Consider the following 47808-nt stretch of genomic DNA (forward strand, 5'->3'; position numbering starts at 1 on the left):
CGGCGCCCGTGGCTATGCCGTTGCTTGCTTAAACGGTGATATGAACCAGGCTCACCGCGAACAAACCATCCGTCGTTTAAAAGCCGATCAACTGGACGTGATCGTAGCCACAGACGTTGCTGCTCGTGGTCTGGACGTAGAACGTATCAGTCTGGTGATCAACTATGACATTCCATACGACAGCGAAGCTTATGTGCATCGTATTGGTCGTACCGGTCGTGCTGGTCGTGAAGGTAAGGCGATACTTTTCGTATCACCACGTGAACGCCGTTTGCTGCGCACTATCGAACACGCAACTCGTCAGCCGATTGAAAAAATGTCGCTGCCTACCGGTCAGGTGATCGAACAGCGTCGTATCGAAGCGTTCCGCGCTCAGTTAGCTCAGACCATCGAAGCGAAGAATTTAAGCTTCTTTATGGATCTGGTAAACGATTGGCGTGAAAAGCTGGAAACGACAGATATCGATATGGCTGCTGCCTTGTTATATCTGGCGCAGAAAGACCAGCCGTTAAACGTTGCATCTCAGTTCCCGGAAATCCGTGAGCCCCATAGCCGCGACCGCGATGACCGTGCAGGTGGCCGTGATAAATTTGCCCGTGGTGACAGACCAGAACGTTCTGGTGATCGTGCTGAGCGCGGCGATCGTCCTCCACGTCCACGTCGTGAGTTAAAAGGTGACTACACCAACTACCGTATTGAAGTGGGTAAAGAGCATGGCGTGCGTGCCGGTGACATCGTTGGTGCTATCGCCAATGAAGCCAATATCGACAGCCAGTTTATCGGCAACATTAAGCTGTTTGATCATTTCAGTACTGTTGAACTACCAGCCAATATTCCGGCTGAAGTGATGCAGCACCTGAAAAAGGTTTATGTGCGTAAGCAAAAGCTGAATATCACTGTAGATACTGGTTCGCCAGCAGCAGGTTCTGCGCCACGTCGTGAGCGTTCTGAAGCTGGTCCTGGCCCACGCCCAGGTGCGGCTCCACGTGCACCACGTAAACCAAGGGATTAATCTCTGATTTGTAAAAGACCGGCGAAAGCCGGTTTTTTTTATAGCGGCCAGGCTATAAAAACTCCTACCTTGCCCATACGTAGCTCTGGTAGCTATCTGTGGAGCCCGTTATGATTATTGCCTGTCCTCATTGTTCAACCTTAAATCGTGTAGCGCCTGAAAAGTTTGCTGATCAGCCTAAATGTGGTCAATGCAAAGGCGCGCTTTTTGCCGGAAAACCTATAGAGTTAACCCAGCAGAATTTTGTCAATCAGGTTCAAAAGTCAGAATTACCTGTAGTGGTGGATTTTTGGGCTAGCTGGTGTGGTCCTTGTCTGAACTTTGCGCCGGTATTTAATCAGGCGGCCGCAGAGTTAGAACCTAAGTTCAGGTTCGCCAAAGTTAATACGGAGCAGCAGCAACAACTGGCAGCGCAATTTCAAATCCGCTCTATACCCACGTTGATGTTGTTTAAAGCCGGGAAGCTGATTGCGCAGCAATCCGGTGCTCTGCCAAAACAGATGTTTTATCAATGGTTACAACAACATAGTTAAAGCACCAAGTCGTAGCCCTTAGCACAGAGTTGGTCGCAAAAGTCTGGATTTGCCTTGCTATAAAGTCCAGACTTAAGCGCGTTCTCCGCTTTATTTTGAGCCACAGTGAAGGAAACAACATGACCACTAAGTTATTTCAACTGACCAGTCCGGATATCCGTGAAGGCCATTTTATGGCAAAAACCTTTGAATTTAACGGCTTCGGCTGTGACGGCCCGAATCTGTCGCCTGCACTGAACTGGCAGAATGCACCGGCAGGAACTCAGAGTTTTGCTATTACTGTGTTTGATCCCGATGCACCTACAGGCTCAGGCTTTTGGCATTGGCTGGTTTTGGACATTCCGGCTACTGTTACTTCATTACCGCAAGGCGCCGGTAATGGCCAATTACCGGTGGGAAGCCGTAGTTTTAACAATGACTATGGTATCAAAGAATTTGGTGGCGCTTGTCCGCCACAAGGCCATGGTATGCATAGGTATCAGTTTACCGTCTGGGCTTTGCCCGAAGCCACTTTAGGGGTACCTGATGGTGCCAGCGCTGCTGTGGTTGGTTTTATGCTGAATGCAACGGCGATTGGTAAAGCGACGTTAACAGCGACTTATGCCAGATAAATCATAGATTTAAATAAGGCCAGCCCCTGCTGGCCTTTTTAGTTCAGGCAGGAATTTATGGATCTGTGGGGGCTGACGTTATTTATTCTGGCAGGTGTAGCTGGTGGCTTATTGTTGGGCCTGATAGGTGTAGGCATGGCTTTGGTTACTGTGCCTTTTTTAACGTTTATGCTGCCATCTTTAGGTTTTAGTGCAGAAGTTTCCCCCGTGATAGCTCTGGCGAGCTCCATGGTGATAGCCGCTATTGGTTCTGTGTCTTCACTGCGGGTGCATCAGCAAAAGGGTACTATTGACTGGGGCTTGATCCGCTTGATGTTACCGGTCAGTTTAATAGGAGTAGTGTTAGGCTCCTTGCTGGTCACCCGTGTACCGGCTTTGTGGTTGCAGTGCATTTTCGCCGCTTTTTTGCTTTATGTCGCTTTTTCTATGCTAAAGCCGTCAACAAAAACTACTCAGCTACAAAAAACACCCTCTATTCAACTGTTACGTTGGTTTCCTGCTTTAGTTGGAGTGACCGGCAGTTTTATTGGTGCCGGGGGCGGGGTGTTGATGGTGCCATTTTTAAGCCGTTTTATGCTCATGCCCAACGCTGTAGCCAGTTCAGTGGCCTTGGGTTTTCCGGTGACTGTGTTTGGTGCTATCTCCTATATGCTGCAAACTGCTCCTGTAACTCATCCGGGTCTTACAGGGGCTGTGTATTGGCCTGCGGTACTGGGCATGAGCATAGGCTCTGTAGTCGCAGCTCCGCTTGGTGTGCGGCTGGCTACTAAAGTACCAGCGGCCTTATTGAAGAAGTTATTTGCCTGCGTGTTGCTTTTGATTGCTTTCAGGATGATGTTGTCGTTTTAAGGGAAGCAGGTGGAATAGCCAGTTCTGCGACTATCCGCTTATAGCGATGTGCTGTATTGACTGTCAATCTGACGACACTATGCCAGTCTGAAAACAAGGGAACTTATGTCTGATCCAGCGGCTCGCCGTATTCTATTGGCTGGTTTTTTTAGTCAGTTATTGTGTTTGGGCATAGCCCGTTTTGCCTATACGCCGCTTATTCCTCTGATGTCCGCTGCTGGCCTTAGCGAAGCTATGGCCGGTTATTTAGCTGCAGTCAATTATTTGGGGTATTTTGCCGGGGCTTTGTTGGCGGTGCGGTTAAAAAACTGGCAGTGGAAGTTTTATGCCTATCGCACAGGTTTGGTTTTTGCCGTCCTGAGTACTTTAGCTACAGCCTATAGTTCAGACCCACTATTTTGGGGCTTGTGGCGCTTTCTGGCAGGTTTAAGTTCAGCCGCTTCAATGTTATTGGCCTCAGGTCTTATTTTGCAGCAGTTAGCTGCGCGTGGTGCTAAAGCTGAACTGGGTTTGCATTTTGCAGGCTTGGGCCTGGGCATAGCTTTAGTGGCTTTATTCGTAGAGCTGCTTAGCGCAGCGGCTTTGAGTTGGGATCAGCAATGGCTGGCGCTTAGCTTACTCGGATTGGTGCTGATTATTCCGGCCTGGCACTGGTTGCCCGCACCACTGCTGCTGGGATCTGGCAATAACACTGATAGCCCAGCCTTGGCTTTGCCCCGAAGTTTCCTTTGGCCTTTGTTTTTCATGTATTTCTGCGCCGGTTATGGCTATGTGGTGACTATCACTTTTATTGTCGCTATGGCGAGCTTAAACGCAGAACTAACAGGTTTTGGTAACTGGGCATTTTTTGCTTTAGGTATAGGAGCCGCACCAGCAGCGATTTTCTGGGATAGGGTTGCACGACGTTCTGGTTATTTAGTCAGTTTGCGTTGGGCTTTACTGTTAAACGCTTTGGCTATTGTGTTGCCTGTGCTCTGGACCCAGGCGCCGGCCTTAGTCTTCAGTGCCTTTTTATTTGGCATCAGTTTTGTTGGTTGTGTCAGCCTAATGCTGACCATGGCAGGGCGCTTATTACCAGCAAAACCAGCTCAATTGATGGGCAAGATGACGCTTTGTTATGGCACTGCCCAAGTGATTGCACCTGCGATCAGTGGTTATTTAGCCAAACAAAGCGGCAGTTTTGATTCAGGTTTACTAACAGCAAGCGCTATTACCTTATGTGGGGCTGGAGTACTGACGCTACTGATCCGCCGCACCGCCAGTGATCATCTGGCCATGCGGGGAGGGAGCTAAAATTCAGTTATTTACCGATACAGAACGAGCTGAAAATCCTGCCCAATAAATCATCCGAGCTGAATTCGCCGGTGATTTCATTCAGGTGTTGCTGAGTCAGGCGCAGTTCTTCTGCTAACAGCTCGCCAGCTAAGTGGTTATGAAGCTGAGCTTCGCCTATGGCCAAATGCTCTGCAGCGCGAGCCAGTGCGTCTAAATGGCGACGGCGGGCGATAAAGCTGCCTTCGGTATTGGCGTCAAAGCCCATACAGGCTTTGAGGTGATCGCGTAACTCTTCGATGCCTGAATTGGTTTTGGCTGAAATATGAAACACCGGATAGTCACCATTCTGACTAGCGCCAGTGGTTTCGCCGGTTAAGTCGGCTTTATTGCGAATAACAGTTAAGCCTAAATCTTTGGGTAAACGTGACATAAAATCTGGCCAGATTTCACTTGGGCTGGTGGCGTTCGTAGTAGTGCCGTCGACCATAAACAGCACGCGGTCGGCCTGCTCTATTTCCTGCCAGGCACGTTCTATGCCTATTTGTTCCACTTTGTCTGTGGCTTCCCGTAAACCTGCAGTGTCGATGATATGCAAAGGCATACCGTCGATATGAATATGCTCACGCAACACATCACGGGTGGTGCCTGCGATTTCTGTCACTATGGCGGCTTCACGGCCAGCCAAAGCGTTTAATAAGCTGGATTTACCGGCATTGGGCCGGCCTGCGATGACCACACGCATGCCTTCACGTAAGATGCTGCCTTGAGTGGCTTGTTTTTGGATGCCAGCTAAATCAGAAATAATTTCTGCTAAGTCACCTGCCACTTTACCATCGGATAAAAAGTCGATTTCTTCATCCGGAAAGTCGATGGCGGCTTCGACGTAAATCCGCAGGTAAATCACTTTTTCCACCAGATCATGGATTTTGCGCGAAAACTCACCCTGCAACGACTGCATAGCGGAACGGGCGGCTTGCTCCGAGCTGGCGTCAATTAAATCGGCTATAGCCTCGGCCTGAGTTAAATCCAGTTTGTCGTTTAAAAAGGCCCGCTCGGAAAATTCGCCAGGGCGCGCTATGCGCACGTCTTTTATATCCAGCACACGGCGCAGCAGCATATCTAAAAGTACAGGGCCACCATGACCTTGTAATTCCAGTACATCTTCGCCAGTAAAAGAATTCGGGCCAGGGAAATACAGGGCTATGCCCTGATCCAAAGTTTGTTGTTGTGCGTCTAAAAACGGCAGGTATTCAGCGGTACGGGGCTTAGGTAGTTTGCCCAGAACGGCCGAAGCTACTGCGGATACGGCAGGGCCTGATACCCTTATTATGCCTACACCGGCACGACCTGTGGCTGTGGCCTGAGCGGCAATGGTGTCTGTGCTGTACATAGATCAAACCTCAAACGTTTTTAAACTCAACAAAACAAAAAGGCCTGAAAACAGGCCTTCGAAGTGTAGCTCAGGAGCATCAGGCCTTAGTGTATAAGCCTTTTTTCTCCATGCCACGGTAGATATACAGCATCTGGGCCAACGAAATCAGGTTGCTGACTAACCAGTACAGCACCAGACCACTTGGGAACCACAGGAAGAATACGGAGAACACTACTGGCATCCACAGCATAATTTTTTGCTGCATTGGATCCGTCACTGTCATAGGTGTCAGTTTTTGCATCACAAACATACTGATACCAAACAGCACAGGTAATACGTAGTACGGGTCCTGAGTGGATAAATCCTGGATCCATAACATAAATGGAGCCTGACGTAATTCCACACTCTCAACAAACACCCAGTATAACGCCAGGAAAATAGGCATTTGTACCAGCATAGGTAAGCAACCACCCATAGGGTTTACTTTTTCTTTGCGGTACAGTTCCATCATGGCCGGGCCCATCTTCTGACGGTCGTCTTTGTAACGCGCCTGCAGTTCGTCAATTTTTGGTTTCAGATTACGCATCTTGGCCATAGACTCATACTGCACTTTGGTCAGAGGGTACATCACACCTTTCACAATCAAGGTGATGATAATAATAGCCACACCCCAGTTGCTGACAAAACCCTGGATCAAGGTCAGTAACCAGAATAAAGGCTGGGAAATAAACCATAAGAAACCGTAGTCGACGGTCAGATCCAAGCCATCGGCAATAGCGGCTAAGTTATCCTGATCCTTTGGACCTGCATAAAAAGTAGAAGCGATCGTCAGGCTTTCACCGGCTGGTATTGTCAGCTCAGGGCCTTTTACACCCACAATGCCGTTGCCGTTATTGACTAAGCTATAGAGCTGATTGTCTGCAGTTTTTTCAGGAACCCAGGCCGCTACAAAGTAGTGCTCCAACATAGCGACCCAACCCCCTTTGGTGGATTGTGCCAGGTTGGTTTCCTGCATTTCTTCAAAATCGTATTTTTCGTAGCGTTTTTCAGACGTAGAGTAAGCCGCACCACGGTAGATTGGCATCATCATACTGCTGCTTTCGCCATTATTAATAGTCTGCACCAGATGCTGATAAGGCTGAACTAACTTGGCTTGGTCACTGCTATTTTTCAGTAAATATTCTACCCGGACATCATATTTTCCAGCGGTAAAGATATAGCGTTTTTCAATCTCTAAACCGTTATGGCTGAAAGTTAAAGGCACTACCAGTTGCTGCTCGCCGTTCGCCAGTGTGTAACTGGATTGATCTACCGAATACACTGGACGGCCACTGTTACGTTTGTCATCTGGGCCGTCTGCCAATAAACCTGACTGAGCTACATATTCAAAACCATTGAGTTTGCGCATTAGCTGATAAGGCTGGTCGCTGTCTTTACTCAGCGTAAAAGCGGGTAAAGTCAAATCAACAATATCGCCACCTTTGGTGTCGATCTGTACTTTTAATACATCAGTACTGACGTTGATCAGTTGTTGAGTCGCCACTGCTGCCGCAGCTTGAGCTGAAGTGCCTGAACTGCTTAATTGTAAGTCGGCTGAACCAGTTGAAATAGTTGTGCTTGATTCAGTGACCGGAGTAACTGGTTTAGGCGCGTGATCGGTTTGCCATGCCTGCCATAACAATAAGCTAACGAAGGCGAGGGCTATCACTAATAAACTGCGTTGAGAATCCATCTGTTAGTTAGTCTCTTTCTGCTTTTGTGGAACCGGGTCTTCACCACCGGGATGTAAGGGGTGACATTTTAATAAACGTTTTGTAGTTAACCAACCACCTTTTACAACACCGAAGCGTTCTATGGCTTCAATGGCATAATGTGAACAGGTGGGATAAAACCGGCAACTGGGTCCAAATAGCGGACTGATCAACTTTTGATAACCACGTACGGTGGAAATCAGCAGTCTTGCACCAGTGTTTTGTATTGGCGAGCTATTTTGCCCCATAACTTATCCAGTTGCTTGTGCAATTCTTCATTGGGCGTATTGCTGATATCACCTTTTACCATCAAAACTAAATCAACTGGCGGAAGTTCATGTTGGTGTAGCCGAAAGCTATCCCGCGAACATCGTTTGATACGGTTTCGATGCGTGGCTAATTTAACACGTTTTTTGGCAATAGTCAGACCAAGTCTTGGATGAACAGACTGATTAGGCTTACACAAGATAGTAAAGAGAGGAGAAGAAACCCGGAAAGGATTTTGGAAAACATTGTCGAATTCGCGGGGAGTTAACAGACGTAACTCCCTGCTGAATGTATAGCTGACCACGCAGCGCTTAAAAATTAAGCGACAGTTAAGCGTTTACGGCCTTTAGCACGGCGACGCGCTAATACTTGACGACCATTTTTGGTAGCCATGCGAGCACGAAAGCCGTGGACGCGAGCACGTTTTAAAACGCTAGGTTGAAATGTTCTTTTCATAACTTCGTCCGTCCGGTCGATATTTACTAAGGGTCTGTGTTTTAGTAAAAACCAAAACGCAGCGATTAAAAAAGAGCGCGAATTCTAAGCGGCCCGGCTGCTGTTGTCAATGCAGATCCTTGTGTTTCTGCTGATCTGATCATTATTTTTTATCGATCTTTAAAAGTTGTCCACAAGGCAGGTCACTCAACTGGGATAAAATGTGAGTTGTTTTAAAAAACAGCGGTTTTTGCACCGCTTTGCTCTGATCTTTTACTTGCATATCAGTAAATAGAATAAGAGGTTTATTTTTATATAAAACAAGTGGTTACACATTGTTTGTGTCGCTCGTCGCATTTTTACAAAAGTCAATATTGAACTTGTGGATAAGATCGTATGATAATGCTGCTCTTTTCACTTACGCCTGCCTAACGAAATAATAATTATTAGGGGCTTTTGGAGATATGGTGTATCAGTCCGTTTGGAAAAATTGCCTCGAAGCGCTCCAGGCCGAGCTACCAGCTCGTGATTTTGGAACCTGGATCCGTCCATTACAAGCTGACAGCTCGCATGACGCACTGACTTTGTACGCGCCTAACCGCTTTGTGCTGGATTGGGTGCGAGATAAATACCTGAATCGGATCAATGAGCTGATCCAAGGCTATTGTGGCGATCATGCGCCACGGCTGCGCTTTGATGTAGGTTCAACCCAAAAGCCTTTGGCTGCTCCAGTGAATCAATTGCCACGTGTCGCACCAGCCGCAGCTCCGGTCGCGGCTATGCCTGAGCCGGCACCAAAAACCATAGTCAACAGCAATGTTAACGCGAAGCATAACTTTGACAACTTCGTGGAAGGTAAGTCGAACCAGTTAGCACGCGCTGCTGCCAAGCAAGTGGCCGACAATCCCGGCACAGCCTATAACCCGCTGTTTTTATATGGCGGCACAGGTTTAGGTAAAACTCACTTATTGCATGCGGTGGGTAACGGTATTCTGGCAAAAAATCCAGACGCTAAAGTGATTTACATGCACTCAGAACGTTTTGTACAGGATATGGTAAAGGCCTTACAAAACAATGCGATAGAAGAGTTTAAGCGCTATTACCGTTCTGTTGATGCTCTGCTTATCGATGACATTCAGTTCTTCGCGAAAAAAGATCGTTCCCAGGAAGAATTTTTCCACACCTTTAACGCCTTGCTTGAAGGCAATCAGCAGATCATTCTCACCAGCGATCGGTATCCAAAAGAAATCGACGGCGTGGAAGAGCGGCTAAAAAGCCGGTTCGGCTGGGGTTTAACTATAGCGATCGAACCCCCAGAACTGGAAACCCGGGTAGCGATCCTGATGCGTAAAGCACAGGAGATCAATATTCGTCTGCCGGAAGAAGTGGCGTTTTTTGTCGCCAAGCGTTTGCGCTCTAATGTGCGTGAATTAGAAGGGGCGCTGAATCGTATTTCCGCCAACGCCAACTTTACTGGCCGTCCTATTACCATCGACTTTGTCCGTGAAGCATTACGCGATATGCTGGCGTTGCAGGATAAGTTGGTCACTATCGAAAATATTCAGAAAACTGTGGCCGAGTATTACAAAATACGGGTAGCGGATTTATTGTCAAAACGCCGCAGTCGTTCTGTGGCCCGTCCCCGTCAAATGGCGATGGCCTTGGCAAAAGAACTGACCAACCACAGCTTGCCTGAGATTGGTGATGCTTTTGGTGGCCGTGACCACACCACAGTGTTGCATGCGTGTCGTAAAATTGAATCGTTAAAAGAAGAGACGCATGAAATTAAAGAAGATTTCCAAAACTTAATTCGAACATTGTCTTCATAATAGGGAATGGTGATGCAATTTACTATTGAACGCGACGCTCTGCTCAAACCCTTGCAAATGGTGTCAGGTGCTATTGAACGGCGCCATACTTTACCTATTTTGTCGAATGTGTTGATTGAAGCCCGTGAAGACGGTCAACTGATCCTGACCGGGACCGACTTAGAAATTGAACTGGTGGCGATGTCGCCTATTCAGCAACTGATCAGTCCTGGCCGTATTACGGTGCCGGCAAAAAAAATTCTGGATATTTGCCGCAGCTTACCTGACTCTTCTTTATTAAGCGTGACGGTGCAAGGTGAAAACTGTGTGGTGAGCACAGGTAAAAGTAAATTCACCTTGTCGACTCTAAGCGCCAACGATTATCCAAATTTAGAGAGTTGGCAAGGTGAGGTCGACTTGCAGTTACCACGCAGCCAGTTACGCCATTTATTAGATGATACAGCCTTTTCCATGGCGAACCAGGATGTGCGTTATTACCTGAATGGCTTGTTATTTGAAGTGGATAACGGCACTTTACGTTCTGTTGCCACGGACGGTCACCGTTTGGCGATGAGTTCTATTGAATTGGCGGCGACGGCGGGTCATCAGAAACAAATTATTATTCCACGCAAAGGTGTGCTGGAAGTGATGCGGTTATTAATTGCCGATGAGCAACTGGTGACCTTAAGTTTAGGCCAAAACCATATCCGTTTAACCGACTCTCAGTTCAGCTTTAGCTGTAAATTAATTGACGGCCGTTTCCCTGATTACCGCCGCGTTTTACCACGTAACAGCACTAAGCTGGTGACCGCACATCGTGATGTCCTCAAAGATTCTTGCGTGCGTGCTTCTATTTTGTCGAATGAAAAATACCGTGGTGTGCGTTTTACTTTGAGTTCAGGCGAGCTGCAGATTGTGGCGAATAACCCAGAGCATGAGCAGGCTGAAGAAACCATTGAAGTGGAATACCAGGGCGATACGCTGGAAATTGGCTTTAACGTGGGTTACTTACTCGACGTACTGAATACCTTATCCACCGATCTGGTGGTGTTGCATTTGAGTGACGGCAACTCCAGTGCCCTGATTGAGGGTGTTGGAGCTAAATCAGGCGCCATGTACGTTGTGATGCCAATGCGTTTATAGTGAATGGCATTAAATACGCTTAGAATTCAGCAATTTCGCAACATTGCCGAAGCTCAGTTAGAGTTTCGTTCCGGGATAAACCTGATTTATGGCGAAAATGGCAGCGGCAAAACCAGTTTGCTCGAGGCCATTTATTATTTGGCGCATGGTCGTTCTTTTCGCAGCAGTAAGCCAGAAAAACTGATCCGCTACGAGCAAACGGCATTTGTACTCAATGCCAAAGTAGAGATGGCGGGGCAGCTATTAAATTTAGGTTTGCAGCGTGAGCGCGAAGGTGAGCTGCGGATGCGGTTAAATGGCGAAGACCTGAGCCGTGTCTCTGAGCTAGCGCAATTGCTGCCAGTGCAATTAATAACCCCAGAGAGTTTTAGGCTGTTGTTGGGGGGGCCAAAAGAAAGACGGCAGTTTTTTGATATGGGATTGTTTCACGTGGAACAGAGTTTCTATTCCTTGTGGAGCAAATTGCAGCGGGTGTTGAAACATCGTAATGCGCTGTTAAAAATACAAAAGCGTTATAACGATGAATATGCCTACTGGGACCAGAATCTGGCCAGCTTGGCTTTTGAATTACAAGCGCTACGACAACGCTACATTCTGGCCTTAGATGCTGCGGTTCAGCCTCTATTGGTTGATGCACTGTGGGCTTCAGGTTTAACTCTGCAATTGTATTCAGGTTGGCCCGAACGTATTGAAACGCCAGAGCAATTACAGCAATTATTGCAGCAGAATTTTCTGCAGGACTTACGCTTAGGTCATTGCCAGTTTGGCCCACAGAAAGCGGATTTAAAGCTGAAGGTGGCGGGCCAGGTGGTCGAAGAAGTGTTGTCGCGTGGACAACTGAAAGTATTACTTTTTGCGCTGAAAGTGGCGCAAAGTAACGTGATTTATAACTACGGCCATAAGAAGCCGGTGTTATTAATTGATGATTTGGCCTCGGAATTAGACGATAATTCCAAGCGTCATATATTTAGTTTTTTAAACACTATTAACTCGCAAGTATTTATTTCAGCGATTAATACTGACCAGGTTTTACCAGCAATACCGGATCTGTATCCGGCATTGTTTCACGTGGAACACGGACAGATAACAATACGGACAGAATGAAGATGGCCGAAGAACATATTTACGACTCGTCGAGTATCAAAGTATTAAAAGGCCTGGATGCCGTACGTAAAAGACCCGGTATGTATATCGGTGATACGGACGATGGTTCAGGTTTGCACCACATGGTATTCGAAGTCGTCGACAACTCCATCGATGAAGCCTTGGCGGGCCACTGTACTGATGTGTGGGTCACTATCCATACCGATAACTCAGTGTCAGTGCGCGATAACGGCCGTGGTATTCCTACAGATATGCACGAAGAAGGTGTATCTGCGGCAGAAGTTATCATGACGGTGTTACACGCCGGTGGTAAGTTTGATGATAACTCCTACAAAGTTTCAGGTGGTTTACACGGGGTAGGTGTTTCAGTAGTAAACGCTTTATCGGACAAATTAGAACTAACCATTCGCCGTAAACAGCAAGTGCATTCACAAATCTACCGTCTAGGTGTGCCAGAGGCGCCTTTAGCTGTAGTGGGTGAAACTGAAGGCACAGGTACGTCGATTCGTTTCTGGCCAAGCCCAACCATTTTTAGCGATATCAATTTCCACTACGATATTCTGGCCAAACGTTTACGTGAACTGTCGTTCCTGAACTCCGGTGTCAGCATTATTCTGACTGACGAACGTGACGACAAAACTGATCATTTTAAATACGAAGGTGGTATCGAAGCTTTTGTGCAGTACTTAAACCGCACTAAAACCCCGGTTCACCAAAAGGCTTTTTACTTTACTTCACACCGTGAAGAAGATGGTATTTCTGTTGAAGTGGCGATGCAGTGGAACGATTCCTTCCAGGAAGGTATTTATTGTTTCACCAACAACATCCCACAACGGGATGGTGGTACTCACTTAGCAGGTTTCCGTTCTGCTTTAACCCGGGTGTTAAACACCTATATGGAGCACGAAGGTTACGCCAAAAAGATGAAAATCTCCGCCACAGGCGACGACGCCCGTGAAGGTTTAACGGCTGTAATCAGCGTTAAAGTACCGGACCCTAAATTCAGTTCTCAGACCAAAGACAAGCTGGTCTCCAGCGAAGTGAAGTCTGCTGTTGAAAGTGCGATGCACGAAAAACTGAATGAATACCTATTAGAAAACCCGGGCGAAGCCAAAATTATTGTTGGCAAAATTGTTGACGCAGCCCGCGCCCGTGAAGCGGCCCGTAAAGCCCGCGAAATGACACGCCGTAAAGGTGCGTTAGATATCGCAGGTTTACCTGGTAAACTGGCTGACTGTCAGGAAAAAGATCCAGCCTTATCAGAACTTTACCTGGTAGAGGGTGACTCTGCGGGTGGTTCTGCCAAGCAGGGCCGTAACCGCAAAAACCAGGCTATTCTGCCGCTCAAAGGTAAAATCCTGAACGTAGAAAAAGCCCGCTTTGACAAGATGATTTCCTCTCAGGAAGTCGGCACCCTGATCACAGCTTTAGGTTGTGGTATAGGCCGTGATGAATACAATCCGGACAAAACCCGTTATCACAGCATCATCCTGATGACGGACGCCGACGTCGATGGTTCTCACATCCGCACTCTGTTATTGACCTTTTTCTATCGTCAAACTCCAGAGCTGATTGAACGTGGTTACATCTATATTGCTCAGCCGCCTTTATACAAAGTGAAAAAAGGTAAGCAAGAACAATATATTAAAGATGACCCGGCTTTAACTGAGTACTTAACCACACTGGCGCTGGATGAAGCGACCTTGCATGTCAATGCAGACGCACCAGGCATAGGTGGTGCTCAGCTGGAAACTTTAGTGCAGCTGTACCATAAAGTGTCAGCCACTATCACCCGTTTAAGCCGTAAGATACCGTCAAACTTACTGAACGAGCTGGTGTATGTGCCTGCTATTACGCCTGAGCTGTGCAAAGACGCCGCTGCGGCAGAAAGCTGGGCCAAACATCTGGTGACCCGCTTACAAGAGCGTGAAGGCGATGGTTCCAGCTATGCCTACAGCATAGTGGAAGACCGTGAGCGTCATCTGTTTGTGCCAAAAGTGATCATCCGCCAGCACGGTATCGACAACGAATACCTGCTGCACTACGACTTTATCACTTCAGTGGATTACGGCCGCATTGTTGAATTAGGCACTGCAATCCGTGACTTGATCGAAGAGGGGGGGTATGTCCGCCGTGGTGAAAAAACTAAAACAGTGACCAGCTTTGTGGAAGCACTGGAATGGTTAATGGCCGAGTCGAAACGTGGTTTATATATCCAGCGTTATAAAGGTTTGGGTGAGATGAACCCAGAGCAGTTATGGGAAACCACCATGGATCCAAATACCCGCCGCATGCTGCGTGTGACTATTGAAGACGCCATTGGTGCCGATCAGCTGTTTAATACCCTGATGGGTGACGACGTAGAACCACGCCGTAACTTTATCGAAGAAAACGCGCTGCGGGTGGCAAACCTGGACGTGTAAGCTGTGAAGCTTGAAAACAGAAAAGGCTCCGTAAGGGGCCTTATCTGTTTAATAAAGCTTAAAAAACCCATAAAAAACGCGGCTTAGCGCTACAGTTCGACGCCGCAAATAGGTATACTTTTCAGTCATTTTTACCAGCAGGTCAGGCTAATGCAAAAGTACGATATGAAGACCTTCCAGGGGTTGATCCTGGCATTACAAGATTATTGGGCACGCCAGGGCTGCGTTATTGTTCAGCCGCTGGATATGGAAGTAGGGGCCGGTACTTTCCATCCTATGACTTTTTTACGTTCTTTAGGCCCTGAGCCGACCAACGTGGCTTATGTGCAGCCTTGCCGCCGTCCTACCGATGGTCGTTACGGTGAAAACCCTAACCGTCTGCAGCACTACTATCAGTTTCAGGTGATCTTAAAGCCGTCGCCAGCCAATATTCAGGAGCTGTATTTAGGCTCCTTACGTGAACTGGGTATTGATACCCTGGTGCACGATATCCGTTTTGTCGAAGACAACTGGGAATCACCAACGCTGGGCGCCTGGGGTCTGGGTTGGGAAGTATGGTTAAACGGCATGGAAGTGACTCAGTTCACTTATTTTCAGCAAGTGGGTGGCTTAGAGTGCCGTCCTGTCACAGGCGAAATTACCTATGGTTTAGAGCGTCTGGCGATGTATATCCAGGGCGTCGACAGTATTTATGATCTGGTCTGGGCTGACGGTCCTTTAGGCCGTGTCACTTATGGTGATGTATTCCACCAGAACGAAGTAGAGCAGTCCACTTACAACTTTGAATATGCGGACGTACCTGCGCTGTTCGCATACTTCGACCAGTGTGAAGCCGAAAGCCAGAAGCTGATTGAAGCAGGTTTAGCTTTACCTGCTTATGAAAAAGTAATGAAAGCCTCTCACGCTTTTAACTTATTAGATGCCCGTCACGCCATTTCTGTGACTGAGCGCCAGCGTTATATTCTGCGGGTGCGCACCCTGGCTAAAGCTTGTGCTGAAGCCTATTTCGCTGCGCGGGAAAAGTTAGGTTTTCCCCTATGTAGTGATAGCAAGCGCCGTAACCAGTCAACGCAGGAGGCATAATGTCTGTGCAAGATTTTTTCGTAGAAATTGGTACCGAAGAGTTACCACCAAAAGCTTTAAAAACTCTGGCGACTGCCTTTGCTGACAATATCACTGAAGAGCTGGCAAAACAAAACCTAAGCCATGGCGATGTCAGCTGGTATGCAGCGCCACGCCGTTTAGCGGTACGTGTTAATCAACTGGCCTTGCAGCAACAAGATAAAGTGGTAGAAAAACGTGGCCCGGCTTTGGCTGCGGCTTTTGATGCCGATGGCAAGCCAACTAAAGCTGCTGCAGCCTGGGCTGCGTCGAACGGTATTACTGCGGAGCAGGCGGAACGTTTAGAAACAGACAAAGGTGCCTGGCTTATTCATAAAGCACTGATAAAAGGCGAAAGCACAGTTGCATTGTTACCAGCGGTGATCAGCACTGCTTTAGCTAAGTTGCCAATTGCCAAGCCAATGCGCTGGGGCAATTCAACGGCCGAATTTATCCGTCCTGTGCATACTGTCACTCTGTTATTAGGTGACGAGGTAGTGCCAGCCACTATTCTGGGTAAAGAAGCAGGTCGTGTCAGCTATGGCCACCGTTTCCATGCGCCAGCTTTGGTCGAAATCAAAAATGCCGATGCCTACTTAAGTACGCTGGAACTGTCTTATGTCATTGCCGACTTCGCCAAACGTAAAGCCATTATTGCTGAAAACGTAGCAGCAGAGGCCAAAGCATTAAATGGCGTGGCGCTGATGGACGATGCTCTGCTGGAAGAAGTCACGTCATTAGTAGAATGGCCTGTGGTGCTGGTAGGTTCTTTTGAAGAACGTTTTCTGCAAGTTCCGGCTGAGCCGTTAATTTCGACCATGAAAGACAACCAGAAGTATTTCCCGCTGGTGGACAATAATGGCAAGTTATTGAATAAATTCATTTTTGTGGCCAATATCGACAGCAAAGACCCAAGCCAGATTATCTCTGGTAACGAAAAAGTTGTGCGCCCACGTTTATCTGACGCTCAGTTCTTTTTTGTGACAGACGCTAAAACCAAACTGGTCGATCGCCTGCCAGCTTTAAGTACAGTATTGTTCCAGCAAAAGCTGGGTACTTTATTAGAGAAATCCGAGCGTATCGCCAAAGTGGCTGCTTTTATAGCAGGCAAAATTGGCGCTGACGTAACTCATGCAGAACGCGCTGGTTTGTTATCAAAAACCGACTTAATGACCAATATGGTTGGCGAGTTCCCGGAAGTGCAGGGCGTGATGGGGATGCATTATGCCCGTCTGGACGGTGAGCCAGAAGCTGTGGCTGTAGCGCTAAACGAGCAATACAAACCACGTTTTGCCGGTGACAGCCTGCCAAGCCAGTTAGAAGCTTGTGCTGTGGCTATCGCCGATAAAATGGATTCGCTGGTGGGTATCTTTGGTATAGGCCAGGCGCCAAAAGGCGACAAAGACCCCTTCGCTTTACGCCGTGCTGCCATTGGTGCGCTGCGTATTATGGTGGAAAAACAGTTACCTCTGGATCTGCTTGAACTGATTGAATTCAGCAAAACCACCTTCGGTGACAAGCTGACTCAAAATAGCGTTTCCGACGAAGTGCTGGACTTTATGTTAGGCCGCTTCCGCGCCTGGTACGAAGGCGAAGGTTTTGGTGTAGACGTTATTCAGGCTGTATTAGCCCGCCGTCCAACCAATCCGGCCGACTTCGACCGCCGTGTCAAAGCTGTAGCTGAATTTCGTAAACTGGACGCTGCTTTAGCTTTAGCCGCTGCTAATAAGCGGGTCGCCAATATCCTGGCTAAAGTGACAGAAGCTATTCCAGAGAGCATCAACAGTGCTCTGCTAAGCGAAGACGCCGAACAGGCTCTGTATAAAGCCATAGTGGCAGAACAGGCCTATCAGGCCACTGTAAGCAGCTACGCTGAAGGTTTAAGCCATCTGGCGGCCATGCGCGATGTAGTAGACCAGTTCTTCGATAAAGTGATGGTCAATGCTGATGACGCTGCAGTGCGTTTAAACCGTCAGGCCTTGTTACAGCAACTCCGTGAATTATTCCTGCGTGTAGCGGATATTTCTGTATTACAGTGATAAATCGCCTTAATGGCTAACTGATTGATACAAATTGGAAAAGGAGCTTAGGCTCCTTTTTTGTTTTCTGCTGCATAAATACATTCTGCAGCTAATAGCAGAAAAGTGTAACCCTTGGTGCTATACTTTTGCCCATGTGCGAGGGATTGCTTATGCGGCTATTAACTAACAGAACCTTTAGACGCTGGGCTGAAAAAGAAGGTCTTACAAACCTAGATCTTTGCCACGCTTTGGCTGAAATAGAAGCTGGTTTAATCGATGCCGATTTAGGTGGTGGCGTGATTAAAAAACGTATCGCTTTGGCTGGCCGGGGTAAAAGTGCCGGAGCACGAACTCTGCTGGTGTATCGCGCTGCAGAACGTGCAGTTTTTGTGTATGGGTTTTCAAAAAGTGCTAAAGCCAATGTTTCATCTATAGAGCTTAAAGCCTTAAAGAATCTGGCGTCAGAGCTACTTAGTTATAGCGAAGACATAGTCGACCAACTGGTGCTATCCGGGGTGTTTGCAGAGGTAAAAATTGATGGGTAATTCCATTCTGGAGATGGTGCAGGAAACGGCAGGTGATTTACATAAAGCCGGAGTGTTAAAAGACCAAACATTAAGAGACTTTGATCTGTTGTGTTTGCCTGTTGTAGTGGAATTTGATGCGAAGCAAATCAAACAAATTCGCTTGGATAACAAAGCCAGTCAGGGCGTATTCGCCGCTTATCTGAATACCAGCAAATCTACAGTACAAAAATGGGAGCAGGGCCAGAAGAAGCCGAATGGCCCTTCATTAAAGCTGTTGAATCTAGTCGCCAAAAAAGGGCTGGATGTATTAGCGTAGGTAGTGACTTATCATTGCGGCTCAATACTAAATGAGCAACTTACTGATTCAACCACTTCCTAAACAAAGCAGTTCTGGTTTTACTACTGATAGCGGGTTCTTTATCGCAGCTGAGCACTACGGCTACGGACTCTTTGTTGTAAGGCTCTACCTGCAAAATACTGCTGATATGAATGATATCACTGCGGTTCAGCCGGAAGAATTCACTGGGGTCGAGTTGGTTTTCTATATCGCCTAAATTGGCTTCTGTCAGTATATGCACGCTGTTGTGTTTATCTGTCGCCAGCAATACGCCGTTGGCGGCGCGGATCAGCAAAATATCGGCGACTGGCAAAATAGATAAGCTTTGGCCTTTGCGTAATAAAAACCGCTTTTTATAGGCCAGAGTTGCAGCTGTTACCGGCTGCTGCAGCTTATGTTTCAACTGGGCAAAGTTCAGCATGGCTTCGGCAAATCTGGGGTAGGAGAAGGGCTTCAGTAAATAATCCACCGCCTGGTACTGAAACACCTGCATCCAGTATTGATCATAAGCTGTAGTGAAAAGCACAGGGCAAGGCAATTCCAGCTGCTCTAACGCGGTAAATACCTGGCCATCTGTCAGCTCTACATCAGAAAAAATTAAATCCAGTTGTTGAGCTTTTGGATCTGCAGAGAAAAACTCAATCACCTGAGCGACAGAACTAAGCTGAGCTACCAGTTCGGCGTCGGGTTGATAGCGTTTCAGATAAGCGGCCAGTTTTTCTGCCGCTAATACTTCGTCTTCAATAATCAGTACTTTCATGGCCTATCCTTGCTTATGCCGCCCCTTTAAACACTCTGCTGCAGTGGCACAGAGACGATAAACCCGTCGTTTTGTGTCACTTCTATTGGCTTGCCCAGCACCGCCTGGCAGCGCTCAGATAAATTGCTTAAACCTGTGCCTGTACCGGGCTGGGCAAAAGCCTTGGGTCGCAATGGGTGATGCACTATTAACTGACCTTGTTGCAGTTCCAGTTGGATCAACAAAGGTTGTTCAGCTGATGCGCTGTTATGTTTCACTGCGTTTTCCAGCAGCAACTGCAGGCTGCAGGGCACTAACTGATAGTTAGTTTGTTGCTCCGGCTCTACAGAGATCTTTAGTTGAAAACTGGCCGGAAAACGTTGCGCCAACAGCGCCATATACTGCTGTGCAAAAATCAGCTCGTCGGCCAAAGGCACCAGCGTTTTACTGCCTTGCTGCAATTGGTAACGGTAAATATCGGCAAAATGGTCAAGAAACTGCTCGGCCTGATCCGGGCTTTTATGAATAAGCACAGAGAGCACATTGAGGTTATTAAACAAAAAGTGTGGGTCCAGTTGTTGTTGCAGCAATTGCAACTTGAACTGCTGGTTATGTTGTTGTGCCTGCAGCAGCTCGAGTTGTTGTTGTTGCTGGCGTTTTAACGCTTGCCATAACAAATCTGCCCCCGCTATTAAGCTATGCACCAGCAGATACATCAGGCCAACCCGCAGATACTGCTGCAGCAAAAAGGGCTGGCCAGTGGCTGTATCTATCAAAAGCTGAATGCCAGTCATCAGGCCAACAAAAATCAGCAAACTCAGGCCAAAGCTTTGGCTATAACGCTGCAGCAGTGAAACCGCAGTGCCTTTGGCCCAAAGCACAGCATCTAACTTGCGGCTTAACCAGAGTGACAAAGCGGCCTGTAGTGTCAGCCAAAGCGGGGCATCGGCATGGAACTGCAAAGGTTGCCCAGGCGCTGTTTGCAGCAGCGCCAGATACAACATCAAGCCATAGGAAAAGGCCAATAACAGGGCAAAGGTTTTGAGCTGTGTCATCATTTCACCTGTACTGCTTCTGGTAAACGCATCAGTTCGCTGCCATCTTCAGCGTAAAACACCAGTTGAGGTTTACCATCCTTACCCACAGCCATTTCAATTCGTTTATTTCCTTGAGGATCATTCAGTTGCAGCATAGCTTTTTTGTTTAATGTGCCATAAAAAGCTCTTCTGTAGCCATGAATATCTGGATATTGTTGTTCCAGTTCTTTTATGCGCGCTTGAGCTTTCGCATCACCTTTTTCTGCGGCCAGCATCAGCCGCATATAGTCGTCTATCGGGTATTGCGGCCTGTCGACCACATTCAGACCTGAGATCAGCATGCCGTCTTGTTCAATATGCTGCAGCGCCAGGCTTTGATCCTGATTGTAACGGTCAAAAGATAAATGCAGGCCATGTTCCACCTTGCCGTCTTTTTCAAAACCACGGAACACAAAACCACCGTTTTCAGTGCCTTCGTCATTGTAAAAAATCATGCCTGGGCGTGGGCCCGGATCAAAAAACTCTTTGCCCTCTTTAATGGCTTTAGGCGCATGGCCTGTATTGGCTATCACCAAACGTGGATGACCGCTGGGTTCCATTACGTTAATACGCTGCACATTAAGTTCACGCACTGTTGCGCTGTCGCTTGGCAGCCATTGGGTTTTCATGGTTAAAGCCGCCAGTGCTGTGATGAACAGCAGGTTTAAGTTAGTTTGGTTAAAGATTTTATTGGACTGTTGCATCATGTTTTACCTTGTTTATCAGGGGTTAAGTGTCTTGATGCAGGCAGTGTGGCGTAGCGGCATGGGCCCTTACAGTCCGAACCGATAAAGGGCAGAAAGTGGTTAATAAAGGGCGGAAAAAGGCAGTTAAAAGTGTTTGCGGTGCTTTGAATTCTTAGCCGGATTTTTTCACCAAATAGCGGAAAGGCTCGCTACTTGTATCGCTGGCGACCAGTTCATGCTCCATAAAACGACAAAAAGCAGGTATATCGCGGGTAGTAGCCGGATCGTCAGCGGTAATTAATAGTGTCTGGCCCGCCGTCATTTTGCGAATAGCCAGGCGGGTTAACATTACTGGCTCAGGGCAACGTAAACCTAAAGTATCCAGCTGCTGATCGGCCGCTAAAAATAACTGTTCAGGGTTCGACATGGCTCTTGCTCCACAGCTTTCAGACTAAAAGGGCGCTTATGCTAACTTAGCTTATTCGTGCTGAAAAGCTGGAATTAAGCGAAAGTTCCTACTTCAGGCTAAGATTGGGCAAAAGGCTGCAAATTACGATAGCATAAGGTTAATTTCGCTTATACCTGCTGTTGTGACAGTATTTCATACAGGACTTAGCTGATGAATGATTTTGTGCTCGATCTTACCCCTTTACATAATGCCACCAACAGGCTGTACGAAGGCTGGTTAAGATATCAGCAGGATATAAGTGACACTCAAATTCGTGATGGTCTGGTGCAGCGTTTTGAGTTTACTTATGAAATCAGCCATAAAATGCTGAAGCGTTACCTGGAAATGGCGTCGGCCACCCCTGAGCTATTTGATCAGATGCCTTTTCAGGATTTGATCCGCACTGGTAACGAGCAGGGGTTATTACTGGGAAGCTGGCCGGACTGGCGTTTGTATCGTGAAATGCGTGGCAAAACCAGTCATAGCTACGATGAAGCTGTGGCTTTAGAAGTGGTAGCAGGTATTCCAAAATTTTTAGCCGAAGCTAGTCATTTATCTGAGCAGTTAGAAAAGAGGATGGCATGAGCATTAGCCAGTTAGATATCAGTGCTGAACATTTAGCCATAGTGAAGCAGATAGTGCGACAACTGGTGCCTTCCTGTGAAGTCTGGGCTTTTGGTTCACGTGTCAAAGGGACTGCTAAGCCTTTTTCTGATTTAGATTTGGTGATTATGTCACAGCAACCTTTGTCTTTAACTTTACTGGCCAGTTTACACGAAGCCTTCTCCGAGTCTGATTTACCCTGGAAAGTCGATGTTGTGGATTGGTCGACAACAAGCCCGGAATTCAGAGCTGTGATTGAACAGCAGAAGGTCAAAGTTCAGGCTCTGGTGTTTTAAATTCTCCACAGCGGTATCTCAAAGTACAAATAAAAAGGGCTGGCCAAAGCCAACCCTCTTATTCAATCATTAACTTTAAGAACGATATTACTCTACACGTTCAAACACTGTCGCTATGCCCTGGCCTAAACCAATACACATAGTGGCTAAACCATATTTGCCGCCTTTGTCTTCCAGTACGTTAATCAGCGTGGTGCTGATGCGTGAACCTGAGCAGCCCAGCGGGTGGCCTAAAGCAATGGCGCCACCGTTTAAGTTCACTTTAGTGTCCATTACTTCGAGTAAACCTAAGTCTTTCATCACGGGCAGAGCCTGAGCAGCGAAGGCTTCGTTTAACTCAGCGTAATCGATATCAGCCACTGTTAAACCTGCCGCTTTTAACGCCTTTTTACTGGCAGGCACAGGGCCGTAACCCATGATAGAAGGGTCGCAACCTGCTACACCCATACCTATCACTTTGGCGCGGATTTTTAAACCTAAGGCTTTGGCTTTTTCTTCGCTCATCACCAGCATGCCGGAAGCGCCGTCTGATAAAGCTGAAGAAGTACCAGCTGTTACAGTACCGTTGGCCGGGTCAAACACTGGGCGTAAAGCAGCTAAAGCTTCTACTGTGGTTTCCGGACGTATCACTTCGTCTGTATCAAAGACTTTCAGTACGCCGTCAGCGTCATGGCCTTGCACCGGGATAATTTCGTTTTTAAAACGCCCCTGCAGCGTGGCTTCATAGGCTAAACGGTGTGAGCGGGCGCCAAACTCGTCCTGTTGCTGACGGCTGATGCCATGCAGTTTGCCTAACAGCTCAGCCGTTAAGCCCATCATGCCTGCAGCTTTGGCGATGTTTTTGCCTAAACCAGGGTGGAAATCCACACCGTGGGTCATAGGCACATGGCCCATATGTTCCACACCACCGATTAAATACACCTCACCCATGCCGGTTTGAATGGCACGTACTGCGTCGTGTAAGGCCTGCATGGATGAACCACAAAGGCGGTTAACCGTCACAGCCGGCACTGAATGCGGAATGCCTGCCAATAACGAGGCGTTACGGGCGACGTTAAAACCTTGTTCCAGAGTTTGTTGCACACAACCCCAGATCACATCATCAATTTCAGCCGGGTCTAAAGCCGGGTTACGCTCAACCAGAGCGGCCATCACATAAGCGGATAATTCCTCTGCGCGCACGTTGCGGAAGATACCTGCTTTCGAACGACCCATAGGGGTACGGATACAATCAACGATCACTGCTTGTTTCATTTGTTTCTCTCCGCCTTAAACCGGGTAGAACACGGCACCAGAAGCTGCCATGGCGCGGGTTTTGTCTGTTACCTGATAGATTTCACCTAAATGGGCGTATTTGTCAGCTAAAGCCACAAAGTTCGCCAGACCAATGGTGTCGACATAACGCAGCGGACCACCACGGAACGGAGGGAAACCTAAACCATAAATTAAGCCCATGTCTGCTTCGCCAGCAGTAGCGACAATGCCTTCTTCTAAACAGCGGATCACTTCGTTAATCATCGGCACCATACAACGGGCAATAATGTCATCGCTGCTAAACTCCACGCTGGAAGCGCCAGCTTTAGCCAGCAAGTCGTAAGCTGCTGCATCCGAATCTTTTTTCGGCTTGCCTTTAGCGTCTTTGCTGTAGGCATAGAAGCCGACACCGTTCTTCTGACCATAACGCTGTGCCTGATACATCAGAGCGACAGGGTCATTTTCGACTTTACCCATACGGCTTGGGAAACCAGCCGCCATCACGTCTGTGCAGTGGAACGCTGTGTCCAAACCCACCACGTCCAGCAAGTACGCCGGGCCCATAGGCCAGCCGAAGGTTTTTTCCATCACTTTGTCGACTTTGGCAAAGTCAGCTCCGTCTAACACCAGTTTGCTAAACCCGGCAAAGTACGGGAACAACACACGGTTGACATAAAAACCAGGGCAGTCGTTGACCACTATAGGGGACTTACCCATTTTTGCCGCGTAGGCCACCACAGCAGCGACAGTTTCTTCGCTGGTGTCTTTACCGCGGATCACCTCGACCAATGGCATCTGGTGTACAGGGTTAAAGAAATGCATACCACAGAAGCGGCTCGGGTCTTTTAAATTGGCGGCCAATGAATCAATAGAGATGGTGGAAGTATTGGAGGTAATAATGGCATCAGCCGCTACTAATTCTTCCACTTCTTTGAGTACAGCGCCTTTGATTTTTGGATTTTCTACAACAGCTTCTACGACTATATCAACAGCTTTGACTGGTTCCATGCTCAAGGTCGGCTGAATACTGGCAATCACTTTCGCCATACCCACTACATCTAACTTTTTGCGTTCAACCTGTTTGTTCAACAGCTTAGTGGCTTCGCCCATACCCAGCTCTAACGCTTTGTCGGCTATGTCTTTCATCACCACAGGCACACCTTTGAGCGCAGACTGGTAAGCGATACCGCCACCCATAATGCCTGCGCCTAAGACGGCGGCTTTTTTAATCTCTTTGGTGGCTGTTTTGGCAGCTTTTTTCGCTTTGCCTTTAATCAACTGGTCATTGAGGAATAAGCCAATTTGCGCAGAAGCTGCAGTAGTTTTTGCCAGCTTGGCAAAAGCAGCGTTTTCTAAAGCCACAGCACCAGCACGGTCTAAACGGGCTGCGGCTTCAATAGTTTCTACCGCCACCATAGGCGCCGGGTAGTGTTTACCTGCATTGGCAAACACCATGCCTTTGGCGGTGTTGAAGCTCATAGTCGCTTCAATTTTATTTAGTTTCAGTGGCTGTAATTTGGCGGCGCGTTTTTTCTGCCAGTTTAATTTGTCGGCTATTGCATCCTTGATCATCGACAGTGCAGCGTCTTTTAATTTTTCCGGAGCTACCACCGCGTCAATAGCGCCTTCTTTTAATGCCGCCTCAGCACCACGTTCTTTGCCTGTGGTGATCCATTCCATAGCACCGTCAGCGCCAATCACCCGGGGTAAACGCACTGAACCACCAAAACCAGGCATTAAACCCAGTTTTACTTCAGGTAAACCTACTTTGGCTGTGGTATCGGCGACACGATAATCTGCGGTTAAAGTCCACTCAAAACCACCACCTAAGGCAAAACCACGAATAGCAGCTATGGTGGGAACTGGTAAATCTTCCGCCAGGTCAAACACGTCAGAGGCAGATTTAATCCAGGGAACAAGCTGTGCTTCAGGTTGCTGGAATGTACCTAAAAATTCAGTGATGTCGGCGCCTACGATAAAAGCGTCTTTTGCGGAGGTGTAAATCACGCCTTTGAGGTTTTTATCTGCATGCAGCAGATTCAAAGCAGCGCGACAATCTGCTAAGGTTTGTTGGTCAAATTTATTAACTGAACCGGTAGCATTAAAGGTAAACTCGGCAATACCATCTGCCAGATAGGCGACGGTGATGCTGTTACTCTGGTAGATCATGAATGTTCTCCTTCGTCCTATAGGGTGGACTATTGCTTTTATTCGCAACTGGTAAGATGAGTCTATTGCAGAGTCAGTGTGTCGTGGTTCAGTAAAAATTTCAACCGTTATTTAAACACTTGTTTGAATTTGCGATAGATGTCCCAGTAACTATAGGTGGTAAATATTTGTATGTGGCGTTTCTGTTCTGTTTTCCGTCCGTCGTTTTGGTTGCTGGCCACCGCCGCCTTGTCTGTCGCCTTTCCTGCTCATGCTATTAATGAAGGCATGCGTAAACGTTTCGAACTGGCCGAAAAAAATATTCATAAACTCACCGAAGCTCAGGCGAAAAAAGTCTTAAAAGAAATGCAGGCTTATCCACTGCAGCCCTACCTGGAACTGGAGTTGTTAAGTAAATCGCTGGACGACACCAATGCAATAGTGCGTTTTATGCAAGAGCATCAGGGCACGCCACTGGAGCGAACCCTGCGCAAACGTTGGCTGACCTATCTGGCCGATCGCAAGCAAGCTCAGTTATTCCTGAAAAACTACCAATATGGTTCAGATGTAGTACTGGATTGTCAGGCTTTGGAAATGCGGCTGGTGCTGGAAAAGCCTGCCGCTGTATGGCCGGCAGTACGCGACTTATGGGCTGTTGGTAAAACCCGGCCTGATGAATGCGATCCTCTGTTTGAGCGTTGGCGCAAGGCTGGGCAGCGCACACCAGAAGCGGTTTGGCAGCGTGTGCTGGCGGCTGTGAAAGCCGATAATCAGCGCATGTTGCCCTATTTACGCAGCTTGTTACCGCCAGAGCAGAAGTATCTGGCTGAAAAGTGGGTGCAGGTGATGGACAATCCCGCTCTGGTTTATCGGAAGAGTTTCCTGCCACTGCGTAGCCCATTAGAGCGTGATTTAGCCGCTTATGGTATGCAGAAACTGGTGTGGAAAAAACCAGATCAGGCGATTGAGGTCTGGAATCGTTTTGCCCACGACCCGGCTTTTAGTAATGAAAATCGTGCTGTTACCGCTCGCCAAATTGCTATAGCGCTAGCCAGTAAAAACGACCCGCGCGCCGATAAGTTTATCGCCATAGTGCCTGCCCAGTACAAAGATAAGTTATTTGTGCAATGGAAACTGGCGAGTTTGCTACGCAAAAAGGATTGGTATGCTGTGATTGAGGCGGTGAAGGCATTACCGGAACAGCTCGCTAAAGACGATGCCAGTCAATATTGGTTAGCCCGGGCTTATCAGCAGGTGAACTTAAAAGAATCCTCAACCCATATTTATCAGCAATTGGCTAAACTGCGCAGTTACTATGGTTACTTGGCGGCAGCTCACCTGGGCGTGCCGCCCAGTTTGGCGCATAAACCAGTGCCGGTGTCTGAGACTGACTTTCTGGCTTTTAAAAGCAGTGCGCCAGTGCGCCGGATGAAAGAATGGCAAGCCATCAAAAGACCGAATGCGGCCAAACGTGAACTGACCCATTTACAGCAATATGGTACTGATTTGCAAAAATACAGTGCCGCTAAGCTGGCTTATGAGTGGGGTTGGTACGACAACGCCATCGTTGCGTTAGCCAAAGCAGGTTATTGGGATGATGTCGACTTACGTTTCCCTATGGCCTTTAACAAAGAAATTCAAACCTACTCGAAAAAAGCCCGGGTAGACCCGGCCTGGGCTATGGCGATAGCGCGGCGCGAAAGTACCTTTATCCCGACAGCCAAGTCACCGGTCGGCGCTCATGGCCTGATGCAAATTATGCCTGCTACAGCCAAACATATTACCGGTCGTCGTGTGCCAGTGGAGCAGTTATACAATCCGGTCACCAATATTAACTACGGTACTTATTATCTGAATTATTTGATGAAACATACCGACAACAATGTGGTGTTTGCGACGGCGTCCTACAACGCTGGTTTTAGCAGAGTCAAATCCTGGATCCCCAAAGATGGCTCTGTGCCGCTGGATATCTGGGTTGAGACTATTCCCTTTAAAGAAACCCGTGACTACGTCAAAAACGTCATGATGTATTACCAGATCTACAGTCTGAAAATGCAGAGGAATCAGCATATTTTCGAACCTCTGGCGCAAATGCGGGTGGGGGTGAATGGCTGATTTTAGTCCTTCGTTTTTCCGGCACTGCAGCCAGGACAACTCAGAGTCAATCTGAGTTGTCTTCTGATTTTTTGCAGTTTGAAGCAGGGATTAAAGGCAAGTACATATCGTAATTCAGCAGTTGGGTAACAAACTGCCCTACTTCAATAAAACCTGCGCGTTTATAAAGCCGTATCGCTTTGTCGTTGCCTTGTTGAGTACCTCCCATCAGCACCAGATGCCGTACTTGGTGTTGTCTGGCAAAATCCAGTAAGCAAGGCATCATTTGACTGGCTAATCCTTTGCCTTGTAAATCGTCGGCTATGGAGGGAGCCAACATGGCGTCTAATCCGGCACAAAGTTCAATACCGTACTTTTGGTAGCGCTGATAATCCTCTGGATAAGGCCGTAGATCCAGAATGACATAGCCACAAATCCGATTTTCAATCCAAAGTACCAGACGATGGCATGCTGAATCAGTTGCTTTGCACAATTCGCTGGCGTAAGCCGCGCTCAGCGGGTGGGGGCCAAAGCGTCCTTTGGTTTCCTCACTAAGTTGTTCAAAATATTGTCCCAGTTGTTGGCTATCTGTGGGCCTGAGCGGACGCAATTGATAAAAATCTGCTACTTGATACATCGTGCCGGAACCTCTGTTATGCTCACTTACAGTTTTAATTTTTTCATCTGCTCACTGAGCTGCACTATCAGAGCGGTGTTTTGGATTGGCGTTTTGTTGATCCAAACCTGGACTGAATGAGGTTCTAGTGTCAGATGAGTTAAAGAACCAAGTTCTTGTCCGTTGGCCAAATTGTGCCAGCTGCCAGATTGAGGTAAAGCCGGGATTTTTAGCTGTTGCGGTTGATCGGATTTATTCAGCAACACCAAAGCGGTTTCACTCTGTCCCTGACGTTGATAAAGCCGTAAAAAGGCCGCAGTGTGTTGCTGGTAATCAAGGTTCAACTGTAATCCACGTTGCAGCGCGATACTTTGATTTCTAAGAGCAATCACGGCTTTTAACTGCTGATGTACCGGATGTTGCGCTGCTGTCTTAAGGCGCTCTGCACCCAGATAATTGCGATTACCAGTGTGTTCCCGTTCTCCGGTCATAAAATTGATTTCTGAACCGTAGTAGATCACCGGAATGCCGCGGGAGGTGAAAAGCCAGTTGTTCGCGTTAATAAAGCCTTGGTCTGAGGCATTCATTCGTGCCATGTCATGGTTATCGTAGAAGGTCATCAGTTCATAGGGATTGGCATAAACTCCGGAATCCAGATGCAGGTGGTTCAGGATCTGACTGTAATGACTGTTTTTGTGTTCAAACACTGAGGTAATACCGTTACGGCCTGGGAAATCCAGTACGCTGACACCGCCATTTTCTGGCCAGGTATGCTCTGCTGCTTTTTCTGCTTCGAAATTAAAACTTTCGGCAAAAATAAATATATCAGGATGCTTTTGCCGGATCTTGTCGGTAAATTTTTTCCAGAAATGGTGCGGCATCTCTTTGATGGTATCAATCCTGATAGCGCTCGCCCCTTGTTCTATCCATTTCAGGTGTGCATTCACCAGATAATCCAGTACCGCTGGATTGTTTTCATTCAAATCAGAGAGTTGAGCCAATCCGGTGGTCTTGTTGTAGAACTGATGTAAAGGATGGGTATGACTCAATTGCTGGGGCGGCAAATTCTGATGATCTGCAACCAGACGGCCAGATTGGTCAAATAACTGACCAAAATGACCAACCTGGCCCTTTGGCATGCTATAGGCTGGCGAGCCGTGATTGGCGACCACATCCAGCACATAACCCAAACCCTGTTGTTTTAGCGCTGCAGTAAATTGAGCAAAATTCAGATCGGCAGACTCGAGATGTTCATCGACCTGATAGAAGTTGATGCCCCAGTAGCCGTGATAGCCTGTTTTACCCCCGTCACCATAAGGGGTGCCAAAAACTACAGGCTCTCCACCTGTAAAAACATAATCCGGATTATCTACTATAGGCGTGGTCCAGACATAGCTGAACCCCAGGTCTTTGATATAGTTTGCATGCTGAACTATGCCTTTAAAGTCCCCGCCCAGATAACCGATATTGGCGCTACGTCCATCCGGACCGAGCAGGGGTCTGTTGAAGGTTGATTGACCAGGCAGGCCCTGCTGCACAAAGTTATTAGTCGGATCGCCATCGACAAAACGATCCGTCAGCAAAAAATATACAGTTTCTTTGGCAAAAGGTTCTAAAGTACCGTATAGCTCTGCTTTGGCGGCAACAACAGAGGTGCTGGTTAAAGAACATAACAGGATCAGGGCTGTTGTTTTCATTCAGTAACTCCTTAGATTTAAGGGCACGCTAGCAGATAGCAACAGGTTATCGAAGATGAATTCGTATGGAGTTCTGTGACAGTTTGTAATTGGCGACTAAGCGGTCCACACGCTGAGGTATGACTGCAAAATCATAACTTTGTTAAGGTTGGATAACCTGGTTAAATTTAACGGGGGCTATCACAGTTAATCCAGCGTGGTACACTTGGCCTGTACTGATTATTTTTATTGATAAATAACGGAATTTGAATTTATGCGTCCAGCTTACCAAGAACTTTACGCCGCTCATTTGTTTACGCTACAGCAACGTACCAAAGCTGTGTTAGCCCGTGAGAATCTGGACGCCCTGGTGATCCATTCAGGTCAGGCGAAACGTCAGTTTCTCGACGATATGGATTATCCTTTTAAAGTCAATCCGCTGTTTAAAGCCTGGATCCCCGTAGTAGACAACCCGAACTGTTGGCTGATCGTCGATGGCGTGAATAAACCTAAACTGGCGTTTTATCTGCCGAAAGACTTCTGGCACAAAGTGCCGGACGCGCCGGATTCGTTTTGGTCTGGTTTTTTTGATATTCAGATCCTGGAAAAGGCTAATCAGGTTGAACGTATTTTGCCTTACGACAAAGGCCGTATGGCTTATCTGGGCGAACATCTTGAAGTCGCGACCGCTTTAGGTTTTAGCGAAATTAATCCTGAGGGCGTGATCAGCTATCTGCATTACCACCGCGCTTACAAAACTGACTATGAGCTGGCTTGTATGCGTCAGGCGAACAGCATCGCAGTGGCAGGCCATAATGCTGCTAAAGCCAGCTTTATGGCTGGCGGCTCAGAATTTGATATTCAACTGGCCTATTTAGCCGCTGTAGGACAAAGCGAGAACGAAGTGCCTTACGGCAATATCATAGCGCTGAACCAAAACGCGGCCATTTTGCATTACACTGCCCTGGAGCGGAAAAAACCAAACCAGTTTCATTCATTTTTAATTGATGCTGGTGCCAGTTTTCATGGCTATGCCGCTGATATTACCCGCACGTATAGCTTTTTAGACGATGAATTTGCGGCTTTGATCAACGCCATGACTGATGTGGAACTGAAGCTGGTAGATGGCTTAAAGCCCGGCATCAAATACCCGGATTTACATATCGAAGCGCATCAGCATATAGCGAAAATTCTGGCTGATTTTAACTTTGTGCAAATGTCTGCTGAAGGCATTGTCGACTCTGGTATCAGTCGTACCTTCTTCCCTCATGGTTTAGGCCATCACCTGGGTTTACAGGTGCATGATGTCGGCGGTTTTATGGCGGATGAACGCGGCACCCATGTCGCTGCACCTGCCGATCATCCGTTCCTGCGCACCACTCGTCTGGTCGAAGCCTCTATGGTCTTTACCATAGAACCTGGTTTGTATTTTATTGACTCGTTATTGGCAGATTTAAAAGATACAGCCCATGGCAAAGCAGTGAACTGGGATAAAGTGGCACAGTTCCGTAAGTATGGTGGTATCCGTATTGAAGATAACGTCATAGTACACAAAGACCGCAACGAAAATATGACCCGTGATTTAAAACTTGCCTAGGTCATTTCATGTCAGGTGACTGGGTATTGGCTAAAACGGCTTCGTTTGAGCAGGAAATCAAACGCAGCCGTTTTTTATGTACTTTATGGCCGATCCAAAGTCTGGCAGAAGGCCAGCAGATTATTCGCCAGCAAAAACAGCAACATCCACAAGCGGCTCATGTCTGTAGTGCTATGCTGTTGCCAGCAGGTGCAACCGGGCAGCCACAAGCCTTCAGTGATGACGGCGAACCTTCGGGGACGGCAGGCAAACCTATGCTGGCGGTGTTGCAAGGTTCTGGTATGGTGGGGCTTTGTGCTACTGTGGTGCGTTATTATGGCGGTATTCAGCTCGGCACAGGTGGATTAGTTCGAGCTTATAGCGAGGCGGTGCGCCAAGCGTTGACGCTGGCAGAGCGCGAATTTATACCAGTGCGGCTGCACGCCAGTCTGACATTGCCTTATGCTGTGTTTGAAGCCATGCAGCGTGTCTGGCAACATCGCTGGCTGATCGATCAGCAAGAGTTTGAGCAGCAAGTGCACTTAACGGTGCGTATTGCGCAAAGTGACCAACAGGAATTTGAACAGCAGTTTATGCAGACCATGATCAGACTGAAAGAACCACAAGCCACCTTGGTGTGGCATCACTCGTCAGAGCAGGATTCCTGATGCAATACCGTTCCATTATCCGGATTTTAGGTCTGCTGATTGCTATCTTCAGTATCACCATGTTACCTCCGGCTTTTATCGCTTACTGGTATCAGGACGGCGCTGGTGTGCCTTTTATCCTGTCTTTTTTCCTGTCGTTATTGATAGGTTTTGTCGTCTGGTATCCAAATCGGCATGAAAAGTCTGAACTGAAAGTGCGGGAAGGCTTTTTAATAGTGGTGTTGTTCTGGACTGTATTAGGTGCGGTAGGGGCTTTGCCATTCTGGCTGGCAGAACAACCCGATATGAATCTGGCGGCCAGTATGTTTGAGTCTTTTTCAGGCCTCACTACGACTGGGGCTACTGTTTTGACCGGATTAGAAAGTTTACCCAAGGCCATTTTGTATTACCGTCAGCAAATGCAGTGGTTTGGCGGTATGGGGATCATCGTATTAGCTGTGGCTATTCTGCCGATGTTAGGGGTAGGGGGTATGCAGTTGTACAGGGCAGAAACACCAGGCCCGGTCAAAGACAATAAAATGACGCCCCGTATTGCCGATACCGCTAAGCATCTGTGGTTTATTTATTTGGGCATCACCATCGCCTGTGCTCTGGCTTTTTATGTCGCAGGTATGAATGCCTTTGATGCGATTTGCCATGCGTTTTCTACTGTAGCTATAGGTGGTTTTTCGACCTATGATGCCAGTATTGGTTATTTTAACAGCGTCAGTATTAATATGATTTGTGCGCTGTTTTTGCTGATCAGCTCCATCAATTTCCCGCTGCATTTTGCCGCTATCCGTGGCAAGAATATTAAAACCTATTGGCGCGACCCTGAACTTAAAGCTTTTATCACCATTCAACTGGCTTTGATGCTGCTGTGCTTTTTGGTGCTTCTGGAAGAGCAAATTTATCCGGATTGGTTCAGTGCGCTTAATCACGGCGTATTTCAGGCTGTGTCTATGTCTACTACTGCAGGTTTTTCTACGGCAAGTTTCTCCAGTTGGCCGTTGTTTTTACCTATTTTGCTGATTTTCGCCAGTTTTATTGGTGGCTGCGCGGGTTCAACCGCAGGTGGTTTAAAAGTAGTGCGGGTATTGCTGTTATTTTTACAGGGCAAAAGGGAGTTAAACCGCTTAGTACATCCACGGGCTGTGTATTCGATCAAATTGGGGCGTCGGCCAGTACCAGATCGGATCGTTGAAGCGGTGTGGGGCTTTTTTGCTGCTTACGCTTTTGTGTTTGTCGTTATTATGTTGTCCTTGCTGTTGGTCGGCATGGATAATATCAGCGCCTTCACCGCTACAGCCGCCACGTTAAATAACCTGGGTCCGGGCTTAGGTGAAGTGGCCGCCAACTTTGCCTCAGTGCCTGATGCCGGTAAGTGGATTTTGGTGGTGGCGATGATCTTTGGGCGCCTGGAGATATTCACTTTGCTGGTACTTTTTACCGCAGCCTTTTGGAAGGACTAATTCTGCCGTTGTCCTTGCGGCTACAGCGGTGTTGACTGTACTCAATAGCTCCAGTCGCATAGACAACTATGCTCCGGGAGACTCTTTCGTTTGTCGCCTTGCTGTAACCACAATGCCTTAGGCAGAACCTTTGCCAACCAATGTTTTTGGTTTCAATTTGGAATCTGAGAAGGGCGCGGATAAACCGCGCTCTGCGGTGAGCGCATCAAATAAATATCGCGCTAACCTGGAATAAACGTTCCACTTCAGTGATGTACTTTTTATCCACCAAAAATAAAATCACATGGTCGTCGGTTTCTATCACTACATTATCGTGAGCTATTAATACTTCTTCTCCACGCACTATGGCGCCTATGGTTGCACCTGGCGGTAGTTTAATTTGGCCTATGGCCTGACCCACCACTTTGGAGGTGGATTTATCGCCGTGCGCCACTGCCTCTATGGCTTCAGCAGCACCCCGGCGCAGTGAGTACACATTCACTATGTCACCACGGCGGATATGGGTCAGCAAGGCTGAAATAGTGGCTTGTTGTGGTGATACCGCTATATCGACTTCACCACCTTGCAGCAAATCGACATAAGCGCCGCGTTTAATCAGCACCATGGTTTTTTGTGCGCCCATCCGCTTGGCCAGCATAGCTGACATAATATTGGCTTCATCGTCATTGGTGACGGCTAAAAACACATCCACCTGCTCGATATTTTCTTCTTCCAACAGCTCTGGGTCTGACGCATCACCGACATACACCACTGTATTGTCCAAAGCACTCGACAAGTACTCAGCGCGTTCTTTACTGCGCTCTATCAGCTTGACGCTATGGTTTTTCTCTAAAGCACGAGCTAAACCATAACCAACGTTACCACCACCGGCGATCATAATGCGGTGATAGCTTTTCTCCAGTTTTTGCAGCTCGCTCATCACAGCGCGGATATGTTTAGTAGCAGCGACAAAAAATACTTCATCGTCTGCTTCTATCACTGTGGTGCCTAAAGGTTTAATGGCATGGCCACGACGATAAATAGCCGCTACACGGGCATCTACATGCGGCATATGCTGTTTTAACGTCGATAGCGCATGGCCAACCAGTAATCCCCCGTAATAGGCTTTGACTGCGACTAAACTGACCTGACCTTCCGCAAATTCCACCACCTGCAAAGCTCCAGGGTAGTCGATTAAACGTTTGATATAGTCTGTGACCAGAGTCTCTGGCGAGATAAAGTGATCGACCGGCATATCGTCTTTATTAAACAACTGGTCGCGATATTTCAGATATTGATTGGTACGAATGCGGGCAATTTTCAGCGGCGTATTAAAAATACTGTAAGCCACCTGACAAGCAACAATATTCACTTCATCGCTGCTGGTCACCGCAATAATCATATCGGCATCTTCTGCGCCAGCGCGTTTTAATATATCCGGGTGTGCACTATGGCCATGCACCACCTGCAAATCGTATCTGTCCTGTAGGGCACGCAGCTTTTCGATGTTGGTGTCGACGACAGTTATGTCGTTTTGTTCACCGACCAAATTTTCCGCTAAAGTGCCACCGACCTGACCTGCACCCAGAATAATAATTTTCATAAAGCCTCTGCGTTAGCGCTTAGTCTTGCGAAGTTTGGCATAAAAGAAACCGTCCATCTGCTGCTGTCCCGGCAAAATTTGCCAGTGTAACTGCGAATGACTGGCGGCCAGCGGGATTAATTTTGCATCCGGATGCTCTGCTAAAAAGGCCTGAATTTGTTGTAAGTTTTCTTCCGGTAATACGGAGCAGGTGGCATACAACAATTCAGCATCAGGTTTTAATAAAGGCCAGATTTTACGCAGAATTTGTTGCTGCAACTCGACTAAGGGCGCTATATCAGTTTTTTTCCGCAGCCAACGAATATCGGGGTGACGGCGGATCACACCAGTGGCCGAGCAGGGTACGTCCAGCAGGATGCGGTCGAAGGTCTGAAAACCGGCCCAGTCATCCGGGTCGGCCGCATCCGCCGCCATCACCCGGGCATCTAAACCTAAACGGTCCAGATTGTCGTAGACCCTGTCCAAACGGCGTGGATCTTTATCCAGCGCTAATACATCGGCTTCTGGCGCTAATTCCAGAATGTGGCAGGTTTTGCCGCCCGGAGCACAGCAGGCATCCAACACCGAATCCTTGTTGCGAGCGCCAAGGAAATAAGCCGCATGCTGAGCTGCTCCGTCCTGCACTGAAAACCAACCCTCTGCATAACCCGGCAATAAAGTCACGTCAGAAGCTTGTTCCAGCAGCAGAGCACAAGGCAAATAATCAAAAGGTTGACTGGCAGCTATGCCTTGTTCCGCCAACGCTGCCAGATAAGCTTCAGGTGTAGTTCGTAACTGATTGACTCGTAGCCACAACGGCGCTTTTTGCTGATTTTCAGCCAAAATCTGTTGCCACTGCTCCGGATAAGCCTGTTGCAACTGCTGAATGATCCAGCCCGGATGATTGTATTGCACTGCTAGAGGGGCTTGGCTGAAGTCAAAGACTTCAGGCTGGCGCTGCACTGAACGTAATATGGCGTTAATTAAGCCAGTCAGGCTCTGGCCTTTTAAGGCACGGGCTGCTTCTACCGTTTCGCCTATAGCGGCATGATCAGGTACCCGCAGGAATTTCAGCTGATACAAACCAACATAAATTAAGAACTGCAGCGGGCGCAGATGTTTCACCAAGGGTTTATCCATCAGCTTTTGGCAGACAGTTTCCAGTTGCGGCAAATAGCGCATCACACCAAAACAGATTTCCTGCAGCAGGGCTTTATCTAAAGGCGAGTCCAGCTCTTGCTGTGCTTTTTGCAGAACTTCAGATAAAGACTTGCCCTGATCCACCACCTGATAACAGGCTGTTGCCGCTAAGGCGCGTAAGTTTTTACTCATCAGCTCTGCCCATCAGCAGGGCTCAACATCTGGCCCGGCTGAAACCAATCGGCGCGGCCATTGAGGAAATCCACCACTTTCATGGCTTTTTTGCCGGCAGGTTGTAATTCGGTGATCACCAACACGCCATCAGAGGTTTGAATGGCGATGCCTTTTTTATCCACCCGCAGTACCTGACCCGGCTGGCCTGAGCCCAGCTCTGTTACAGCGCGCCAGATTTTTAATTGCTGAGTGCCCAGTTGCAGATAACTGACAGGCCAGGGATTAAAAGCGCGGATTTCACGCTCAAGCGCTATGGCTGGCTTGGTAAAATCGAGCAGGGCTTCTTCTTTCGATAGCTTTTCAGCGTAGTTGGCCAGTTCATCCTGTTGCGGCTGAGCCTGGGCCTGCAGGGTTTCCAGATTGGCTAATGCATCAACCAAAGCAACAGGGCCTGTTACCGCCAGTTTGTCGTACAGGCTGGTGCTGGTTTCATCTGCCGCTATAGGGGTGCTGACTTTGCTTAGCATAGCGCCTGTATCCAGGCCTATATCCATCTGCATAATAGTGACACCGGATTCGGCATCGCCTGCCCAAATGGCGCGCTGAATAGGCGCAGCACCACGCCAGCGGGGTAGCAACGAGCCGTGTACGTTAATACAACCTAAACGCGGCGCATCCAGCACAGCCTGAGGCAAAATCAAACCATAAGCCACCACCACCATCAGATCGGCATTGAAGGCAGCTAACTCTTGTTGAGCTGCGGCTTTTTTTAACGATTTCGGCTGATACACCGGAATATCATGTTGCAGCGCCAGTTGTTTCACCGGGCTTTGTTGCAACTGCTGACCACGGCCTGCGGGTCTGTCGGGTTGAGTGTAGACAGCTATCACCTGATGAGGAGAATCCAGCAGGGCGGCGAGATGGCGGGCAGCAAAATCTGGTGTGCCCGCAAAAATAATACGTAAAGGAGTGGTCAAAATAATTCCTGCCTGGTTAACGGGCTGCGAGACGAGCTTCTTTTTCCAGCTTTTTCTTGATACGGTCACGTTTGAGTGGCGACAAGTAGTCGATAAACAGCTTGCCGACTAAATGATCCAACTCGTGCTGTAAACAGATGGCCAGCAAACCTTCCGCCTGCAGTTCAAACCACTCACCTTTTTCATTTTGTGCTTTGACTGTCACTGCGGCGGCGCGCTCTACTTTGGCGTAGCTTTGCGGCACAGACAAACAGCCTTCTTCGTACTCAGTGTCACCACTTTTGGCAATGATTTCCGGGTTGATAAATACCATCGGCTCGTTGCGGTTTTCAGAGATATCGATCACGACAACCCGTTTGTGCACATTGACCTGAGTCGCCGCCAAACCTATGCCATTTTCGTCATACATGGTGTCCAGCATGTCTTTTACGAGTTGTTTAATTTCAGCCGTTACTTCAGGCACTACTTGAGCTACTGTGCGTAAACGGTCGTCTGGATAATGTAAAACTGTTAATACTGTCATGGGACCTACAAAAATCGTCTATGTTCAATGGGCTGTGCTATGGTCTAATTTTAGCCATTTATGCTCAGTATGAATAGCTTCGTATGCAAGAATTACGATAAGTACAGACGGGGATGAGGTTATGCGACAGCGGCTTCTTGCTATTTTGATCAGCTTTACTGTGTTTTTCAGTGCTCTGCTGCTGGCTGATGAGCTGAAACTCAAAGCCGACGCCCCCACCTTATATCTGGTCAAATCCGGCGATACTTTATGGGATATCGCTGGTTTGTATTTGCAACATCCCTGGTTGTGGCCGCGGTTGTGGAAGTTAAACCCACAGGTCAGTAATCCCCACCTGATTTATCCCGGAGATGAGTTACACCTGCAGTTTGATGCCGATGGTCAGCCCATACTGAGCTTAACCAGTCAGCGAGTGGCAGCTAGTCGGTCGGATACAAGTCAGGTGCAACACCAGGCCCCAGTTTCAACTGCGATCAAATTAACCCCCCAGGTGCGTCGGATAGCCAAAGCCGATAAAGCTATACCAGCAGTAGCGCTTGCTGCGATTGAACCTTTTTTGTCGGAGGAGCAACTGATTTCCGAAGAAGAATTGGCAAGCCTGCCTTATGTGCTGGGGGGTAAGGATAATGTAAAAAATGCAGTATCCGGTCACCTGTTGTATGTGCAGGGCGAATTGGAGCCAACGCAGCGTTACGGCATCTATCGTCAGGGTGAAGTGTACGAAGACCCACAAAGTGGTGATGTGCTGGGGTATGAAGCAGTGTTACTGGCAGAGGCTAAAGTGTTGCCGTCTGCTCTGGTCGACGAGCAGCAGATCAGTCGGATTGAAGTACAAAAATCCAGACGCGAGGTAAAACAGGGGGACCGGTTAATAGCTTTGCCGTCTCAGTCTGTCTATCCGGATTTTTTTCAGCTACGCTCGCCAGAATCTGTGGTGTCAGGGGTGATAGTGGATAGTGCATCCGAATGGCGCGAGTTTGCCAAAGGCGAGATAGTGCTGCTGAACCAAGGGCAAAATGCCCGGCTACAACCTGGTCATTTGTTGGGTATTTTCCGCCCATCGCCTTCGGTATTGAATTTTGGCGATACCCCCTCGTATCCGGAAGATAGCGATAAACTCCAGCGTATTTTGCATGAAGTGGCAGGTTCTGCCGATAAAATGCCGATCGAATTAGTAGGGCAGTTGATGATAGTTAAAGTGAGTGAACACAGCAGTTTTGCGATGATTTTACGCTCAGAACAACCGGTACGGGTCGGAGATTTGATAGGTAACCTTTAAACTCAGGAGAGGAGCATGGATGACCTCGAGCATTGGATACGTTTAGCTGCTATTCCGTCCATAGACAGGTTAAAGCATCAGCAGTGGGCCGAGCTGGTCTCGGTCGCTGATTTTCAGCAACTGGATGATCATCAATTACAGCAACTGGGTTTTACTGCGGGCCAAATCCAATGCCACAGGGCTGTGACTGCACAACGTATCGAACATTGTCTCGAGTGGCTGCACAGCAGTCCTGAACATCATTTTATCCGTTACACAGACCCGCTGTATCCTGAATTACTCAGCCAGATCAAACAGCCGCCTTTTGCTTTATTTATCAAAGGTAATCCGGCTTTGTTAAACGAAGCGCAAATCGCCATAGTAGGCAGTCGTCAGCCTACCGCCACAGGCAAACAAGTGGCTTTTAACTTTGCCGCCGATTTATGCCGATTAGGTTTAACTGTCACCAGCGGTATGGCCAAAGGTATAGATGGTTGTAGCCATAGAGGGGCTTTGTCAGTCAAGGGCAATACCATAGCAGTGCTTGGCCATGGCTTTGATACTGTATATCCGGCTCAGCACAAAGAGCTGGCAATGGAAATTGCCAACAGCGGGGCTTTGGTCTCTGAGTTTCTGCCTGATGTGCCGCCGAAAGCGGATCATTTCCCGTTGCGTAACCGTATTGTCGTAGGCTTGAGCTTAGGAACTTTGGTGGTTGAGGCAGCACTTAAAAGTGGTTCATTAATCAGTGCCGGTTATGCCGCTGAGTACAGCCGGGAACTCTTTGTGATCCCCGGTTCTATCTACAATCCTCAGGCGGCTGGCTGCCATCAGCTCATTCAGCAAGGTGCTAAATTAACCACTTGTGTGGCCGATATCATAGAAGAGTGGAGCTTTTTGCAAAACAACGGTCTAAGTCCTATAAAGGACAAAGAAAAAAATTTACAAACAGGCTTGTTTGACGACGGCTTGTTGGCTAACGTAGGTGATGAGGCCACTGCGATTGATCTAATAGCAGAGCGTAGTGGTTTATCTGTAGCGCAAGTCTCAATTGAATTACTTCAACTGGAATTGGCCGGTGAAGTGGCAGCAGTACCTGGTGGTTACATCAGAGTGAGGAGGGCCTGACTATGTTTGATATCCTCATATATTTGTTTGAAAACTACATCCACAACGAGTCAGAAATTTATGTAAATCATGCCGATCTGCAGCGCGAGCTCAGCAAGGCTGGTTTCCATGATGATGATATTTTTAAGGCCCTGCGCTGGCTGGATTCGTTATCTGCCTTGCAGGAAAGTCATGTTAAGCCCTATTTAACCAAAGTGAATTCGACCGCAGTGCGTATTTATACTGTGGAAGAGCAACGCAAGCTGGAGACTGAGTGTCAGGGTTTCCTGCTGTTTCTGGAACAAATCAACGTGCTGGATGCGCCCACTCGCGAGATGGTATTGGACAGAGTGATGGACCTGGATCAGAGTTCTGTCAGTCTGGACGATTTAAAATGGGTGGTGTTGATGGTGCTGTTTAACGTGCCTGGTCGTGAAAATGCGTACGCCCAGATGGAAGACCTTATTTTTGACGAACCTACAGGGCCGCTGCATTAAGCGGCCTTTTTCGTTGTAAGCCTTGCTGCAACTCCTATTGCTTTGGGTATATAATCTGGCCAGTTTTCTTCTATGGCCTTTGTATGTCCCAGTCTGACGATACACTTTTTCAACACGAAAAAACCGCAGAGCCTTGTCCTCTGTGCGGCCATGCGTTGCAGATTAAAACTGGCAAAAACGGGCCTTTTTTAGGCTGCAGTAACTATCCGGCCTGTAATTACCTGAAAGCGCTGCATCCCCATGAAAATACAGTGGTAAAAGTATTAGAGGAACAACTTTGTCCTGAATGTGGAAACGAGCTGGCGGTGAAAAATGGCCGCTACGGTATGTTTATCGGCTGTAGCCATTACCCCCATTGTCATTTTGTGGTGCATGCCGACGAACCTGAACCCAGTGATCTGCCATGTCCTGAATGCAAAAAAGGTCAGTTAATTGAGCGGACCAGTAAATACGGCAAAACCTTTTATGGCTGTAGCAGATATCCGGATTGCAAATACTTGTTGAATTTTAAGCCGGTTGAAGGACAATGCCAGTTCTGCAATTATCCGCTGTTAATGGAAAAAGCTTCGGCTTCTGGTGTGAAATTACTCTGCGCCAGTAAGAAATGTCAGAAAGTACAGGGTAGTTAATGCTGACAAAGACACGTCTTTGCCAGCATTAGGGTGTTATTGCAGTTGCTTCAACCGTGCCGCTACTACATCCAGTTCAGGGAACTCCTGCTCTGGTAAGTGTTGACGTAACTGATCAAAACGTTGCGCCAGTTCGCTGGTGCTGCTGGCACTTAAATTGATATGACCCATTTTGCGGCCTGGTCTTTTGCCTTTGCCATACCAGTGCAAATGGCAGCTTGGCAAACTTAATACCGCCGGGCTGACATGATCTTCACCCAGAATATTCACCATCAAGGTTGGACGCACTAAAGCCGTGCTGCCCAGTGGCAAACCACAAACAGCCCGTAAATGGTTTTCAAACTGACAGGTGTCAGCACCTTGTTGAGTCCAATGCCCTGAGTTATGCACCCGTGGCGCTATCTCGTTCACCAGCAGCTTATCGCCCACCTGAAAAAACTCTAACGCTAACACCCCGACGTAATCCAAAGCGCTAGCTACAGCTTCAAACATCTGCTTGGCTTGTTGCTGCAATTGCTGTTGGCCCGGTAAAGCAAGAGATACCGCCAGCACACCAGAGACATGATGATTTTCGGTCAGAGGGTAGACCACCATATCGCCAGCCTGATTACGGGCTCCAACTAAACTGACTTCACGGTCAAAACGGACAAACTGCTCAGCCACAATGGCCTGAGGTAAGGTATGATCAGCGCCTGCCATAAACTGCTGGATGTCAGCCCACACTGCTGGCGCATCAGCCTGAGTTTTTAAGCGCCATTGGCCTTTGCCGTCATAACCGGCTAACGCGCTTTTTAGCACCAGTGGTAACCCCAGTTGTTCAATGGCCTGATAAAAATCCTGTTCAGTCACGACAATTTTATAAGCAGCATTGGCTACGCCGGCTTTATCCAGCAGTTGTTTTTCCTGACGGCGATCGCCACCCGCTTTGATCGCTGTGCTGTTTGGTAAAAACTTACCGCTGTGCTGACACAGCTCCTGCACCGGATAAGGGATATGCTCAAACTCAGAGGTGATCACATCCGCATTGGCTATAGCTTGTGCCAAACCTGTGCCCAGTTGCTGCTGAGTAACTGGGTCAACAATAGTGTCGCTGTTCACATCATAAGCAGAGACTTTTAAATTCAGTGGAGTACCTGCCAGACTCATCATACGAGCCAGTTGACCAGCACCTAAAACCAGAACCTTCATCAGTTATTCCTCGGCTGGATTCGGGTGAGCCAATACAGAGTCGGTTTGCTCTTTGCGGAAGGCGTCAATCTTGCTCATCAGCTCTGTATCAGAGGTTGCCAGAATTTGCGCTGCCAACAAGCCAGCATTGGCAGCCCCTGCATCACCAATAGCCAGCGTACCCACAGCAACACCTTTAGGCATTTGCACTATGGATAACAGGGAATCCAGACCTTTTAAAGCTTTTGACTGCACGGGCACACCTAATACCGGCAAGCTGGTAAAAGCTGCGGCCATGCCCGGCAAATGCGCTGCACCGCCAGCACCTGCAATAATGACTTTTAAACCACGGCTTGCGGCATTAGTGGCGTAGTCGGCTAAAAGTTGAGGAGTTCTGTGAGCTGAAACAACAGTAGTTTCATAGGCAATTTGAAAACGATCTAACATATCGGCCGCGTTTTTCATTGTGGGCCAATCAGATTTAGACCCCATGATAATACCTACTTTCATCGTTGTTTCCTTAAAGCTACAAAGAACTGGCATAATAAGGCCGCTATTATATACGCAAAGTCATTGAAGCTGTAGCTTCAGGGAAGACTCTGGCCCTGACCAGAACCATTTTTGACGAAAAACCCCAGATACAGGACTCAGAACAGTGACAGAGATTCCATCTGCCGTAACCGCCCTGCGCCAAGGTCAGGTGATTGCCTATCCAACCGAAGCTGTGTTTGGTGTCGGTTGCGACCCGGATAATCATTTGGCTATTGAAACTTTGTTGCAGGTCAAACAAAGGCCAAAATCCAAGGGTTTAATTTTAATAGCTGCAGACTTTTCCCAATTGATTCCTTATATTGCAGCCGACCAGCTTAGCTTGGAACAAACTCAGTTGATGTTAGACTCATGGCGCAACAGCGCCGGTGTGAGAGATAAAGCCGCTGTGACCTGGGTAGTGCCTGCTTCAGCGCGTTGCAGTGACTGGCTGACGGGGCAGTTTGATAGCATTGCAATTCGGGTTTGTGATCACCCTGTGGTGCAACAGTTATGTCTGGCTTTTGGTAAACCTATTACCTCCACCAGCGCGAATTTATCTGGCCTGGAACCTTGTCGCAGTGCAGCCGAAGTCAGGCAGCAATTGGCAGATAAAGTGGCTATCATAGTCGACGCGCCAACAGGTGGTCGCGCTGTGCCATCAGAAATTCGGGATATCACTACAGGCCATATTTACCGTGCGGGCACATAGCCGTCTGGGAATGAAGAGAGAAACAGATGCAAAACGTCGATAAACATCAGGTCAAAGCGTTTTTAATGGCACTGCAGGACAGCATTTGCGCTGAGCTTGCTGCTGCAGATGGTGTGTCAGTTTTTGTTGAAGAACGCTGGGACAGAGCCGAAGGCGGCGGTGGCCGTAGTCGTGTTTTAACACAGGGGGCTGTGTTTGAGCAGGCGGGCGTGAATTTCTCTCATGTGTTTGGCGATAAGATGCCTGCTTCAGCTACAGCGCACCGGCCAGAACTGGCTGGGCGTAAGTTTGAAGCTATGGGGGTGTCTTTAGTGATCCACCCGCTGAATCCTCATATCCCAACCAGCCACGCCAATGTACGATTTTTTATTGCCGAAAAAGCAGGGGAAGCGCCGGTCTGGTGGTTTGGTGGTGGTTTTGATTTAACACCTTTTTATCCGGTGGAAGCCGATGTAGTGCATTGGCATCAGGTGGCCAAAGACTGTTGTGATCGGTTTGACACCGCTTATTACCCTAAATACAAAACATGGTGCGATGAATATTTCTACTTAAAGCACCGCAACGAAACCCGTGGTGTAGGTGGGTTGTTTTTTGACGATTTAAACGAGCCGGGTTTTGAGCAGAGTTTTGCTTTTATGGCTGCAGTAGGCGAAGCCTTTACTAAGGCTTATCTGCCTATAGTGCAGCGTAATAAACACAAAGCTTATTCGGAGGCGGAGCGCCAGTTCCAGTTGTATCGCCGTGGCCGATATGTCGAGTTTAACCTGGTGTTTGACCGTGGTACTTTGTTTGGCTTGCAAAGCGGTGGTCGCACCGAATCTATTCTGATGTCGATGCCACCTTTAGTGCGCTGGCAATATGGCTATCAGCCGGAGGCAGGTAGTGCAGAGGCCAGATTGTACGAGCGTTATCTGCAACCTCAGGACTGGTTAGGTATTCAGCAATAGGTGCTGGCGTCAGGGATTATCTGTTGATCATATGGCTGGCAAGCTGGCCCAGCGAATGACTTAAACCCTGACGCAACAACTTATCTTCTACCACTTCAGCCAAAGCTTTATCCATACAAAACATCCACTGGTCACGCATCTGCTGATCCACAGCAAAAGGCATATGGCGCATCCGCAAACGTGGATGACCGTATTTCTGTTCAAACAAAGCCGGACCGCCTAACCAGCCGGATAAGAACTCAAAAAACTTTTGTCTTATGTTATCCAGAGGCAGAGGATGGATCGCATAGAGTTCAGCGGCTTCCGGTGCTGTCGACATAATGTCGTAGAATCTGTTGGCCAGACGTCGTGTTGCATCTTCGCCGCCAATCAGCTCGTAAGGCGTGATCGCCGGAGTCGGATGTGGCTTGCTATTTGGCTGGCTTTTATTAAAAATCGCGTCAAACAACTTTTTCATGGTGAACCTGTGGACCGTTACGCTGTATTTGGAAATCCTGTTGGGCACTCAAAATCGCCGCTGATCCATAGCTGGTTTGCCAAACAAACCGCACAAGCTTTGAGTTACGAGGCCATTTTAGCACCGGTCGACGCCTTTGCCGACTGCTGGTTTAGCTTTGTCGCTGCGGGTGGCCGGGGTGGCAATGTCACAGTGCCTTTTAAAGAACAGGCCTATCAGTTAGCTGAACTACTTAGTGAACGTGCTTTGCAGGCAGGCGCTGTAAACACTCTTTATATAGATAAAGCCGGTGTGCTTTGTGGGGATAACACCGATGGTTTAGGTTTGGTAGCCGATTTAACCCGACTGGGCGCCCGGCTACAGAATGCCTCTATATTAATCTTAGGTGCTGGTGGAGCTTGTCGTGGTGTCATAGGGCCTTTATTAGCGGCTGGTGTAACACATATTCATATAGCCAATAGAACTGCAGCCAAAGCGGAAGCAATAGCCGGGCTATTTAACCACAGAGTCACAGCATCAGGTTACGACCGAGTGCCTGTGGAAAAATGGAGCCTGGTGATCAACGCGACTTCCAGCGGACTGGATCAACAAAGACCGCCGCTAGCAGAACAACATCTTAAGCACTGCACCTTGGCCTACGATATGTTGTATGGCAAAGAGCCAACGGCTTTTCTGAGCTGGTGTAAGCAGCAAGGTGTGCCTCAGTGCGCTGATGGTTTAGGTATGTTAGTCAGTCAGGCGGCTGAGAGCTTTGCGATATGGCGAGACGTGAAACCTGATGTGGCTCCGGTACTACAGCAACTGACGGCTATGGTGAAAGCATGAACCAACAACTGATCTTTAATCATGACTTCAGTTTTGATGAAAACACAGATTCTGTCCGCTGTAGTTGTTTAGCGGCAGGCATGCGGTTACACATCTATATAAAGAAGCCACAAGGCTGGGATAACCAAAGCTGGTTGGAACAAATCAAAGAAGACTGCTTTTATTGGGAAGAACAAATAGAAGAAGCGGCCAAAGCAGACCGCTTTAATGAGGATGGTGTGTTGTATCTGGATGGCTCAGCTTAACGGCTCTGCCAGATACTCATCTTTTAATATCACGTAGTTCATAGCAGACTGAGTCAAAAAACTACGCTCTGCTTCATTCAGCGCCCTGGCTTGTTTTACCGGGCTGCCGACATAGAGATAACCAGACTCTAATCTTTTGCCTGGTGGTACCAAACTACCAGCACCAATAATGACATCGTCTTCTACTATAACGTCGTCCATCACTATAGCGCCCATACCGACCAGAATACGATTGCCCAACTGGCAGCCGTGCAACATCACTTTATGTCCGACTGTGACATCGTCTCCTATAACAAGAGGAGAGCCGGCCGGGTTCTTGGTGGTTGGTCGGGATACATGCAGTACAGAACCGTCCTGTACATTAGTACGTTCACCAATACGGATAATGTTCACATCACCCCGTGCTGCGACTAAAGGCCAGATACTGCTATGAAGGCCAATTTCAATATCGCCGACTAAAACAGACGATGGATGCACATAAACTCCTTCAGCAAGCTGTGGAGTTTTACCTTTATATGAAGTTAATGACATAACAATTTCCTCTGCTGCTGCGGAAGTATGCGACAAATGTTGAAAAAAAGCACGGTCCGATTGAATTTCAGGCTGTCGCACTCAAAAGTATAAGTTTTCTTAAAAAGAGTGTTGCACGCTGTCAAAAACTCCCTATAATGCGCGCCATGCCAACGGGGTGGTGCGAAAGCAGCTCTGGTGTGGTTTTGAAATGAAGTGAAAAATGATGCAAAGCATCGCTTGACACGAGATTGAAAATCACTAAAATGGCCGCCTCGCAACGCGGTGGAGCCGAAAGGCTCAAAAGTGAAGCGAAGCAGGTTGAGTGGGTGAGTTTGATAAATAATTTCAAGCCGCTACCTTGACACAAATTCTGGGAAGTGTAAGATACGCCTCCCGCTGAACACGGTTCAGCATGCTCTTTAACAATAAGCAATCAATCATCTGTGTGGGCACTCACGGTTTAGATTCTGCAGCGAGCAATCGCAAAAGAATATATATCAGTGAAGTGACTTACATAGAAATATGTTTTAAGTCAGTGATACTGAGCAGCTACTTTTGTAGCAATTAAACTTTAATTGAAGAGTTTGATCATGGCTCAGATTGAACGCTGGCGGCAGGCCTAACACATGCAAGTCGAGCGGGGTTTTC

49 protein-coding genes and 1 rRNA gene are annotated in these 47808 nt (G+C 47.9%); 28 read left to right on the forward strand and 22 right to left on the reverse strand.

The features are described 5' to 3' along the window. The 5 genes from SD53_RS08150 to SD53_RS08170 all read left to right on the forward strand — a co-directional run. A partial coding sequence (locus tag SD53_RS08150; protein ID WP_046519742.1) for a helicase-related protein occupies positions 1-1012 on the forward strand: 1012 nt, incomplete at its 5' end. Between the two features lie 110 nt (positions 1013-1122). After that, positions 1123-1545, forward strand: coding sequence for a thioredoxin TrxC (trxC, locus tag SD53_RS08155; protein ID WP_046519743.1), 423 nt, complete (start codon positions 1123-1125; stop codon positions 1543-1545). Positions 1546-1664: 119 nt separating this feature from the next. Beyond that, positions 1665-2156: a YbhB/YbcL family Raf kinase inhibitor-like protein gene (locus SD53_RS08160; RefSeq protein WP_046519744.1), complete on the forward strand. Its 492-nt coding sequence runs from the start codon at positions 1665-1667 to the stop codon at positions 2154-2156. A gap of 57 nt (positions 2157-2213) precedes the next feature. Further along, positions 2214-3005: a sulfite exporter TauE/SafE family protein gene (locus SD53_RS08165; RefSeq protein ID WP_046519745.1), complete on the forward strand. Its 792-nt coding sequence runs from the start codon at positions 2214-2216 to the stop codon at positions 3003-3005. A gap of 105 nt (positions 3006-3110) precedes the next feature. Further along, positions 3111-4298 carry a YbfB/YjiJ family MFS transporter gene (locus SD53_RS08170; protein ID WP_046519746.1) on the forward strand — a complete coding sequence of 396 codons (1188 nt, stop codon included), beginning with the start codon at positions 3111-3113 and terminating at the stop codon, positions 4296-4298. Positions 4299-4305: 7 nt separating this feature from the next. Here SD53_RS08170 and mnmE read toward each other — a convergent pair whose 3' ends face one another. The 5 genes from mnmE to rpmH form a co-directional block, all read right to left on the reverse strand. After that, positions 4306-5670 (reverse strand): tRNA uridine-5-carboxymethylaminomethyl(34) synthesis GTPase MnmE, encoded by a 1365-nt coding sequence (mnmE, locus tag SD53_RS08175; RefSeq protein ID WP_046519747.1) that lies wholly within the window; start codon positions 5668-5670, stop codon positions 4306-4308. A 79-nt stretch (positions 5671-5749) separates the two neighbouring features. Then, positions 5750-7384, reverse strand: coding sequence for a membrane protein insertase YidC (gene yidC / locus SD53_RS08180; protein WP_046519748.1), 1635 nt, complete (start codon positions 7382-7384; stop codon positions 5750-5752). A gap of 3 nt (positions 7385-7387) precedes the next feature. After that, positions 7388-7651 (reverse strand): membrane protein insertion efficiency factor YidD, encoded by a 264-nt coding sequence (gene yidD / locus SD53_RS08185; RefSeq protein WP_046519749.1) that lies wholly within the window; start codon positions 7649-7651, stop codon positions 7388-7390. Further along, a complete protein-coding gene (gene rnpA / locus SD53_RS18290; protein WP_082101823.1) occupies positions 7603-7974 on the reverse strand; it encodes a ribonuclease P protein component in 372 nt (123 codons plus the stop codon). The genes yidD and rnpA overlap by 49 nt, the downstream gene beginning before the upstream one ends. A 14-nt stretch (positions 7975-7988) precedes the next feature. Then, a complete protein-coding gene (gene rpmH / locus SD53_RS08190; RefSeq protein ID WP_046519750.1) occupies positions 7989-8126 on the reverse strand; it encodes a 50S ribosomal protein L34 in 138 nt (45 codons plus the stop codon). A 446-nt stretch (positions 8127-8572) separates the two neighbouring features. Here rpmH and dnaA point away from each other — a divergent pair, with 446 nt between their 5' ends. From dnaA to SD53_RS08230, 8 genes are all read left to right on the forward strand, one after another. Then, positions 8573-9934: a chromosomal replication initiator protein DnaA gene (dnaA, locus tag SD53_RS08195; RefSeq protein WP_046519784.1), complete on the forward strand. Its 1362-nt coding sequence runs from the start codon at positions 8573-8575 to the stop codon at positions 9932-9934. Between the two features lie 12 nt (positions 9935-9946). Then, positions 9947-11056 (forward strand): DNA polymerase III subunit beta, encoded by a 1110-nt coding sequence (dnaN, locus tag SD53_RS08200; RefSeq protein WP_046519751.1) that lies wholly within the window; start codon positions 9947-9949, stop codon positions 11054-11056. Positions 11057-11059: 3 nt separating this feature from the next. Then, entirely contained in the window at positions 11060-12160 is a 1101-nt protein-coding gene (gene recF, locus SD53_RS08205) for a DNA replication/repair protein RecF (RefSeq protein WP_046519752.1), read from the forward strand. Positions 12161-12162: 2 nt separating this feature from the next. After that, the gene (gene gyrB / locus SD53_RS08210) at positions 12163-14583 is read left to right on the forward strand and encodes a DNA topoisomerase (ATP-hydrolyzing) subunit B (RefSeq protein WP_046519753.1); all 2421 of its coding nucleotides are present in this window, start codon (positions 12163-12165) and stop codon (positions 14581-14583) included. A gap of 150 nt (positions 14584-14733) precedes the next feature. After that, complete coding sequence (gene glyQ, locus SD53_RS08215; protein ID WP_046519754.1) at positions 14734-15666, forward strand: glycine--tRNA ligase subunit alpha; 933 nt, start codon at positions 14734-14736, stop codon at positions 15664-15666. Further along, a complete protein-coding gene (gene glyS / locus SD53_RS08220; protein WP_046519755.1) occupies positions 15666-17723 on the forward strand; it encodes a glycine--tRNA ligase subunit beta in 2058 nt (685 codons plus the stop codon). The genes glyQ and glyS overlap by 1 nt, the downstream gene beginning before the upstream one ends. Before the next feature lie 152 nt (positions 17724-17875). Then, a complete protein-coding gene (locus tag SD53_RS08225; RefSeq protein WP_046519756.1) occupies positions 17876-18250 on the forward strand; it encodes a type II toxin-antitoxin system RelE/ParE family toxin in 375 nt (124 codons plus the stop codon). Next, a complete protein-coding gene (locus SD53_RS08230) occupies positions 18243-18548 on the forward strand; it encodes a helix-turn-helix domain-containing protein (protein WP_046519757.1) in 306 nt (101 codons plus the stop codon). The genes SD53_RS08225 and SD53_RS08230 overlap by 8 nt, the downstream gene beginning before the upstream one ends. Before the next feature lie 40 nt (positions 18549-18588). On the opposite strand, the gene SD53_RS08235 is transcribed toward SD53_RS08230, so the two are convergent. From SD53_RS08235 to tusA, 4 genes are all read right to left on the reverse strand, one after another. Next, positions 18589-19329: a LytR/AlgR family response regulator transcription factor gene (locus SD53_RS08235; RefSeq protein ID WP_046519758.1), complete on the reverse strand. Its 741-nt coding sequence runs from the start codon at positions 19327-19329 to the stop codon at positions 18589-18591. A gap of 26 nt (positions 19330-19355) precedes the next feature. After that, positions 19356-20363 (reverse strand): sensor histidine kinase, encoded by a 1008-nt coding sequence (locus tag SD53_RS18005; RefSeq protein ID WP_052749309.1) that lies wholly within the window; start codon positions 20361-20363, stop codon positions 19356-19358. Then, positions 20363-21091 carry a hypothetical protein gene (locus tag SD53_RS08245; RefSeq protein WP_046519759.1) on the reverse strand — a complete coding sequence of 243 codons (729 nt, stop codon included), beginning with the start codon at positions 21089-21091 and terminating at the stop codon, positions 20363-20365. The genes SD53_RS18005 and SD53_RS08245 overlap by 1 nt, the downstream gene beginning before the upstream one ends. Before the next feature lie 151 nt (positions 21092-21242). After that, positions 21243-21497, reverse strand: a complete 255-nt coding sequence (tusA, locus tag SD53_RS08250) for a sulfurtransferase TusA (protein ID WP_046519760.1) — start codon at positions 21495-21497, stop codon at positions 21243-21245. Positions 21498-21689: 192 nt separating this feature from the next. On the opposite strand from tusA, the gene SD53_RS08255 reads away from it, so the two are divergent. Beyond that, positions 21690-22103 carry a nucleotidyltransferase substrate binding protein gene (locus SD53_RS08255; protein WP_046519761.1) on the forward strand — a complete coding sequence of 138 codons (414 nt, stop codon included), beginning with the start codon at positions 21690-21692 and terminating at the stop codon, positions 22101-22103. Continuing rightward, positions 22100-22417 carry a nucleotidyltransferase family protein gene (locus tag SD53_RS08260; protein WP_046519762.1) on the forward strand — a complete coding sequence of 106 codons (318 nt, stop codon included), beginning with the start codon at positions 22100-22102 and terminating at the stop codon, positions 22415-22417. Before SD53_RS08255 ends, SD53_RS08260 begins: the two co-directional genes overlap by 4 nt. Before the next feature lie 87 nt (positions 22418-22504). On the opposite strand, the gene fadA is transcribed toward SD53_RS08260, so the two are convergent. Then, the gene (gene fadA, locus SD53_RS08265; protein ID WP_046519763.1) at positions 22505-23671 is read right to left on the reverse strand and encodes an acetyl-CoA C-acyltransferase FadA; all 1167 of its coding nucleotides are present in this window, start codon (positions 23669-23671) and stop codon (positions 22505-22507) included. 15 nt (positions 23672-23686) lie between these two features. Then, positions 23687-25840 carry a fatty acid oxidation complex subunit alpha FadB gene (gene fadB, locus SD53_RS08270; protein ID WP_046519764.1) on the reverse strand — a complete coding sequence of 718 codons (2154 nt, stop codon included), beginning with the start codon at positions 25838-25840 and terminating at the stop codon, positions 23687-23689. A 171-nt stretch (positions 25841-26011) separates the two neighbouring features. Between fadB and SD53_RS08275 the strand changes: the two genes are divergently transcribed. Next, complete coding sequence (locus SD53_RS08275) at positions 26012-27934, forward strand: transglycosylase SLT domain-containing protein (RefSeq protein ID WP_052749311.1); 1923 nt, start codon at positions 26012-26014, stop codon at positions 27932-27934. A gap of 46 nt (positions 27935-27980) precedes the next feature. Here SD53_RS08275 and SD53_RS08280 read toward each other — a convergent pair whose 3' ends face one another. Together SD53_RS08280 and SD53_RS08285 are read right to left on the reverse strand one after the other, a co-directional pair. Then, positions 27981-28550, reverse strand: a complete 570-nt coding sequence (locus SD53_RS08280) for a GNAT family N-acetyltransferase (RefSeq protein WP_046519765.1) — start codon at positions 28548-28550, stop codon at positions 27981-27983. Between the two features lie 26 nt (positions 28551-28576). Further along, entirely contained in the window at positions 28577-30226 is a 1650-nt protein-coding gene (locus SD53_RS08285) for an alpha-amylase family glycosyl hydrolase (RefSeq protein WP_046519766.1), read from the reverse strand. A gap of 253 nt (positions 30227-30479) precedes the next feature. Here SD53_RS08285 and pepQ point away from each other — a divergent pair, with 253 nt between their 5' ends. The 3 genes from pepQ to SD53_RS08300 are packed head-to-tail and all read left to right on the forward strand — an operon-like array spanning position 30480 to position 33900. After that, positions 30480-31802 carry a Xaa-Pro dipeptidase gene (pepQ, locus tag SD53_RS08290; protein ID WP_046519767.1) on the forward strand — a complete coding sequence of 441 codons (1323 nt, stop codon included), beginning with the start codon at positions 30480-30482 and terminating at the stop codon, positions 31800-31802. An 8-nt stretch (positions 31803-31810) separates the two neighbouring features. Continuing rightward, positions 31811-32449 carry an IMPACT family protein gene (locus tag SD53_RS08295; protein ID WP_046519768.1) on the forward strand — a complete coding sequence of 213 codons (639 nt, stop codon included), beginning with the start codon at positions 31811-31813 and terminating at the stop codon, positions 32447-32449. Then, complete coding sequence (locus SD53_RS08300) at positions 32449-33900, forward strand: TrkH family potassium uptake protein (RefSeq protein WP_046519769.1); 1452 nt, start codon at positions 32449-32451, stop codon at positions 33898-33900. Before SD53_RS08295 ends, SD53_RS08300 begins: the two co-directional genes overlap by 1 nt. Before the next feature lie 205 nt (positions 33901-34105). Here the strand turns inward: SD53_RS08300 and trkA are convergent, their stop codons facing one another. The 4 genes from trkA to def are packed head-to-tail and all read right to left on the reverse strand — an operon-like array spanning position 34106 to position 38275. Beyond that, positions 34106-35482 (reverse strand): Trk system potassium transporter TrkA, encoded by a 1377-nt coding sequence (gene trkA, locus SD53_RS08305; RefSeq protein WP_046519770.1) that lies wholly within the window; start codon positions 35480-35482, stop codon positions 34106-34108. 12 nt (positions 35483-35494) lie between these two features. Next, complete coding sequence (gene rsmB / locus SD53_RS08310; protein WP_046519771.1) at positions 35495-36793, reverse strand: 16S rRNA (cytosine(967)-C(5))-methyltransferase RsmB; 1299 nt, start codon at positions 36791-36793, stop codon at positions 35495-35497. Then, complete coding sequence (fmt, locus tag SD53_RS08315) at positions 36793-37752, reverse strand: methionyl-tRNA formyltransferase (protein WP_046519772.1); 960 nt, start codon at positions 37750-37752, stop codon at positions 36793-36795. The genes rsmB and fmt overlap by 1 nt, the downstream gene beginning before the upstream one ends. 16 nt (positions 37753-37768) lie before the next feature. Further along, entirely contained in the window at positions 37769-38275 is a 507-nt protein-coding gene (gene def, locus SD53_RS08320; protein WP_046519773.1) for a peptide deformylase, read from the reverse strand. A gap of 121 nt (positions 38276-38396) precedes the next feature. On the opposite strand from def, the gene SD53_RS08325 reads away from it, so the two are divergent. From SD53_RS08325 to SD53_RS08340, 4 genes are all read left to right on the forward strand, one after another. Then, the gene (locus SD53_RS08325; protein ID WP_046519774.1) at positions 38397-39554 is read left to right on the forward strand and encodes a LysM peptidoglycan-binding domain-containing protein; all 1158 of its coding nucleotides are present in this window, start codon (positions 38397-38399) and stop codon (positions 39552-39554) included. A 15-nt stretch (positions 39555-39569) separates the two neighbouring features. Continuing rightward, positions 39570-40661 (forward strand): DNA-processing protein DprA, encoded by a 1092-nt coding sequence (dprA, locus tag SD53_RS08330; protein WP_046519775.1) that lies wholly within the window; start codon positions 39570-39572, stop codon positions 40659-40661. 2 nt (positions 40662-40663) lie between these two features. Continuing rightward, positions 40664-41137 (forward strand): DUF494 family protein, encoded by a 474-nt coding sequence (locus SD53_RS08335; protein ID WP_046519776.1) that lies wholly within the window; start codon positions 40664-40666, stop codon positions 41135-41137. Positions 41138-41220: 83 nt separating this feature from the next. After that, positions 41221-41766: a DNA topoisomerase family protein gene (locus SD53_RS08340; protein WP_046519777.1), complete on the forward strand. Its 546-nt coding sequence runs from the start codon at positions 41221-41223 to the stop codon at positions 41764-41766. A 36-nt stretch (positions 41767-41802) separates the two neighbouring features. Here the strand turns inward: SD53_RS08340 and SD53_RS08345 are convergent, their stop codons facing one another. Beyond that, positions 41803-42954: a 5-(carboxyamino)imidazole ribonucleotide synthase gene (locus tag SD53_RS08345; protein WP_046519778.1), complete on the reverse strand. Its 1152-nt coding sequence runs from the start codon at positions 42952-42954 to the stop codon at positions 41803-41805. A gap of 3 nt (positions 42955-42957) precedes the next feature. After that, positions 42958-43443, reverse strand: a complete 486-nt coding sequence (purE, locus tag SD53_RS08350; RefSeq protein WP_046519779.1) for a 5-(carboxyamino)imidazole ribonucleotide mutase — start codon at positions 43441-43443, stop codon at positions 42958-42960. A gap of 145 nt (positions 43444-43588) precedes the next feature. Between purE and tsaC the strand changes: the two genes are divergently transcribed. Together tsaC and hemF are read left to right on the forward strand one after the other, a co-directional pair. Continuing rightward, entirely contained in the window at positions 43589-44173 is a 585-nt protein-coding gene (gene tsaC, locus SD53_RS08355; protein WP_046519780.1) for an L-threonylcarbamoyladenylate synthase type 1 TsaC, read from the forward strand. Positions 44174-44199: 26 nt separating this feature from the next. Next, the gene (gene hemF / locus SD53_RS08360; protein WP_046519781.1) at positions 44200-45120 is read left to right on the forward strand and encodes an oxygen-dependent coproporphyrinogen oxidase; all 921 of its coding nucleotides are present in this window, start codon (positions 44200-44202) and stop codon (positions 45118-45120) included. A 16-nt stretch (positions 45121-45136) separates the two neighbouring features. Here the strand turns inward: hemF and SD53_RS08365 are convergent, their stop codons facing one another. Then, positions 45137-45577 (reverse strand): group II truncated hemoglobin, encoded by a 441-nt coding sequence (locus SD53_RS08365; RefSeq protein ID WP_046519782.1) that lies wholly within the window; start codon positions 45575-45577, stop codon positions 45137-45139. Positions 45578-45586: 9 nt separating this feature from the next. On the opposite strand from SD53_RS08365, the gene aroE reads away from it, so the two are divergent. Continuing rightward, positions 45587-46402 carry a shikimate dehydrogenase gene (gene aroE, locus SD53_RS08370; RefSeq protein WP_082101825.1) on the forward strand — a complete coding sequence of 272 codons (816 nt, stop codon included), beginning with the start codon at positions 45587-45589 and terminating at the stop codon, positions 46400-46402. Beyond that, entirely contained in the window at positions 46399-46647 is a 249-nt protein-coding gene (locus tag SD53_RS08375) for a hypothetical protein (protein WP_046519783.1), read from the forward strand. The genes aroE and SD53_RS08375 overlap by 4 nt, the downstream gene beginning before the upstream one ends. On the opposite strand, the gene SD53_RS08380 is transcribed toward SD53_RS08375, so the two are convergent. Further along, entirely contained in the window at positions 46639-47178 is a 540-nt protein-coding gene (locus SD53_RS08380) for a gamma carbonic anhydrase family protein (RefSeq protein WP_046519788.1), read from the reverse strand. The genes SD53_RS08375 and SD53_RS08380 overlap by 9 nt on opposite strands. A 121-nt stretch (positions 47179-47299) precedes the next feature. Then, a complete protein-coding gene (locus SD53_RS18600; RefSeq protein ID WP_131647776.1) occupies positions 47300-47509 on the reverse strand; it encodes a hypothetical protein in 210 nt (69 codons plus the stop codon). A 223-nt stretch (positions 47510-47732) separates the two neighbouring features. On the opposite strand from SD53_RS18600, the gene SD53_RS08385 reads away from it, so the two are divergent. Further along, positions 47733-47808: ribosomal RNA gene (locus tag SD53_RS08385) — 16S ribosomal RNA — on the forward strand; the annotation flags it as partial.

The organism is Rheinheimera mesophila (assembly GCF_000986865.1).
Lineage (GTDB): Bacteria > Pseudomonadota > Gammaproteobacteria > Enterobacterales > Alteromonadaceae > Pararheinheimera > Pararheinheimera mesophila.

Excerpts from the sequence above, each read along its gene's own strand:
- trxC (WP_046519743.1), top strand. The coding sequence starts at position 1,123 with ATGATTATTGCCTGTCCTCATTGTTCAACCTTAAATCGTGTAGCGCCT.
- SD53_RS08160 (WP_046519744.1), top strand. The coding sequence starts at position 1,665 with ATGACCACTAAGTTATTTCAACTGACCAGTCCGGATATCCGTGAAGGC.
- SD53_RS08165 (WP_046519745.1), top strand. The coding sequence starts at position 2,214 with ATGGATCTGTGGGGGCTGACGTTATTTATTCTGGCAGGTGTAGCTGGT.
- SD53_RS08170 (WP_046519746.1), top strand. The coding sequence starts at position 3,111 with ATGTCTGATCCAGCGGCTCGCCGTATTCTATTGGCTGGTTTTTTTAGT.
- mnmE (WP_046519747.1), bottom strand. The coding sequence starts at position 5,670 with ATGTACAGCACAGACACCATTGCCGCTCAGGCCACAGCCACAGGTCGT.
- yidC (WP_046519748.1), bottom strand. The coding sequence starts at position 7,384 with ATGGATTCTCAACGCAGTTTATTAGTGATAGCCCTCGCCTTCGTTAGC.
- yidD (WP_046519749.1), bottom strand. The coding sequence starts at position 7,651 with ATGGGGCAAAATAGCTCGCCAATACAAAACACTGGTGCAAGACTGCTG.
- rpmH (WP_046519750.1), bottom strand. The coding sequence starts at position 8,126 with ATGAAAAGAACATTTCAACCTAGCGTTTTAAAACGTGCTCGCGTCCAC.
- dnaN (WP_046519751.1), top strand. The coding sequence starts at position 9,947 with ATGCAATTTACTATTGAACGCGACGCTCTGCTCAAACCCTTGCAAATG.
- recF (WP_046519752.1), top strand. The coding sequence starts at position 11,060 with ATGGCATTAAATACGCTTAGAATTCAGCAATTTCGCAACATTGCCGAA.
- gyrB (WP_046519753.1), top strand. The coding sequence starts at position 12,163 with ATGGCCGAAGAACATATTTACGACTCGTCGAGTATCAAAGTATTAAAA.
- glyQ (WP_046519754.1), top strand. The coding sequence starts at position 14,734 with ATGCAAAAGTACGATATGAAGACCTTCCAGGGGTTGATCCTGGCATTA.
- glyS (WP_046519755.1), top strand. The coding sequence starts at position 15,666 with ATGTCTGTGCAAGATTTTTTCGTAGAAATTGGTACCGAAGAGTTACCA.
- SD53_RS08225 (WP_046519756.1), top strand. The coding sequence starts at position 17,876 with ATGCGGCTATTAACTAACAGAACCTTTAGACGCTGGGCTGAAAAAGAA.
- SD53_RS08230 (WP_046519757.1), top strand. The coding sequence starts at position 18,243 with ATGGGTAATTCCATTCTGGAGATGGTGCAGGAAACGGCAGGTGATTTA.
- SD53_RS08235 (WP_046519758.1), bottom strand. The coding sequence starts at position 19,329 with ATGAAAGTACTGATTATTGAAGACGAAGTATTAGCGGCAGAAAAACTG.
- SD53_RS18005 (WP_052749309.1), bottom strand. The coding sequence starts at position 20,363 with ATGACACAGCTCAAAACCTTTGCCCTGTTATTGGCCTTTTCCTATGGC.
- SD53_RS08245 (WP_046519759.1), bottom strand. The coding sequence starts at position 21,091 with ATGATGCAACAGTCCAATAAAATCTTTAACCAAACTAACTTAAACCTG.
- tusA (WP_046519760.1), bottom strand. The coding sequence starts at position 21,497 with ATGTCGAACCCTGAACAGTTATTTTTAGCGGCCGATCAGCAGCTGGAT.
- SD53_RS08255 (WP_046519761.1), top strand. The coding sequence starts at position 21,690 with ATGAATGATTTTGTGCTCGATCTTACCCCTTTACATAATGCCACCAAC.
- SD53_RS08260 (WP_046519762.1), top strand. The coding sequence starts at position 22,100 with ATGAGCATTAGCCAGTTAGATATCAGTGCTGAACATTTAGCCATAGTG.
- fadA (WP_046519763.1), bottom strand. The coding sequence starts at position 23,671 with ATGAAACAAGCAGTGATCGTTGATTGTATCCGTACCCCTATGGGTCGT.
- fadB (WP_046519764.1), bottom strand. The coding sequence starts at position 25,840 with ATGATCTACCAGAGTAACAGCATCACCGTCGCCTATCTGGCAGATGGT.
- SD53_RS08275 (WP_052749311.1), top strand. The coding sequence starts at position 26,012 with ATGTGGCGTTTCTGTTCTGTTTTCCGTCCGTCGTTTTGGTTGCTGGCC.
- SD53_RS08280 (WP_046519765.1), bottom strand. The coding sequence starts at position 28,550 with ATGTATCAAGTAGCAGATTTTTATCAATTGCGTCCGCTCAGGCCCACA.
- SD53_RS08285 (WP_046519766.1), bottom strand. The coding sequence starts at position 30,226 with ATGAAAACAACAGCCCTGATCCTGTTATGTTCTTTAACCAGCACCTCT.
- pepQ (WP_046519767.1), top strand. The coding sequence starts at position 30,480 with ATGCGTCCAGCTTACCAAGAACTTTACGCCGCTCATTTGTTTACGCTA.
- SD53_RS08295 (WP_046519768.1), top strand. The coding sequence starts at position 31,811 with ATGTCAGGTGACTGGGTATTGGCTAAAACGGCTTCGTTTGAGCAGGAA.
- SD53_RS08300 (WP_046519769.1), top strand. The coding sequence starts at position 32,449 with ATGCAATACCGTTCCATTATCCGGATTTTAGGTCTGCTGATTGCTATC.
- trkA (WP_046519770.1), bottom strand. The coding sequence starts at position 35,482 with ATGAAAATTATTATTCTGGGTGCAGGTCAGGTCGGTGGCACTTTAGCG.
- rsmB (WP_046519771.1), bottom strand. The coding sequence starts at position 36,793 with ATGAGTAAAAACTTACGCGCCTTAGCGGCAACAGCCTGTTATCAGGTG.
- def (WP_046519773.1), bottom strand. The coding sequence starts at position 38,275 with ATGACAGTATTAACAGTTTTACATTATCCAGACGACCGTTTACGCACA.
- SD53_RS08325 (WP_046519774.1), top strand. The coding sequence starts at position 38,397 with ATGCGACAGCGGCTTCTTGCTATTTTGATCAGCTTTACTGTGTTTTTC.
- dprA (WP_046519775.1), top strand. The coding sequence starts at position 39,570 with ATGGATGACCTCGAGCATTGGATACGTTTAGCTGCTATTCCGTCCATA.
- SD53_RS08335 (WP_046519776.1), top strand. The coding sequence starts at position 40,664 with ATGTTTGATATCCTCATATATTTGTTTGAAAACTACATCCACAACGAG.
- SD53_RS08340 (WP_046519777.1), top strand. The coding sequence starts at position 41,221 with ATGTCCCAGTCTGACGATACACTTTTTCAACACGAAAAAACCGCAGAG.
- SD53_RS08345 (WP_046519778.1), bottom strand. The coding sequence starts at position 42,954 with ATGAAGGTTCTGGTTTTAGGTGCTGGTCAACTGGCTCGTATGATGAGT.
- purE (WP_046519779.1), bottom strand. The coding sequence starts at position 43,443 with ATGAAAGTAGGTATTATCATGGGGTCTAAATCTGATTGGCCCACAATG.
- hemF (WP_046519781.1), top strand. The coding sequence starts at position 44,200 with ATGCAAAACGTCGATAAACATCAGGTCAAAGCGTTTTTAATGGCACTG.
- SD53_RS08365 (WP_046519782.1), bottom strand. The coding sequence starts at position 45,577 with ATGAAAAAGTTGTTTGACGCGATTTTTAATAAAAGCCAGCCAAATAGC.
- SD53_RS08375 (WP_046519783.1), top strand. The coding sequence starts at position 46,399 with ATGAACCAACAACTGATCTTTAATCATGACTTCAGTTTTGATGAAAAC.
- SD53_RS08380 (WP_046519788.1), bottom strand. The coding sequence starts at position 47,178 with ATGTCATTAACTTCATATAAAGGTAAAACTCCACAGCTTGCTGAAGGA.